This is a genomic window from Beggiatoa leptomitoformis (assembly GCF_001305575.3).
GTDB classification, from domain to species: domain Bacteria; phylum Pseudomonadota; class Gammaproteobacteria; order Beggiatoales; family Beggiatoaceae; genus Beggiatoa; species Beggiatoa leptomitoformis.
The window spans coordinates 4,094,676-4,152,346 of the sequence record NZ_CP012373.2 but is presented as its reverse complement, the minus strand read 5'-3'; the positions used below and the strand labels follow the sequence as shown (position 1 = coordinate 4,152,346).

Sequence of the window (57,671 nt, the reverse complement as noted above, 5' to 3'; positions counted from 1 at the left end):
ATACCAATTGCCGAAGCAATATCACTCATATTGTACTTAAACCCGGGGGCAACAACCTCATAATACCACGTAGGCAACGAGGAGCTGGAACGGTCAAACACATCCCGACTAATACCATGTAAGCGCATTATTTTCATTCGCTTAGCATATTCTGGGTTAGCGGTTACTATCATCCCCCCCTCGCCCGTCGTTACCGTTTTTGTCGCGTAAAAACTATAGGCGGTCACATCACCAAATCCGCCAATTAATCGCCCTTTATAACGACTGGGCAACGCATGGGCGGCATCCTCCACCACCTTAAGCTGATATTGCTTTGCTAAAGCCAGAATATCGTCCATTGCGCACGCTTGCCCTGCAAAATGAACAGGGGAAATAACCTTAATATTATCTGTCGTGGCTAAGGCTTGCGCTAACTTTTGCGTATCCATATTAAATGTACGCGGGTCAATATCCACAAAGATAGGGTCTGCGCCCAAATAACGGGCAACTTCGGCGGTTGCTGTAAACGTATAAGGCGAGGTAATAATTTTATCGCCAACACCCACCCCGATTGCTTCTAAGGCAAGATGCAACCCCGCTGTTGCTGAATTGACAGTTAAGGCATAGGGCATATCGACAAAGGCAGAAAATTCTTGTTCAAACTGTTGAGTTTTAGGGCCTGCAGTCAACCAGCCAGAACGTAAGGTATTGACGACTTCATTAATTTCTTCTTCACCAATACAAGGGACAGCAAAAGGCAAAAACGTTTCATTCACTGCTAATTACTCCTGAAACAGTGGGTAAATATACATATTATAACCATAACTTGCCGAGTTAAGGGACGTAACGATAAAGAAGAATCCGTCAGTTTTTAAAACCAACACCCACCAAGCAACAGCATCACACAAGACTTATGGTAAAGTATGTTGCATTTCTGTCGTAGAATGCGGTGCATGGCAACCAACCACTTGACAATGTGCTGCATCCTATCATTCTTCACACGTGACCATTACGCGGCAAGGAGGTCTGCATGATAAACGCATTTGCTACTTTAATTGGTGAATCTGGCGATTTTGCAACCGTGATTCGTGCTGCCCAACTGATTGCACTCACAGACGCAACCATTTTAATTTTGGGGGAAAGTGGCACAGGCAAAGAATTAGTTGCCCGCGCCATTCATCAAACCAGCCGTCGTACACATGCAAATTTTGTAGCAATCAATTGTGCCGCCTTGCCAGAGTCGCTCGCTGAAGTAGAATTATTTGGGCATCGTAAAGGCGCATTTACAGGCGCAGATACACATAGACAAGGACGTATTCAAGCCGCCGCAGGGGGAACACTTTTTTTAGATGAAATTGGTGAATTACCTTTAACAATTCAAGCAAAATTACTGCGTTTTTTAGAAAATGGCGAATGCCAAGCCTTAGGGAGAAATACCCCCGAAAAGGTTGATGTACGGGTGATTGTGGCAACCAATCGAGATTTATACGCAGCGGTTAAAGCAGGACAATTTAGGCAGGATTTATATTATCGTTTAAACATCGTACCGTTAGAATTACCGCCCTTACGCCAGCGAAAAACTGATATTAAACTGCTATTACAACACTTTACCCACTATTTTGCTACACAACATCAACGAGCCGCACCTTGTTATAGTCCCGCAACATTAGCCGTTTTAACGCAACATTTTTGGGCAGGCAACGTGCGTGAACTACGAAATTTATGTGAACGATTGGTTTTATTTTATGCAGGACAACGAATAGAACCAAAACAATTACCCGCTGAATACCAACAAAATAACCCAACAGAAAAGGCTGTCCATTTGCCAAATTGGGGCGTTTTTCCTGATGAGGGCATTAATTTAGTAGAAGTTGAAATTATGCTAATTCGTCAAGCATTACAAAAAACCTACGGTAACTGTAGCCAAGCAGCGCGTTTATTAGGATTAAGCCGTGATACCTTGCTATATCGAATTAAAAAGTATGCGATTGAATAAGTTTAAAGAAAATAGATAACACCGATTTAATTTGCTTTTATTTACCTTTAACTTTATTAATTCTGAAAATTCTGATTCAAACCAGCTTGCGCACCTAACGCACCCTACACTTAAATTTAATCATAGAGATAAATCATGAGTTACCCAACGATTGAACAATTCATCGGTGATACGCCCTTAGTACGTTTGCAACGGCTCGCAGGTAAGACTTCTAACCAGATATTAGTCAAACTAGAAGGCAATAATCCAGCGGGTTCAGTAAAAGACCGTCCTGCCTTAAGCATGATTCAAGAAGCCGAGCAACGCGGAGAAATTAAAGCGGGTGACGCGCTGATTGAAGCAACTAGCGGTAATACAGGGATTGCACTCGCAATGGTCGCGGCGATGAAAGGCTACCGCATGATTTTGATTATGCCAGAAAATATGAGTGTGGAACGCCGCGCATCGATGAAAGCGTATGGTGCAGAATTATTGCTCGTACCAAAAGAAGGAGGGATGGAAGCAGCTCGAGATTTAGCCTTTACAATGGAAAAAGAAGGTAAAGGCAAGGTCTTAAATCAATTTGATAATCCTGATAATCCCCTCGCCCATTATAAAACCACAGGGCCTGAAATTTGGCGGGCGACCAACGGCACGATTACCCACTTTGTCGCAACGATGGGGACGACGGGAACGATTATGGGAACATCACGCTATCTTAAAGAACAAAACCCTGCTATTCAAATCGTTGGCGTACAACCCGCAAGTGGCGCGAGTATTCCCGGTATCCGTCGCTGGTCACCTGACTATTTACCCAAAATTTGCGATTTTTCCAAAGTTGACCAATTAATCGATATGGACCAATCCAGTGCGGAAGAAACCACGCGAGCATTAGCCACACAAGAAGGGATTTTTGCAGGGATTTCTTCAGGTGGTTCTGTCGCAGCAGCCTTGCGCGTGTCGCAAACAGTAGAAAATGCGGTTATTGTCTGCATTATTTGTGATAGAGGCGATAGATATTTATCTACAGGCGTATTTCCTGCCTAACCAAGAATGAGCGTGGCAAAATGAGCGGGATTAAAGAAAGCTATGTGCAATTGCGTAACACAGAAATTGACCGTTTATTAGATACCTGTGAAAGTGTTGATGATTTAGAAGGACATATCGAACAACGCTTGACACAGGCAAGCAAACATTTTCGCCACGAATTAGACCGCCATCTCACCGAAGTAGAAACCCGTCAACAAGCATTTGAACAATCCTTAACCTCTTTAGGATTAGGTGAAGCAATTCAAGCAATTGAACGGCAATATACCGAGCAATTACAAAAATTAGCCCAAGCATTTCAACAGCAAATCACGGAACAATTACAACAGGGTGGCGGGCAATATGCACAACTGATTCAGCAGAAAACCCGCGAATTTACCAATGCTTTAAGCTCGCAACATACATTATTACATCAAGAACTAACACAAGTTTCCGCGCAAGTACACGCACAGCATACGACTGAAGCAGAACAAGCAGAACAATGGGTTACAGTTGCTCAGGCGTTACTGACTTTTTTACAAACACAATACGCCCGCCACACGCAGTTTTTACCCTTCGCTATCCAAAAATTGCAGGGGGAATTATTACTTGCACAAACCAATTTGGTGCAAAAAAATTATCAGGCGGTGATTGCGAACAGCCAGCAGACATGGTTAGCGGCACAAAACTTGCGCTTGCAACTGGAACAAAAAGAGGTGGAATGGCAGGCTTATTTGCACGCAACACGTTATAGTGTGTTAGAAACATTAACAATTATTGAAGCACAAGCGCAACTGAATATTTTAGTTGGGGCAGGAAGTGAGGAAGCGACAACCACGGTGGACGTGGATTTCTGGACCAAGGGCAAATATGCCAAGTTACATCAACAAATTCAGGCAACACAATGGCAACTGGATACTGGCGAGTTTATTCCACAAGAAACCTTGCAGCAAATATTGGCGCAAATGGGCGCGCATCAACAAACACTAGCAAACTTAGTTGCTGAAGCAAAAGAGGGGTTGTTAGCGTCACAATTGCGCAATAACATTGGACAAATGATTGAGGAAGCCTTATATGACGCAGGTTGGGAAGTCACGGATGCCGCGTATGAAGGGGAAGATTATCGTGAAGCAATGCACTTAAAATTGAAAAATTTTCAAGGGGATGAGATTGTAACCATTATTAATCCTGACCCCAATGCGGATTATTTAATGCGGAATAAATTGAATATTCTGTTTTTTGACCGTTCAAGTAATGATGATACGTCGCGCCAAGAACGTTTAAAACATATTATTCGAGTATTACGGGCGGGGGGATTGGAATGTACACAACCTGTTTGTGTTGCGGGTACAGAAAATCAGGCAAGCATGGAAACTGAACGTTTAGATTTTTCTCAAGTGCGTAAAGGCAATAATTCGCGTTTAAACCAACAAAGCCGTTAAAATACAAGTTTTAGGCGTGCTGACATAATCGAAATAATTGTCTAATTTTCTCCCGCCCTTGCCGTCAATTAAAAAAGACTATTTTTATCCATAAAACCTTTTATTTTGGCTCGTTTGATACAAAGCATTAGTTATACGCCATTTTAATTCCTGACAAGTTGGACATTTATGATACGATTTAACCCCCTTTCCTTATGTGTGCTTATTGGTTTATTTTCTGTAAATTTAAGCTGTTATGCAGAAGATGTATCAGATAACGAAGTCACATCAACCGCGACAGCGAGTCATACAACAGCGGAAACCCCTGTTGATGAAGCCAGTACAGAAAATGGAATCGCCACCTTAGTTAAGTTATTAGAACAGCTAAAAACCAGTAATCCTGAACTGAATAAACAACTGCTTGAACAAGTAGAACAGCATCAATTGCAGATTTTACAATTACAACAAGAGAAGGAATTGATTGCGTTACAAAACGAGTTGTTACAAGAAAAAAATCGATTGGCCCTGTCGCAACTAACGGCTGACAAAGAACGGGTAGAATTGGAAAACGCGTTACAAGTTGGTAAACAAGCGCAAATATTGGCTGATTTGAATGATAAAAAGATGCGTTTGGAGCTAGAAAATGCAATTCGTGAGCAACAAAATAAACTCACTTTTGCAGACAGCGAATTGGAAAAAACCCAGTTAGCCACGAAAAATGCGTTACAAGAGGAAAAAAATAAAGTTATTGAACTGCAAATTGCCCTAGAAACGGCTCAAATAACACATGAAACAGCCAAAATGGAATATGAAAAAGCCAAGCAGGCGGCAGCGGGTGATTTGAGCGATAAAATTGCTAAACGAGACCAACGTGAGCTGTGGGAAAATCAGGCGAATAAGTTACCCGAATATTTAGTTGATCCTTATGTAAATGGTGAGCTGGTATTAAGTGACCGACGAGTATTATTGAATGGTCCTATCATGCCGGGAGAAGCGGCTTATGTAGCAGAGCGGATTTCTTTTTATAATAATAAAACAACGCAATACCCCATTTTTCTGATCATCGATAATTGCGCGGGCGGCTCGGTGATGGAAGGTGTACAAATCATTAAAGCGATGCAAGCGAGTACTGCCCCTGTTTATGTGGTGGTGAAATCATTGGCTGCCAGTATGGCGGCTGTTATCGTAACGACGGCAAAGCGTTCATTTGCTTATCCTGATGCAATCATTATTCACCATCAGGTGTGGAGTGGTTTTATGGGAAATCTCACTCAACAACATGAACAAATCGATATGATGCAAGAATGGTCACGGCGGGTTATGGAACCTGTTGCCAAAAAAATGGGACTAACCCTAGATGAATTAGTTAAACAGATGTATCAGAATAATTCTGATGGTAATTGGCGAGCATTTGCGGATAAAGCCGTGCAGTTAAAATGGGTTGATGTTGTTATTGAAAATGTTCGCGATACGTCCTACATCAAGCAACCACAAGAACCCCAACCCGTGCCTGCTGAAGTTTCGCTGTTTTCCAAATATGAAAGGTTGGATTCTAACGGTAAAAATTACTTTCAGTTACCGCCACTCAGTGCAACGGATATGTATCATTTATATAATCCTGATAATTATTATCGGTTTTAAGCAGATAAAAAAATCCCAATTGGATTGTTTTTATAGGGCGTAGTGATGTATTAGTACAAACCTAATAAATAGATTTTCCCTTATAATTCTTTAAGATAAAGGGGAGAAGTTTTGCATGTGAAAAAGAATGAGTGACTGGGTTTAACGTTACAGCTAGTTAAAACAGAAGTCATACGTGAAGGCGTATATAATGTTATAAAAGCCTATTGGATTCATAAAAAATCCGATGGGCTTTTTTGTAAAATCCTGATGAAATAAATGTTTTGTTGACAATAAATTAAAAGTTTACTCACGTATTAGTATTACTCAAACCTTATGCCTTTTTATTCCCTTTATATTAAGAATCTATCTACATGGATAACCGAAATTGTGTATTGATTGTTGATGATGAAGAACACGGACGTGACGCATTAGAAATGCTGTTAGCGACCGAAAATTATCAATTAACATTTGCCTCTCATGGTGAAGAAGCACTACAACAAGCACAAAGCATTATTCCTGACTTAATTTTATTAGATGTAATGATGCCCGGAATGGATGGCTTTGAAGTTTGTAGTTTATTGCGCACCAATGCAAAATTGGCGGAGGTTCCTATTTTAATGTTGACTGCATTAGATGATAGAGAATCGCGTTTACGAGGTATTGAAGCAGGTGCAGATGATTTTATTACGAAACCCTACGACCGCGTGGAGTTACGCACCCGTGTAAGAACTATCATGCGTTTAAACCGTTATCGCCGTTTGGTGTCTGAACGGTCACGGTTTGAATGGGTTATAGAAAATTCGGAAGATGGTTATTTATTACTGGGTGATGATGATGTTATTCAATATGCAAATCATCAAGCCCGTTTATTACTAAGTTTACCAGATAAAGAAAAAATACCATTTTTACGGCAAGCATCAAGCCACTATCAATGTGAGCCTGCTCTTGCATGGCAATCATGGATGAGCGAAAAAACCAATACATCAGAATCTCGTTATTTAGTACGTCCAGAAACCCAACATTTACCACCGTTATGGTTATTAGTAGAAGTGTTAAATCTACCCTTGTATAAACAAGGAAGTACATTAATACATTTACAAAATGTCAGCGAGCGAATGAACTTACAACGGCAAATGTGGACTTTTCAAACGATGGTTTCACATAAGCTTCGTGGTCCATTAAATGGATTAGTCAGTTTACAAATGCTAGACCAAAAAAATATGGACTTGTCTAGGGCGTGTCATCAAATAGTAAAAAATGTTATATTATAATCATATACCCAGATATCGCCAAGGATAAAACAATGAGTCGTCGCTATGCCTTAACCGATGAACAATGGTCAAAACTAGAACCGCTACTCCCTGGGCGTAAAGGACATGTCGGGATGACGGCTAAAGATAACCGCTTGTTTATTGATGCTGTTCTATTCCGTTATCGCAGTGGCATTCCTTGGCGCGACCTCCCCGAACGCTTTGGTGATTTCCGTGTCGTCCATACCCGCTTCAGTCGTTGGTCTAAGAAAGGTGTCTGGGAACGTGTTTTCAAGATACTAAGTGCCGATGCCGATAATGAATATGCCATGATAGACAGCACAATAGTTAGAGCGCATCAACATAGTAGTGGTGGTGGCGCAGATGAAGCCATTGGACGTAGCGCAGGGGGTTTAAGTACCAAGATTAACTCCGTTGTTGACGCACTGGGCAATCCGACCCTTTTTTTTTGACTGCGGGACAGGCAAGCGACCTTGAAGGGGCTGATGCTCTTATTCCTCAGATAAAGGCAAACGCTTTATTGGCTGATAAGGCTTATGATGCAGATGAACGGGTTAGAGATGTTTTAAAACAGCAAGGCATAGAACCTGTGATTCCGTTCAGGAAAAATCGTTTAAATCCACCTGATTATGATAAAGCTCTTTATAAGGCACGTTATTTAATCGAGCATTTCTTTGGTAAATTAAAGCAATATCGTGCAATAGCTACACGATATGATAAACGCGCTAGGAATTTCTTAAGTGGGGTTTATTTGGCTTCTACCTTGATTCTTTTAGCTTGAACCTTTAACCCTTCTTATTTGATGACAGGCTCTAGTGAACGCGCCCATGCGTTGTTAAAAATTGCCCGCGAAAGTGCAAAACGCTTACAAGACCAAATATTAGAAATTTTGCGTTATATTGATGTTGGACAGTTAGTGAGAGCCAGTGGGCAAACGACATTTGAACAACTTGCGGAGATTATTACTAAAATCGGCTGGGACTTGGTATTAGAAAATATAACATTTACTGTCGCTGATGCCTTGCAACAGCAAGTAATATATTTTTCTACTGAATCGTTAGAGCTTATTTTACGCGAGCTACTGACTAATTCGAAGAAATTTCATCCGCAACAATCACCCACTGTTCATATTTATGCAGAACCACATCAAACGCAACAAATGACACTCAGCGTGATGGATGATGGTGGTCATCTCAGTACAGAAGAATTACAAAAAGTTTGGATGCCTTATTATCAAAGTGAAAAATCGTTTACAGGCGAAGTTAAAGGCATGGGGCTGGGTTTGCCTATGGTGGCCATGTTAGTCTGGAATCGTGGCGGGTCGTGTCATTTGTGTAACCGAGAAGAACAAAAAGGGGTTTGTGTAACATTAACATTACCTTTGTTAAATCGGGCAGCATGATAAGTAAATGCGGATATCACCGCGTTGAGTAGTGATATCCATTGTCTATTTTTCTTATTGCCCCAATGTTCGCCCCCCATCGACGGCAATGATTTGTCCTGTGATATACCCCGCATCGCGGATTAAAAATAAAATAGTTTTCGCAATGTCTAATGGCTCTCCATGCCGTTTTAAGGCAAGCGTTGAAACAATACGCTGTTTTGTTAATTCATCCATTTCATTCTGCGGCCATAAGATTGCACCGGGCGCAACCCCATTCACGCGAATTGATGCACCTAATTCACGCGCTAAGGCTTTTGTCAACATAACTAACCCCGCTTTTGCCGAACTATAGACAGGATGATTTTTTAGGGGGCGTTCTGCATGGATATCAACCATATTGATAATACATCCATTGGCCACAGACAAATAAGGGGCTGCTGCTTGGGCAAGAAAAAAGGGGGCTTTTAAATTACTGCTAAATAAATCATCCCACATCTCTTCTGTTGTTTGTCCGATAGACGTTGGATAAAAACTGGAGGCATTATTCACCAACACATCTAAACGCCCAAAATACTCAGCGACTTGTTGCACCATGCGCGTTAATTTGGCAACATGCGCTAAATCCGCCTGTAATAGCAAAACAGAATCCGCTCTAATGGCATTCAATTCGACCTGTAATGCATGAGCATCTGCCTCAGAATGGCGATAGTGTAAGGCTAATTTCATTCCCTGTTGATGCAACTGACGCGCAGTCACCGCGCCTATCCGTCGCGCAGCCCCTGTAATTAAGGCAACCTTATCGGTTAGTACGTTATCCTGCATAACAATTCCCCTTTTAATTCATTGTGAGAAAAACTATGTCATTACCGCTACCTGATGACCCCGTTGCTATTGAACATAGCCAGCGTCTAACCCAGTATATTAATGCACAAATGCAACAAGCAGACGGTGCAATTCCTTTTCGTACTTTTATGGAAAGCGCGCTATATGCACCCAATTTAGGCTATTACAGCGCGGGATTACGTAAATTTGGGAAAGGTGGCGATTTTGTTACTGCGCCAGAATTATCACCACTTTTTTCCCGTTGTATTGCTAAACAATGTCAGGCGGTATTGGCGACATTAACCAATGGAGTAATCATTGAATTTGGCGCAGGCACTGGTGCGATGGCTGCCGAAATTTTACGTAGTTTAGCCCAATGGCAATGTTTACCTGCACGCTATTACATTATGGAACTGAGCGCGAGCCTGCAACAAGTTCAACAACAAACTTTACAAACACAAGTCCCTGATTTATACCCTTATGTTGAATGGCTCACGCACTTACCCGAACAGCGTTTGCAAGGTGTTATTCTGGCTAACGAAGTACTGGATGCGATGCCTGTACAAAAATTTCAGCTAACGGCTGAAGCGGTCATGGAATATTACGTTACCACAGAACAAGGGCAGTTTATTTGGCAAACTCGACCAACTGTCGATGCAGAATTACGCCAAGCCGTAGAATCTTTGCGTCCTGTATTACCTTTAGGCTATGTCTCTGAAATCAACCCAACCTTACCTGCATGGATAAATAGTTTGGCAGATATCCTCGACAAGGGAATTGCCTTATTAATTGATTATGGATTTCCGCGTCATGAGTATTATCATCCACAACGGCATGAAGGAACATTGATATGTCACTATCGCCATCATGCACACAGTGACCCATTGATTCTAGTTGGATTACAAGATATTACTGCACATGTAGATTTTACCGCAGTTGCTGAATCCGCTGTTGCTGCAGGCTGGTCAGTTGCAGGCTACACCAACCAAGCAAACTTTTTATTAGCAACAGGGTTAATGGAAGAATTAGAAACGTATCAAGCAGATGAAAAAATATACTATGCAATGACACAAGCAGCTAAACAATTGCTTTTGCCCAGTGAAATGGGTGAGTTATTTAAAGTGATTGCTTTAAGTAAACAAGTAGATATGCCACTAAAAGGCTTTATGTTAGACCAAAGTGGTCGATTGTAACTATCGATAAAAATAAGAATTATCTGTATTAGGATGTCCAGAAGTATCCGCGTTTCCAGAATTAAAAAATAAAATCAACCTTGTCTGGAAATTCTACTCACGCTGAATATCCTGATTCAGATAACTGTTTCTGCTAAAAATTATCAAGGTATAGCGACCGTACTATAAAAAGATTAAGTAGAATATCAGTAAAAAGAGCGCATCAATAGAACAATTTGCTCGTTACCAAGCTCCGCTTGCCGAGTACAAGCGGACTTAAGTGTGGGGCGTTCAAGTATCAGCCAAGCAGAGCTTGGCGAATAGGCATTACCAAGTGAAACTTGGTAACGAGCAATACTTTTTTACGGAAATCTGTTGAATAGGTCATTTCTTATTCTCTTTTTAAAATACGATTACTATAGCAACAGTACTATAAAAAGATTAAATAGAATATCAGTAAAAAGAGCGCATCAATAGAACAATTTGCTCGTTTGCTCGTTACCAAGCTCCGCTTGCCGAGTACAAGCGGACTTAAGCATGGGGCGTTCAAGTACCCGCCAAGCAGAGCTTGGCGAATAGGCATTACCAATTTACGGCAATCTGTTGAATAGGTCATTTCTTATTCTCTTTTTAAAATACGGTTACTATATATTAAACACACACAATAAAAAAGCCATATGCTAAATATCAGCACATGGCTTTTTTTATCTGTTTCGCTCGTTGAACTATAAGTAGAACAATTTATAAACAATACTGATTAATAAATATCTTTACTTCATCTACTTGAGGTACTGTAGCCTTCTTTAAAGCAGATTTCCATGTAGAACAAGCAAGTTGGGTTTTATCCTGTTTTATTTGAACTTGTCCTAAGACAATTAAATTCTTCGCCTGTTCATTTTCAAAGTTAGGCGCAGTTTTAATTAAGCCTTCCCCCAACTCAACCGCTTCAGTAATGAGTTTTAACGCTTCTTCGACTCGCTCATAACGTAGATGGAATATAGCGAAATTACGTAAGCCTTTTATAAGATTTGGTAAATACCCATTGTTGATCATAATCAACTCTCTAAAGATTTGAATAGACTCTTGATATAATGCCTCTGCCTCCTGTTGGTGTGAAGCATCATAAGCCAAGGTTATCGCTAGACTGTCCAAAACAAAAGGGAGTGAAGGACGGTAAACATCTGCATTAGTTTTTACTAGCTCTCTGCTAACGGCTAATGATTTCCGCAATAACTGTTCTGCTTCGACACGACGAGCAGGATTTTTTTGGATGGCATATCCAAGGTTATTTAAAATATCAGCAAGTCTAGGAAGATACACATCAGGATTAATCTTGGCTAAGTCTCTATATATTGCTAAAGCTTCTTTATATTCTTGTTCAGCCTCTTCTCTGCGATTGGGGTCATTAGCTATTAACAAAGCAAGGTTATTGAGCGTATCAGCAACATTAGAGGAATAGACGGCAGGATTAGTCTCGGCTAAATCTTTGAATATAGCCAAAGCTTCTTTTAATTCTTGTTCAACCTCCTCCCTACGGTTGGGATCCTGTGCTACTAAATTAGCAAGGCTATACAGAATCCATCCGATGTAATAGGAGTAAATAGTAGGATTGTCCTTAACTAAGTCTCTCAAAATAAATAAAGCTTCTTGATACTCTTGTTCAGCTTCCTTTCTACGGTTGGGGTCTTCAGCTACTAAACTAGCAAGGCTATAGAGAACTCCCACAACATGAGGAGAATAAAAAGGGTCAGTCTTGGCTAAATCTCTCAAAATAACTAAAGCTTCTTGATATCCCTGTTCAGCCTCCTCCCTACGGTTGGGGTCTTTCACGATTAAATTAGCAAGAGTATTAATGGTTTTTGCAACAAGACAATGACACACATCTGGGATAGTCTCAGCTAAATTTTTGTAGATAGCTAAAGCTTCTTTATATCCTTTTTCTGCTTCTTCAGCTCGTTTAGTATCTTTAGCTACTAACATACTAACTTTGTAAAGGATATCTGCAATCTGAAAGAAATAAGCAATAGTATTAGAATTACTTTGAGTCAAATCTCTGTAGATAGCTAAAGCTTCTTTATATTCTCGTTCTGCTTCTTCGCCGCGTTTTGGATCTTGAACTACTAAATCAGCGAGATTATTAAGTGTCTGAGCGACCTCATCAGAATAGACAACAAGATTGGTCTTGGCTAAATCTCTATAGATAGTTAAAGCGTCTTTGTATTTTTGTTCTGCCTCATCTTTTCGCTTAGAATCTTGAACTACTAAGTCAGCAAAGTTTTTAAGAACAAAAGCAACATCAAAACGATAAGCATCATTAGTTTGAACCAAATCTTTAAATATTGCTAAAGCTTCTTGATAGCCCTGTTCAGCCTCTTCCCTGCGCTTAGGGTCTTTAGCTACTAAATCAGCGAGATTATTAAGTGTCTGAGCAACCTCATCAGAATAGACAACAAGATTGGTCTTGGCTAAATCTCTATAGATAGTTAAAGCGTCTTTGTATTTTTGTTCTGCCTCATCTTTTCGCTTAGAATCTTGAACTACTAAGTCAGCAAAGTTTTTAAGAACAAAAGCAACATCAAAACGATAAGCATCATTAGTTTGAACCAAATCTTTAAATATTGCTAAAGCTTCTTGATAGCCCTGTTCAGCCTCTTCCCTGCGCTTAGGATCTTTAGCTACTAAATTAGCAAGGTTATTAAGTGTCTGAGCAACATCATCAGAATAGGCAGCAGGATTGGGTTTAGCTAAACCTCTATAGATAGCCAAGGCTTCTTTATATTTTTGTTCAGCCTCTTCCCTGCGCTTAGGGTCTTTAGCTACTAAATTAGCAAGGTTATTAAGTGTCTGAGCAACATCATCAGAATAGGCAGCAGGATTGGGTTTAGCTAAACCTCTATAGATAGCCAAGGCTTCTTTATATTTTTGTTCAGCCTCTTCCCTGCGCTTAGGGTCTTTAGCTACTAAATTAGCAAGGTTATTAAGTGTCTGAGCAACATCATCAGAATAGATAGCAGGATTGGATTTAGCTAGGTTTTCGTAAATAGCCAAGGCTTCTTTATATTTTTGTTCAGCCTCTTCCCTACGCTTAGGGTCTTTAACTACTAAATCAGCAAGGTTATTAAGAATAAAAGCAATACTAATATGATAGATAGGATTAGTTTGAGCCAAGTTTTTAAATATTGCTAAAGCCTCTGTATATTCTTGTTCAGCCTCTTCCCTACGTTTGGGGTCTTTAGCTACCAATATAGCAAGAAAATTAAGCATTTTTGCAACTTGAGAAAGATAAACAGCAGGATTAGCTTTTGCTAAATCTCTATAAACTGCAGTGGCTTCTTTAAAATACAATTCAACTTCAGAATTTCGTTTGAAGTCTTGATTGACTATTATACTGATACTAAGGTCTTCGAGAGTTTCTGCAACTTTAGGGAGATAAATAGGATTAGTCTTCGCTAAATCTCTATAAATAGCCAATGCTTCTTTATACCCCAATTCAACCTCCGTCCTTCGTTTAGGGTCATCACCTATTAATTTATTAAGCTTCTTGATAATTAAAGCAACTTGATAGTATAAATCATTATCCGTTTGGGCTAAATCTTTTAAGATTTTTAAAGCTATTTTATATTCCCGTTCAGCCTCTTCCTTACTATTTTGGTCTTTAGCAATTAATGAAGCAAGTTTATCGAAGCTCCAAGCAACTTCACGAAGGTACGTGGCATTAGTATTAGCTAAATGAATTCTGATAGCCAAAGCTTCTTTATAACCTTGTTCAGCTTCTTCTTTTCGCATAGGATCAGTAGCAATTAAATCTGAGATATTACTAATAATTTCAGCTACTTCAGGAAGGTAAATATTAGGGCTAGTCTCAGCTAAGTCTTTGTAAATTGCTAAGGCATCTTTAAACCCTAGTTCAGCCTCTTCCCTGCGTCTGGGGTCTTCAACAATAAAGTTAGCGATACTATTAAGAGTTCTTGCAACTTCACAGAGACAGATAGTAGGATTAGTTCTTGCTAAGAGTCTATAACTATTTAGTACATTAAGATAAAGGCTTTCTGCCTTTGCTGGTTCTCCAATGTTTACATAAATTGTTGCTAGACGTACTTTTACCCATAATAACGACTTTTGTTTTGCTTGCTGTTCTAAATTTGATAATTGTTCTAGCTCATTGAGTAACTCTTCATACAAGTGTTGTGCTTTTTTATACTCTTGTTGGTTTCTTAATAATTCGGCATATTCAAACTGATAATTGATATTCTTAAAATCCTGATGATAAGCGGCTTCATACTCAGGCAAGGCTTGTACAGGTTTGTTGTCCAAGAGATACGCTTGTCCTAACATAAAATGCACTTTGGCATTCTGCTGAGTCTTTTCATCTCCTTTTGCCTTTAACGGTTCTAATAAGGCGGTTACTTCTGAGAATTTCCCTTGTTTTAAGAACGCCTCTGCTTTGGTGAGTATCTCAGCATAATCGGGGTTTTCTTGTCTTAAACTCTCTAAGTCTTTAGATAAGCTCTTGTAACGGTTAATCCAGTCTTCTGCTTCCTTTCGCAGTTGTTCAATTTTAGAGTCTTTAAGTTCTAACGTATCATTTAACTGCTTTTGTGCTCGTTGAAATTCTTTTAAGTATTCATTTAAAGATTTTTGAATTTCGGGGTCTAAGTTAGAACAAGTTACGGTAACAGATGCACTAATGTCCCCAGCATTAAAACTACAATTCTCTGCACTGTACGAGTCACCCAAAGCGTATAAGGCAGGAGAAACACATAAAAGCCCTATAAAAAAGAAGCTTCTCATGGCTTAACCTCCTTTTTAGAACAATCTATTTTTACCGTTCCTTTAATATCTCCACCTGCATTAAAAGAACAATCCTCCGCTTTTTGAGAGTTCCCACCAAACACCAAAGCCAACACCACAACCAAGAAAACAACAAAGCCAACAGCTCCCCCAATCCAATAATGAAGCGGTTTCAGTTGTACGCCCATAAAGATTCGTACATTATTCCCTGTAGCAACGACACCAGCAGAACTCTTTCCGACTTTGACAGAACGGTCACTCATAAAAAATCCTCAATGTAATGTAATGAAGCCCCAAAGATTCTAAACGAGTTTGAATAACCCGAAAATGGGTTAAGAGGGGAAAAGAAAAAAGATTTTTCCCCCCAAAAAGCCCCGCCCGCAATCGAGCGCGGTGCGCTGATGCGGGCGGGGCTGATTGGGCGTGAAACTGTTCAAAGTGAAAAGAATATGATATTTTTCTAGGCTGTAAGCCTTGATACTCAGCCTAAAATTTCCACGCTCATGATTTATAAAGAAATTCTACTTTTCAGCCCTTTTATCCCCCTCCTTTAGCAGTTTTTTACGACTTCCTTACTTTTCTTATAGTTAAGTTATTTTATCCACTTTATCCCTATTTTTCTCCCCCGCCCATTCCCCCCATTTTTTTAAATTGCCTACAACTGGGCGAAAATATAGTAACCATATTTTAAAAAGAGAATAAGAAATGACCTATTCAACAGATTTCCGTAAAAAAGTATTGCTCGTTACCAAGTTTCACTTGGTAATGCCTATTCACCAAGCTCTGCTTGGCTAATACTTGAACGCCCCACGCTTAAGTCCGCTTGTACTCGGCAAGCGGAGCTTGCAAGACAGGCATTACCAAGCAAAGCTTAGTAACGAGCAAATTGTTCTATTAATGCGCTCTTTTTACTCATATTCTATTTAATCTTTTTATAGTACTGTTGCTATATTTCTGCTAAAAATTATCAAGGTACTATTTGGTGATGCTATGCGTAGAATTCCCATTACTCCCCGTCCTGATTGGCAAGCACGTTGTGAATCAATCGGTTTTCAATTTCACACGATTGAGTACGCAGCGGGGGAAGACCCAACTTATTGGGATGAAAAGGCTTATTACGAATTTAATAGCGCGCAAATTGATACATTAGAAGCGGTTAGTAATGAACTGTATCAATTATGCCTATCAGCGGTTGATTACATCGTAAAAAACAACTATTTTCAACCTTTTAACCTGTCTCCTGCTTATCAAACCTATATAAAAAATGCGTGGGAACGACAAGACCCTGCTTTATACGGTCGGTTTGATTTAGCGTGGAATGGTAGCGATAACCCACCAAAATTATTAGAATTTAACGCAGATACACCAACTGCTCTATATGAGGCAAGCGTCGTACAATGGCATTGGTTAAACGAACAATTTCCCCACGCAGACCAGTTTAATTCCATTCATGAAAAACTAATTGATGAGTGGCAACGTTTCCGTTTTTATCATACGCAACAAGTTTATTTTACTGTTGTTCGTGACCATCCTGAAGACGAAGGCACGGTTAATTATTTACGTGACACGGCATTACAAGCAGGTTTGGATATTCCCTTGTTATATATAGATGAAATTGGTTGGAATGGGCAATATTTCACGGATTTACAAGAGAGAAAAATCGAGGCGTTATTTAAACTCTATCCGTGGGAATGGTTACTACAAGAACCTATTAGCGAATTTTTACTGGCAGATACGGTATTAATGATAGAACCTGCGTGGAAAATCTTATTGTCCAATAAAGCGATTTTGCCCATTTTGTGGGAATTAAACCCACATCACCCCAACCTCTTGCCCAGTTATTTTACGGCTGAACCATTAAACGGTACGTTTATTGAAAAACCAACATTATCTCGTGAAGGGGAAAATGTGCGTTTAGTGATTGAGGGAAAAACAATATTAGCAACCACAGGCAATTATGCGAATGAGGCTAAAATTTATCAAGCCTATCAACCGATTGAAGAGTTTTCTGGCAATTATCCCGTATTGGGTAGTTGGATAGTTGGCGATAGCGCGTGTGGTTTAGGCGTGCGCGAGGATAAAGGACCAATTACTAAAAATTCTTCACGGTTTGTACCACATTTATTTTTATCCGCATAAGATTTATGTGGTTATCATGGCGTTAGAAAACCTGATAAGTACGGCGCATATCGCGCAGAATAATAAATATCCATGGCCATAATACAATGCTGGTAATAGCAGGATAAATGAATGTCCAACCAACCGTTGGATGTCCAATAGCACCGCGTATCCATGCTTCTAATAACTCGCTAATAGCCACCATAGAACCTGCAAAAAGGGCTTGTTGCCACCAAGGAAAAACACGAACTTGACGATGTAATTTAACACTAAGATAAGCTAAAAAACTCAAAATAAGTGCATGTTGTCCCAATAAGGTATCGCTTAAAACATCGTACAGAATGCCTATAACCCAACCTGTAGCCACGCCAACCCGTTGTGGAATTGCAATACACCAGTAAACCAACACTAACGCAACCCAATCTGGTCGCCAAATCACCGCCCATCCGGGTAATGGAATAATAGCCAGCATGAGCGATACGCTAAATGTGACGAATAAAACCCAACCACCATGATGTTTTTCTAAACTCATAATACTTATTGCGTACTCGTTCCGGGATGATGGTCTTTAACAATAACGGGGTCTGGCTCTATGTTCCAGATGAGTAAAACTTCTCGATTGCGTTCTAATAGCGCGTGAGGAATGGCTTGGACTTGTGCATAAGGGCGTGCAATATCAGGATTTACTTCTACCACTTCACCCACAGGATATCCGGGGGGAAATTGTCCACCTAAGCCAGAAGTGACTAATTTATCACCAACAACAATATCAGAATTATTAGGTAAATAGAGCAATTCCAAGCGATTAACCGCGCCCATTCCAACAGCGATGGTTCGCAATCCACTGCGTTCTACTTGAACAGGAAGCGCGTGATTTGGGTCAGTAATCAACATTAAGGTACTGGAAAAAGGGCCTACATTAACAATTTGTCCCATCACACCGCGCGCATCAAGTAGCGGTTGCCCATCAAAAACACCTTGTTCCGAACCTTTATCTATCAACATACGACGAGTGAAAGGGTCTAAATCTACAGCTAACACCTCAGCAACTAAGACTTTTTCTGTAAATTGCGTTGTCGCGCCTAATAAAGAACGTAACCGCTCGTTTTCGTTTTTTAAATCTTGCAATTTTTGCAACGTAAATCGTAACCGTAGGTTTTCCTCACGTAAGCTACTATTTTCAGACAGTAATTGTAATCGTGAGCCAAATCCTTGCGATAACCAATGACTGGCTTTTACAGGAAAATCAACAAGATATTGCAGAGGATAGACAACCACAGACAGGTGTGAACGTACAGATTTTAGATAGTGTAAGCGATGATCCACTGTCATCAACACTAACGATACCGTCACAAAAACGAACACGCGAAAGGAAGGAGAATATCCTTGTATAAATAACGGATTAATAGGTAACTCCAGACAACGCTGTCAACATGGCTATGGCAGTCTATTGATAATATTAAGCAGCTTCTAAAGAAAATACATCAGGACCATATTGCTCTATCATTTCTAAGGCTCTACCACCGCCACGCGCAACACAAGTTAATGGGTCATCAGCAATTAAGACAGGTAATCCTGTTTCTTCCATGAGTAAACGGTCAATATCTTTGAGTAACGCCCCACCGCCTGTTAATACCAAGCCTTTTTCCGCAATATCAGAGCCTAATTCGGGCGGGGTTTTTTCTAATGCGGTTTTAACCGTTTTTATCACACTTTGCAGGGGTTCTTGTAAGGCTTCTAATACTTCATGGCTGTTAAGTTTGATGCTGCGAGGAATGCCCTCTGTGATATTACGTCCCCGTACTTGGATTTCACGCATTTCTTTACCGGGAAAGGCCGAACCGATTTCGTGTTTAATCCGTTCTGCGGTCGCTTCTCCGATTAATGTACCGTAATGCTTGCGAACATAGCTAATAATCGCCTCATCAAAGCGGTCACCACCAACACGAATAGAATCAGAAAAAACGATACCATTCAAAGATAATACGCCCACTTCAGACGTACCACCGCCAATATCTAACACCATAGAACCAACTGCTTCACTAACGGGTAACCCCGCGCCAATCGCTGCGGCCATTGGTTCTTCAATCAAATAGACTTCACGCGCACCAGCTCCTGCTGCGGATTCACGAATAGCCCGCCGTTCTACTTGGGTAGAACCGCATGGCACGCAGATAAGCACGCGTGGGCTAGGACGTAAAAAGCGGTTTTCATGGACTTTATGAATAAAATACTGCAACATCTTTTCCGTGATGGTGAAGTCGGCAATAACCCCATCTTTCATAGGGCGAATTGCGGTGATATGTTCGGGAGTGCGTCCTAACATTAATTTTGCTTCTGACCCGACCGCTGCAATTTGTTTGGCATTGTTACTGCCATCGCGTCCTTGTTTAATCGCAACAACAGAGGGTTCATTAAGGACGATTCCCTGTCCTCTTACATAAATCAAGGTATTCGCTGTACCTAAATCAATAGACAGGTCGTTAGAAAAAAGTCCGCGCAGGCGTTTGAACATGGAATTTAATTAATCCTATGACAATAATGTGAAAAACAATGTGGCATTTCCACAGGGGGAAATTAACCCCTATAAATCAGTTTCTTAAATAAAAATACCCCGTTTATTGCTATCTTGGGGTATGATGTGCAGATTATTCGGTATTATTGTGGATGTTGACCACACTGGCGTTTTAGACAGATTTTGTAATCGTTTGGTTTTTCAAATTGTACTTTTAGCGTTAAAGCCATATTGAATATAAGAAAAACGGTCTAAACGACGGGCGACATCACACCTAAATAATCGACAAATTTATCAAGCATTTGAAATTTGAGCAAGTAGCAAGCTCATTCTAGTGTAACACGTTATCTAACTCTCCGTTTTCCACTTTAATCTAGCGAAATATTTTGAATATTATCGTGTTAGATGATAAAAAATAGGTTTTTATTGTTGTGCGCGGTAGATTTATAATAGACTGATTTTAAATAATTAACGCTTACTCTTAAAGAAAATTTAAGATTCTGTCATCAGTCATTACTCTCCTAAGCAATTTATCATCTTACGGTTATATGCTACAGCACAATTTATACCCGTTTGTCAGCACACTGCGCCATTATACTGCATCAGGAATCTGTGATTATGTCTTTACAACGCAAAGATGTCGAAAAAATTGCCCATTTAGCGCGTATTTCCTTATCAGAAGCAGATATACCGCTTTACACACATAATTTATCAAATATTTTAGCGTTTGTTGAACAAATGAATAGTGTCGACACCTCGGGCATTTTGCCTATGGCGCATCCCTTAGACGCAACCGCGCGTTTACGTCCTGATGTTGTGGTTGAAATCAATCAGCGTGACACGTTTCAAGCAATTGCCCCCCAAGTTGAAGACGGTTTGTATCTAGTGCCTAAAGTTCTTGAATAATTGCACAAACAAATCGCCATTGTATCCGCCTAAGATATAAACACCCACCATAAAAGACTATGCACGATTTAACCCTGACTGAACTTTCTAATGCCCTTCAACAGCGGAAATTTTCCAGTGTAGAGCTAACCCGTCACTTTTTAGAACGGATTAAACGTTATGACGGACAGCTCAATAGTGTCATTACGTTGACGGAAGAACTCGCCCTACAACAAGCCCAACTTGCCGACAGTCGCTTGCAACAAGGCACGGCTGATGCGTTGACAGGTATCCCCATTTTACATAAAGACATTTTTTGTACCAAAGGGATTAAAACCACTTGCGGTTCAAAAATGTTAGATAACTTTATCGCGCCGTATAACGCTACGGTGATCGACAAATTTGAAAGTGCAGGCGCAGTGATGTTGGGTAAAACCAATATGGATGAATTTGCAATGGGTTCATCCAATGAAACCAGCTATTACGGTGCTGTGAAAAACCCGTGGGACATTCAAGCCGTTCCCGGTGGTTCATCAGGTGGCTCTGCCGCTGCACTGGCTGCTCGTCTCGCACCCATGGCAACAGGGACAGATACAGGCGGTTCGATTCGTCAACCTGCTGCTTTATGTAACTTAGTCGGTTTAAAACCTACTTATGGCACAGTATCACGTTATGGCATAATTGCTTATGCTTCTAGCTTAGACCAAGCAGGACCCATGACGCACACCGCTGAAGATGCGGGCTTATTGTTAAATGCAATGGCAGGATTTGACGGCAAAGATTCAACCTCACTAGAACGCCCCCCAGAAGACTACACACGCCATCTACAAGATAGTTTAAAAGGCTTACGCATCGGTTTACCGCAACAATATTTCGGTGACGGTTTAAATGCAGATGTTGCCCAACAGTTAGAAACGGCGATTGCTGTATTAAAACAACTCGGCGCGACGGTAAAAACGGTTGATTTACCCAATAGCCATTTATCTGTTCCCGCGTACTACATCATTGCACCCGCAGAATGTTCATCCAACTTATCCCGTTTTGACGGTGTACGCTTTGGCTATCGTTGCGAAAATGCAGTTGATTTAATGGATTTATACAAACGCTCTCGTGGTGAAGGCTTTGGTGCGGAGGTTAAACGCCGTATTATGATTGGCACTTACGCACTGTCTGCGGGTTATTATGATGCGTATTATTTAAAAGCCCAACAGATTCGCCGTTTAATCAGCAACGATTTTAAACAAGCTTTTCAAGAAGTTGATGTATTACTCAGCCCAACCTCACCAACCCCTGCCTTTAATATCGGTGAGAAAGTAGATGATCCCGTTACCATGTATTTATCCGATATTTACACGATTGCGATTAATCTAGCGGGTATTCCTGCCCTGTCTATTCCTGCGGGCTTTGTGCAAAACCGTCCTATAGGCTTGCAACTGATAGGTAATTATTTTAGCGAATCACGGCTATTAAATATTGCACATCAGTATCAACAACAAACCAATTGGCATCAACAAATACCATCCGCCTTTACCTAATTTAGCCTTAACAATGTAGGGGGGAATTTGTTCGCCCCTACATTGAATAAACGCGCTACATGCTCCATCATCAATAAACCCCACAAGTGTAGCGTGTTCAACTATGCAAGAATACCAAGATATCAGTCCCAAATTGGTGATACACGGCGGTTTACTCAACAGTACACAAGCCTCAAGCGGTATGCGCCATTCTCAAGAAAAGTTTCATGATGCGCTGGCTTCTATTGTTAAAGACTCCTTTGACATTTTATGTTCTATTGGTGCGCGTAATGCGGTTTTACATGCCATTCGACGTTTAGAAGACGAGCCACTTTTTAACGCAGGCACAGGCTCAGTGCTACAAGCCGATGGACAAGCAAGAATGTCAGCGGCGTTAATTGATAGCCAAACCAAACGGTTTACAGGGGTAATGAATATTCAGCGGGTAAAAAACCCCATTGATATTGCCCAACTCTTATTACAAGAATCCAATAGCATTCTGGCGGGCGAATTAGCCAGTTTGTATGCTCATCAACACCGTATTCCTGATTATGACCCCATAACGCCTGAACGCCTAAAGCAATATGAACAAGGTGTTTTACATAAAACAGGTACAGTAGGCGCGGTAGCCTTAGATGCAAAAGGGGTTATTTGTGCAGGGACTTCCACAGGCGGTATTGGTGGTGAAATCCCCGGGCGGGTTAGTGATAGTGCAACGGTTGCAGGGACTTATGCGGCCTCTGTCGCGGGTGTGTCGTGTACGGGAGTTGGTGAACAGATTATTAATCATGCGGTTGCTGTAAAAATTGTAACCCGTGTACAAGATGGAATGCCGTTACAAATCGCTGTTGATAAAACGTTATTAGAAGCACGGATTGAAGAATATTGTTTTGGGCTTATCAGCATTGACTACAACGGAAAAATTGTCGTTGGTAAAACGATAGAGCAAGCACAATACCAGCTTTTATATGCCAGTTATGACGGACAACACTTGTATGTATCTCCCTGAGTAACTTGTTATTTTTAATTCTGGAAACGCTGATTCAGACCATTTTTAAAACGGATAACACTTCTTGAGTCGGTAGTAACGGAATTTTTACAAATAGTCTATGGTTTTTCACGCTGAACGTTTTATGAGTCCTGAAAGTCTTGATTCAGACGGTGCTTATCTACATTTTTCTATTAATTGTAATAGCCTGTCCATTTCAAACGCCCGCACTAATTGTTTTACTTCTTGCACAAATGGCGAAAAAATGGGGGTTTCTGCTTCCAATTTATCAGCGGTTTCGATGATGCGTCGAACACTCCCTTTTTTCACATATTCTAATAGTTCGCTCACCTTTTCTGCCGCAGGATAAATCATTGTGGGCAAATCATTTGTCGCAGAAATGACTTGTACATTTTCATCATAAATCCATTTTAAATGAAGATGTTTTTGTAACACAATCAATAGCTTTGTGGTTTCGATGGGTTTGACTAAAAAGTCGTTGTAACCCATTTTAATAGTTTGTTCTGCCTCGTTATTATTCGAATTAATTGCATTGGCAATAATCACGGTTTCTTTTAATAAAGTGGAGGTGCGTGCTTGTTTAATAAAATCATACCCATCAATAATAGGCATGTGCATATCAACTAAGATGGCATCTGGTTTTTGTTGTTCTGCAAGGGGAAATCCCATGATTGCGTTATCCGCTTCTAAAACATGAAAACCTAATGAGCCTAAATATTGTGCAAGCATTTGGCGATTTTCCAGACAATGTTCTATGACTAAAATCGTCGGATGTTGTTCTTTTATCCCTACAATGGTGGTAAATGCGGATTGTTCCATTGTGGAAAATTCTTCTAATGTCATTAGCGGAATTTCAAACCAAAAATGACTCCCTTTACCTAACATACTTTCTAGGTGGATTTCGCCCGTCATCATTTCAATTAGGCGTTTACTGATAGATAAGCCTAAACCTGTTCCTTCTTCATTATGGCGATAATCGCCAATTTGTTGAAATGCGGAAAAAATAATTTCTTGGTCTTCAAGTTTAATGCCTATGCCTGTGTCTTTAACAGAAAAAACAATTTTATCTGCTCGTGGATAAACAGAGAAAGTAACACATCCTTTCTGGGTAAACTTTACGGCATTACTGAGTAGATTAAGAATAATTTGTCTTAGGCGACGCTCGTCGGCATAAACAACTGTGGGTAGTTGTGGTGCGCAATCTAAGACGAAATGTAGCCCTTTTTGTGTCGCCCGCATTTTAAATAAGTCAGTAGTTTCTTTTAGAAAATCAGTAAGACGGAATTCAATCGGGTTTAGCTCTAAACGCTCTGCTTCAATTTTAGATAAGTCTAATACATCGTTAATCAGCGTTAGCAAATGTTCACCACTGCGATGAATAATTTGAATGCCTTCTTGTTGGCGTTGACTCAATCCCGTATCGTTTTTAAACAATTGGGTATAGCCTAAAATGGCATTTAGTGGTGTGCGTAATTCATGGCTCATGTTGGCGAGAAAGGCACTTTTTGCGCGGTTAGCATTTTCGGCTTGTTCTTTTGCTTGTTGTAGTCCTGCCTCAGCTTGTTTTCGTTCCGTAATATCCATCACCACCCAGATAATCCCTTTACTTAAATCATATTGGTCTATTGCGCGTCCGCTGACTTCACACCAAAAGACATTCCCTTTTTTATGCCGAAAAGGAAATTCTAAGTGATGGAGTTCATGGGGAATAGACATTTGATAGTATTCGGCAAATTTATTGTAATTTTCTAAAGAGGTATGAATCATGCCAATAGATTTATGTAACAGTTCTGCATGGGTATAACCAAACATTTCTAGTATCTTAGCGTTAATATCTGTAATTATCCGTTGCGAATTAACCACGGCAATGCCTATGGTGCTATTGTTAAAAATAGCTTCTCGCCAATGTAAGGCATCTTTAAGGTGTTGTTTGCTTTGTTGCAGGGCTTCTTCAAATTGTTTACGTTTGGTTAAGTCAATAATAATGCCTATTATGGCTTCTAATTTATGTTGTTCATCAAAAATAGGGGATGCCCATAACTCGCCCCAAAAAATACTTCCATCTTTACGTATAAAGCGTTTTTCTACTTGATAAAAATCACATTCTCCGCGAATAAGTTGTTGCAGTTTTTCGGTTGATTCCTCTTGATCATCAGGATGGGTAATAGCGATATGGGTGAGTTTTTCCACATCAGTTAGGTTATAGCCCAACATGTCTGCCCATTTATGATTGCTTTCAAGATAGTTGCCGAATTTATCTATCGTCGCAATACCAACCGCCGCATTGTTAAAAATAGCTTTAAAGCGTTTTTCACTGTTATGCAGGGCTTCTTCAGTTTTTTTATGGTCGGTTATATCTTCTTGAATAGAAAGATAATGTGTAATAACGTTTTCATCATTTTTAATAGGGGAAATCGTGACAAATTCCCAATAAAGCGCGCCTGTTTTCTTCTTGTTTATGAGCTCCCCTTGCCACATTTTGCCCGATTGTATGGTTTCCCAAAGTTCTTTAAATAAAGCAGTTGTGTGTTTACCCGATTGTAAAAAGCGCGGGTTTTGTCCTAATACTTCGTTTAGGGTATAACCCGTTACGTGTAAAAAAGCGGGATTGACGAATTCAATGCTGCCGTTTAAGTCTGTAATAATAATCGCACTGGCACTTTGTTCTACTGCGCTGGATAGTTTGCGTAGTTGATTTCCAAAGCGTTTTCTCTCTGCTAGTTCATACTCTATCGTGATAAAGGAGTCATGTAGCTGTTTTGCCATGCTATTAAAGGAGTTAGCTAAATCACCCAGTTCATCATGCCGTTTAAATCGGAGTGGTTTAGTCCAATGATGGGTTGCAATTTGGCGAGCTGCTTCTTTTAATTTGACAATTGGATTGATAATTCCATGTGCGGTTAATAATCCTGCGAGTATTGCTAAACAGAGCGCGGCGAGGGATAACATGATAGTTATTTTCACGTTATTTTGAATATGTGCCATAAAATCGGCTTCGGGAATTACCACTCCAATTAGCCAATCAATTCCATACGCATCGGTATAAGGAACTAAAGACAGAAAATGTTTTTCTCCTTGAATAGCAAATTCATCTTCAAAAATCGTCGTTACCTGTTCAAACGTACCAAACTGAGCCAGTAAATAGTGACCACTGGCATCTAATAGGGGGGATTGACTATCAATAATATCCAAACGTTGAACTTTTTCTTCTGGATTAGTCTTATCAATAGTAAAGATTTGTTCTTCTATGGAGGAGGCAACAATTTTACCCGAACGTTCTATGATAAAAACCGCCCCTGTTTTACCGATGGTTAAGGTTTTTAAAAAATGACTGATAGTCGATAAGCGGAAACTACTGGTTAATACGCCATCTAGTTGTTGTGAATGATTATAAATAGGTAATGTAGCACTGATGATTAAGCTACTGTCGTCGTCTGTACGGCGAAAAATCTCGCTCCATGTTGCGTGTCCTGCTTTGACAGCGGCTTGATACCAAGGGCGTGGACGTGGGTCAAATGTTTTACTAATCCCTAATAAATTAACTAACTCGCCTTTCTCATCAGTTAGATAACGATATAAATCATAATTTTTTTCATCCGTTGCGATATTGATGCCTATAGTAGCTTGGTTATTTTTCAAGCCCCCGACGGAAACAAAGCCCCCTTTTTCTGTTCCAATAACCATAAAACTGACGGTTGTATAAGTATGCAACTGCGCCCACAAATATTTCCGCCAAGTGTTTAAATCATCTAAGTTTAATAAGCCCAATTTGATTAAATTTAAATGGGTTTGATTCGCTTTATGTGGGGCTTCTAAAAAATTAGTAATACTTTGTTTAACACTTAAAATAATTTCTGTCCGCAGTGATGTTGCTACTTCATTGACTGCACGATGACCATTTGAAAATGATAAATATCCCACTAAACCAACAGTAACAGTAACTAATATTACAAACGGGATAATTAACACGGTACGTAATGAATTTATTCGTATTATTTTTCTCAATAAAAAATATCGTCTTTTATAAGGACTGCTCACTTTAAACCAACTCCTTTATCGCGTTACTGGTAAAAATTATTTGTTATTCAACGTTAACGCGATAAGCTCATCCTATTGCCAGTTTATTGCGCTTGTTATCGGCAGTTGAGCCGTCAACAAGGCAATATCACGTTGAGCAAAACTGTAAACTAACTATTTAATGAAACGTTAAAATATTGATAACCATCAGTATGCCAAATACCCAATGGCAAAAACCCTGCTTCACTATATTCCCCGAATAACTTCATCGGTTTTCCCGCACCAATCGCTAATAAATGCCATATTTCCGTAAATGTAGGGCTAAGATTGACATAATGTTGCGTCGTATCTTGTAAACCCCAACCTTGCTCCGTATTTCCATGAAGTCTAACGTTTTCAATAATAATGGGTAATTGTGTTATCCAGCACTGTTGCATAATTGCTGTTTGAAAAACCTGATACACCGCCGCAATACTATTCAGCCCCAACAAGGGTTTACTGTCTGCATGGCTATAACGCGCTTTTAAAATGGCACGAAGTGGATAAACCGATGGATAAAAAACCAAATCCGCATCCACAGTTGTACCCGTTAACCACTGTCTGTCCAACGCGATTAAATTGCTAGGATGTGCAGAAGTCAGCAATAACGCAAACTGTTGGCTCGTCTCGCCATATAGCCAGATGCGCTGTGTAACTAATTGCGATTGTGAATCCATGTATTGTCCACACACGAACCAATTGTCGCGAACAGCAGGGCGTTCTTCTAGCAAATTCTCTTTCTTTTGCGTCCAACCGATTAAAGCACGAATATCCGATTGTAATGTGGGGTCAAGCTGGTCTAAATGTTGATAACTTTCTATTAACAAATGTAATTTTGCCATGTCTGCCAATAATTGTGATGACCAATTGCTATCACTACTATTGACGGTACTGGCGAATAACTGCAAATACCGTGCAACACCCATTGCCTGAGCATCCACCATTCGTGCCGCCATTTGTTCAAAAAAATGGTAAGGACGATTTTTTAAATCTGCCAATCCTGTACGGATAATATCGTTTAACCATAAAGAGATATCCGTTAAACCAGCTTGTACCGTGTTCTCCCGCTTTTCTGCCCGCTTTGCCTGCGCTGCCTCATTAACAGGGGCTTTAGGTTGGCTTTGCTTCGCTTGTTTAGTGGCGCGCCCCGCCAACCACTCAGCAACCCAATCGGGTGGATCATCCGTTTTTGTTAATACATTAATATTTTGTGCATATAACAAGAATAAGCCTAAGGCATGTTTACAAGGGAATTTACGGCTTGGACAACTGCATTTAAACGCCATATTGTCCAAATCAATCCGTGTTTGATAGGGTTTTGAACCACTTCCCTGACATTCCCCCCAAATAGCTGAATCGCTATATCCCAAAGTGACCCAATGCGTTGCTTTTGCCAGTCCCTTACCACTTTTTTTCGACGCTTCATCAGGGGCAAGCTGTAAAATTTGTTCAGTTGTGTAGTTTGTGGACATGATATAAAAACTAATAAATTAAACTGGTTAGTATGAAAATAAGCAAAAAATAGCTGGTTTTTACCCATTTATTTTTGCCTAAATCCGCCAAAAAAAATTTTCTGCAACGGATTTTTATACCCGTAAACGTATAACTAAATGAAGATAACAATAAGACCTTTAACCCTAACTTTCCCGCGCCTAGCGCAATAATGAGGAGAATTCTCATGAAAACTTTAACTACATTGTCAGCCGCTGTCGTCCTTATTTTAAACAGTCATGCCGTTTTTGCAGACCGTGAACATAACTTATTTGAACGCTATGACACCAATGGCGACAAAGTCATTACCCAAGATGAAGTGCAAGCAGCAAAAACCGTTTTCTTTTCTGAAGCAGATACCAATAATGACGGCTTTCTCAGCATTGAAGAATTTCAAGCAGGGTTGAAAAAACAGCAACAACAACTACAAAATACCGTCTTTGCCACGTTTGACAGTAATGGTGACAATGCCGTCAGTATCGCCGAATTAGAAGCCGCAACGGGTGGCAAACGTGAGGCGCAATTACTCAAGCTCTTCAAAAAGATTGACAGCAACGCAGATAACAGCGTCACCCAAGCAGAATGGCAAACATTTAAAACCACTATGCAAGAAAAACAGGCTGATAAAAAAGATGCCCGCCAAGAAAAGATGTTTAGTAAGATGGATTTAGATAAAGATGGTAAACTGTCGAAAGACGAATTTGTCAAACATCTCCCTTTCTTTAACCGCTTAGATAGCAACGAAGATGGGGTTGTAACACAGGAAGAAATCCTGCAACTAGTGCAAAAACGCGATAAAAAGTTAAAAGAATAAGCGTATTGCACGTTTTTTTAGCTCACTTGGGTAAATGATGGACGAAACGGCAGATAGCACGTTAATGCAACGCATTCAGCAAGGAGACCAACAAGCCTTTAATCAACTGGTCAACCATTATCTGCGCACGCTGTACCGTTTCGCCTATCGAATGTTAAACAATACTGCTGATGCAGAAGAAATCGCGCAAGATACACTCGTCAAAGTGTGGCGCAATGCAGCGCAATGGCAAGCAGAAAAAGCAAAACTGACAACATGGATACACAGCATTGCTTATCACCTCTGTCTGGACCGCTTGCGCCAACAATCGCCCAATATGATAGATATTGATGACCCCGACGAAATAGAAATTGCCTCACCAACCGATGACTACCACCAAATAGAAATCGTTGACCAACTAGAAAAAGGCTTAGAAACCTTAGCAGAACGACAACGGGCAGCTCTCCTACTTTGCTATTACCAAGGCTTAGATAATCAAGAGGCTGCTCATATTTTACAAATCAGTGTAGATGCGTTGGAATCCCTCCTTTCCAGAGCGCGACGCACATTAAAAAAGCAATTGCTTTCTTCAGAAGGGGGCGACTATGTCAAACACACCCATGACACTTGAACGTTTCGCGCAACTCTTATCCGCTTACGGTGCTAACCCTAATCGCTGGGCAACGGCTGAACGCCAAGCCGCACAGACATTACTAAACACCTCTGCAACCGCTAAACAATGGTTAGCTGAAGCACAACAATTAGACAACGTACTAGACCAACTGCCCGATTGTCCTGTTTCTCCGTTGCTGAGTCATCGTATTCTACTCGCGGTACAACAAACGCCACAAATAGCAACACCGCTACCCCCTCAGATAAGCACATGGACAACGTGGAGCAACCTAGCCAGCCTGTGGGTAGAACGCCTGCTTTGGGGAACAAGTCCTAGTCAACACCTTTGGCGACCTGCTTTAACACTTGCCCTACCGCTAGCAATCGGTGTTTGGCTAGGTTCGAGCGCGTTCGACTCTCAACAACCGAATACGATGAATGAACAACTCGTAGAACAAGTCGTCTATGACGAATGGAATGCCGTGTTTGGAATGGATGCCACCACGTCAAATGAACAGGAACTTTCCTCATGGTTATAATCAGCCGAAATCCGCGCCTGTTTGGTATCGCCTTTATAGGGTTACTCGTGCTGAACTTATTTCTATTTGGTCTTTTGATTGGAATGTATCAACATCCGCCGTGCAAACCACCGCCCGAACAAACTGAATTAGAAATCCTCGCGGACTTTAAACTACCACCCATATTCCGCGATTTACCCCCTAGCGCATTTGAACGCATACAACCCATCGTTGAAAAATACAAACCAACGATACAAGCGCAACTGCAACAACTGCGTCAAGTACGGCAAAGCATCCACACACAGTTAATGGCAGAAACCCTAGACCGTCAACAACTAGACAATACGTTTAAACAAGTAAGAGATATTGATGAATCCTTAAAAAACAACTTACATCAAGGATTTATTGAAATACTGGATAAATTGACTGTTGCAGAACGCCAAGCCTTTGCTGAAAAATTAAACAAACCCATAGGTAATCGATTAGAACGATTAGAAAAGCGTGTAGCCAACTATTTACGCGAGCGTGACAGCGACAAAAATGGAGAATTAACACAAACAGAATTTACCGAAGGACTACCGCCTAGACGACAAGCAATAGCAATCGAACGATTTAAACACCTAGATAAAAACAATGACGGAGTATTAACAGAATCCGAGCTAGAGGCATTTAAATTAAAACAATCGGACGAAACAGAATAGTAAAGACAAACTAAATCAATGGTTAGCGACTTTTCAGAATTATTAAAGACAAAAAGTAATACTTTATTAATATTGAAAACACTAGGCTAGATAAACGGATACCACGGCTTTACGCAGTGTTATCCGTGCTTTTTTATATCCGACGCAAGATTTCCCAAAAAATACAAAAACAACAACCAACTAAATTTCTCTGTCTTTTCTCTCGGAACATAACTATTTCACAAGTGATTGTGAGATAATTTTAGCTTTTGAGAATGACGGTATTTTTACAAAGATTATGCAACAACAAGATTGGTGGCAATTAACCTTTCCAACAGGGCGCAAAACCCTGCAAATAATAGATGCAAATGGCAACCCTGTAGAGCTTTCTTATGGGGAAAAAGGACAAGGGCAACCGCTTGTCTGTTTAAATGGCTGGGGATGCTGGAGCTACAGTTGGCACCGCAATATAGACGATTTGGCTCAACATTTCCGCGTAATTTGTTTTGATGGTAAAGGCTATGGCTATTCAGAAAAACCACAACAAATAGACCGGTCGGGCTATCAAGTTAAAGAAGTTATTCGCGTTATAGAAGCCTTAAGCGATGAACCCGTTTTTCTAGTCGGCGAATCATTAGGCGGATTACTTGCCCTAGCCGTTGCACAAGAACGTCCTGATTTAGTTGCACAACTGTCAGTTATCGATGCGGCTATTTTTCCCCGTCAAATGCCTAATTTAGGGATGCGAATGATGGTTAAAATTCCCTTAAGTTGGGTACGCTTCTTTGATTACGCAGGCTTGATTCGCTACTGTGTCCCTGTGCTACGAGCGTTATATCATCAAGGACAGCGCGAGATTTACTACAATCCCCAAGCATCACAAGCAGAAAATGTTCACTGGGTGTTATATCCCTACATCACATTTCGCGGCGCGCTTACCCGCTTAACAGCGGATTCTAAACAAGCAACGGAAGAAATTATTAAACTGATGCGCTATAACGACGGCGTTATTGCTGAAGTACAAGAAAACCTATCAGAAATCAAATGCCCAACCCTGATTTTATGGGGAGAAAAAGACCACTGGTTTCCGCCCAGTGATGCACACCGACTAAAGGAATGTCTATTAAATTCAACACTGGTTATCATCCCTAATTGCGGACATCATGCGATTAGCGATTGTCCTAAAGAAGTTAATCAGGCATTAATCGAATTTTCGAAAACCCTCAGTGATAAGCCATCGCTACAATATGCTTGATTTTACTGAAAATATTAAATATATAAAATATTGTAAACAGCATATTTATGATGTCTTCTCAAGATATTAGTCAACAATTTCTAGCCCTTATCAACCAACAACAACCTTTTATCCTGCCCGCTTATTGGGATTATCCCGCCTTATTTGATGCCATTATGTATCAACTATTGTGTGATGATCGCGGGCGTATGGAAGCCTATCAAGCCGTTATCCAACGTCATGTTAATGGCAAAAAAGTGGTTGATATAGGCGCGGGGGCGACATTACCCCTTACATTAATGAGTGTAGCGGCGGGTGCGGAACACGTTTATGCAATAGAATGCAACGAAACGGCGGTAATACAAGCGCAACAACTACTTAATGCACAACAACTAAACGACAAAGTAACGATTATACAAGGCTATTCAACAGCGGTAGAACTACCCGAAAAAGTAGATATTTGTTTATCCGAAATTATCGGCAATATCAGCAGTTCCGAAGGCGTACTGACCATTTTGCAAGATGCCAAACGCTTTTTACGCCCAGACGCACAAATGATACCCCTAAAATGTCTCACCAAAATTGCGCCCATAGCCTTACCCCCCCTGTACCAAAACCACTTTTTAACCACCCTTAAAGCCCATTACGACACACTGATAACAACGCTAAACACAGAAAAAATTACCATTAATCGATTTGAATTTTATAATTTCCCCGCATCACATTTATTAGCCAATCCACATCTTTTTGAAGAAATTGATTTCACCCAAGCACTACAAACAGAAAGCAGACGCAACGACACCTTTCATATTACACAACAAAATGAACTACAAGGATTTTTACTATGGATTGAATTAAATGTTGATGCACAACATCTAATTTACTCCTTTGCAACAACCCCCTTTACAACCCCCCATGTTTTTAAAGCAACCTGCTGGACACCCATATATATTCCCTGCGCCCCTATTCCTGTGCGCCCTGATGACTGCTTACAAGTCCAATATTATATTCACAATCGTCCTGACAAAATTAATCCCGACTACCAAATAAACGTAAAAATACAAAGAAATAACCAGATTATTCATGATTTTGAAATAAATTCAGTGTATTAAACTGCTTTAACACCATCAACCAACGCATTACCCACAAAAGGACAAAGAAAATAAAATGAAGATTCACATGATAAGCGCGACAGGAACAGGACCAACACAATTAGCGGCTTTTTATGATGCCATTAACAATGCAGGCGTTGCCAACTACAACCTAATTCCGCTTTCCTCTGTCATCCCCCCCGCAACAGAAATCGTGCATTGCGATAGCTACCCCGCCCCTGCTACGCTCACTTATGGCGATGTGCTATTTGTCGTCATGTCACAACAACGTGAAACAACGGCAGGTAAAGCCGCATGGGCTGGTTTAGGCTGGTCGCATGACAAAGTTGGTGGCGGTTGGTTTGTAGAGTTACATGATGAAAGTGAAGAAAAAGTTCGCCAAGATATTTTCAGTACCTTAAACGCGATGACACAAGACACAACCCGTGGTTTTCAACCCGTTCAACATAAAATTGTGGGCATTGAATGCACAGGTCAGCCTGTTTGTTCTGTGGTTATTGCCGTGTTTGGGAGTCGTGGCTGGTCATCTAACGAAGATTAATAACAAAACTAAGGTTACATCTGGTCTGTAAACCTGAAGAAAAGACTTTATTCTGAAACATTTCCCCCTCTCCCCTGACGAAGAGGAGGGAAAATTTTACGGCTTATTTTTTCTGTGCTTGCTGTAAACGGGCAGCGATTCTCATCCGTAACGCATTAAGTTTAATAAACCCTTCTGCATCCTTCTGATTATACGCACCGCCATCATCTTCAAACGTTGCAATACTGGTGTCAAACAAACTATTCGTTGCAGACATGCGCCCCGTTACAATCACATTCCCTTTATACAACTTAACGCGCACCTTGCCATTAACCGTTGCTTGTGACGCATCAATCATGGTTTGCAACATCTGCCGTTCAGGACTCCACCAATAACCGTTATAAACTAAACTTGCATAACGTGGCATCAAATCATCTTTTAAATGCGCAACTTCGCGGTCTAACGTAATAGACTCAATCGCGCGGTGAGCTTTAATCATAATCGTCCCGCCCGGTGTTTCATAACAACCGCGAGACTTCATCCCCACATAACGGTTTTCTACCAAATCAGCCCGACCAACACCGTTTTCACCGCCAACTTTATTTAAATACGCCAACACAGTCGCGGGACTCATTGGTTTATCATCAATTGCGACGATGTCACCTTTTTCATACGTTAATTCTAAGGTAGTCGCTTTATCGGGTGCAGATTCGGGGGAGACAGACCAACGCCACATTTCTTCTTCAGGGGCTTGCCAAGGGTTTTCTAAGCCTTTGCCTTCATAAGAAATATGCAACAAATTGGCATCCATTGAATAAGGTGATTCACCTTTTTTGCGCTCAATGGGAATATCATGCTGTTCAGCATAAGCCAATAATTTTTCACGGGAGTTTAAATCCCATTCCCGCCAAGGGGCGATAACTTTCACTTCAGGTTTAAGAGCATACGCACCCAATTCAAAACGCACTTGGTCATTGCCTTTACCCGTCGCGCCATGAGAAATTGCATCCGCATTAGATTGATTAGCAATTTCAACAAGGTATTTAGCAATTAAAGGACGAGCAATGGACGTACCGAGTAAATATTCGCCCTCATACAAGCTATTTGCGCGGAAAATGGGAAACACGAAATCGCGGACAAATTCCTCACGCAAATCTAAAATGTGAATCTCTTTCACGCCAAATTTTTGTGCTTTTGCGCGGGCGGGTTCTAATTCTTCGCCTTGTCCGATATCCGCAGTAAAAGTAACGACTTCGCAGTGATATTCATCTTGTAACCATTTGAGAATAATAGAGGTATCTAATCCACCTGAATAGGCAAGCACTACTTTTTTAATATCGCTCATAGTTTTATGAAGTGTCTAGTGAAAGGTAAGTTTTAAAGATAAATTTTACTCGATTCGTATGACGATTTGCTGTTGTTTTTGTATTTTAGTGTTGACCAGTGATTTAACCGTAATAATCCATTGTTTCTGTGATATTAAAAACGCTATGATAGAGAATGAAATATTCCTTATTTATGTGCTAGATAAAATGATGACTGATACAAATACGCGGTAAAAGCGACCGTATTTTAATACTATCGTTAGATTAAAATTTAATTTGTAAAATAGCATGTTATCAATCAATTTATGGAGGCGTTTATGAGTGATGCCAATCGGTCTGTAAATCTTTCAGGGTCAACAGTGGGCGTAATTTCTACAGGGGATAATGCCCATATTTCTATTGGCACTCAGCAAATTGCGAGTTTACAAAACGCCAGTGCGGATGCTAAAGAGAAATTAACGCAGTTAATTGAACAATTAAATGCAGAATTGCAAAAAGTGCCTGCGGATAAGAAAAAAGAAGCCGCTGAAATCACAGAATTAACAGATAGTTTGTTGCAAGAAGCGAGTCAACAAAAACCTAAACAGTCTTTGATTAAAGTAACTGCAAAAGGTTTAATCGACGCAACAAAAGCCCTCGCAGGGGTGATTCCTTTAGCATTACCAATTGCAGAGAGTATTGCTAGCACTATTAGTGTGTTAAACCCTTAAGTTGGAGTTTTAAAATGCCCGATGACCGCTCTGTTGAAATGCAAAATTCGCAAACTGGTGTTATTAACACGGGCGATAACGCCACTATTCATTATCATGCTCCGCCGTCTAATCCCATCCCTATTCTCGACACGCCCGCCAATCCTCAAGCCTCTAAGCTCTTTATTGGTCGTAAAGATGAATTAGCACAATTAAAAACTGCCTTAGATAAACAACAACCCGTTGCAGTAACAGCCGTTTTAGAAGGCATGGCGGGTGTGGGGAAATCCTATTTAATTGACCATTTCGCGCTAACAACCGAGTGTAACTATCAAATCTTATCGCTCAATCCTTTTAGCACAGAAACGCAGGAAAATTTAATCGGACGATTGGCGGAGCGGTTGCGGGTGACTCCACATATTGCGGAAGTTAAAGCGCATTTAAAAGCAACGAATACTTTGTTACACCTAGAAAATATTGATTCTACCGAAATGGCGCAGGTCGCCATGGGCTTAGTACAACAATTGCAGGGTTGCCGTTTAGTCTTAAGCGGGCGATTGCATGAGTTAGGACGCGGTCAACAATTTGCGCAGATTAAATTAAACCCCTTTGATTTAAATGATGGGATTGAACAGCTAAAAGAAGAATTAGCATGGTTAAAAGCCCCCATTTTGCCTGATGACGCACTAAAAAAAGTTGTGGAAGCGGTGGGCGGTCTACCATTAGCGATTCACTTGGCAGCGGGTTATTTAGCAACGGGTTCTTATACCGTTACAGATTTTTTAACCGAATTACATAACAGCCAGTTAAAACTAGCTTCTGAAAACTATAGCGATATGGGCGGGCGCAATGCTAACCATTGCACATTACACGCAGCTTTTTCTGTTTCTTTACAAGTTTTTGCACGACAACAACCTGAACATGTAAATGCAATATGTGCATTAGGCTGTAGCCATGCCCGCGAAATCGGTTTTAGTCTTGCGTGTGCCTTATTAAATCTATCGCCAGAAACAGCAAAATCCGTTTTGCGTCAAGCCAGTAAATTGGGCTTATTAATGGCAAGTGTGCCACAACCCGATATTCAAAAAATGCGCTGGCAACTGCATCCACTGATTGCCGAATTTTTCCGTGTCCAACTCACTGAACTACAAGCGATAGAACAACGCCTAAGTAACTGGTTTATGCAACGTCTGCCCAACCCTGACACAGAAGAAGGCTATCAAGCATGGCTTGAACTCAATAGCGAACAAGCGGCACTGCGCACATGGTTAGAACGTGTCCCCCTAGAACAAGGAGAGGCAATCGTACAAACAGTGGGATTGTATGCAGATTTAAACGGTCCATGGACTAACTGGCGACAACTCTGTGAAAAATGCCTTGCTTCCCCCCGCAGCGATGCAGCCCGTAGTGATGTGTTATGGATAGCCTGTCGTTGCTCTGCACGTTTAGGTGATTTGGACCTAGCCTATCAATTCGCTGAACGAAAAGCCCAGCTAGACCAACAATCAGGCAACGAACGTGAATATGCCTTAGCAAGAGGACAAATCGCCGACATCCTGCAAGCGCGCGGCGAACTCGCTGAAGCGTTGCGGATACTACAAAAGGAGTTAATTCCTGTATTTGAACGCTTGGGCGATGTGCGGTCGCGGGCGGTTTGTTTTGGTAGAATCGCCGACATCCTTTATCGGCGCGGCGAACTCGCTGAAGCGTTGCGGATACGGCAAGAAGAACAAATGCCCGTCTATGAACGCTTGGGCGATGTGCGGGAGCGGGCGGTGACTTTAGGAAAAATCGCCGACATCCTGGAAGCGCGCGGCGAACTCGCTGAAGCGTTGCGGATACGGCAAGAAGAAGAAATGCCCGTCTATGAACGCTTGGGCGATGTGCGGTCGCGGGCGGTGACTTTAGGAAAAATCGCCGACATCCTGGAAGCGCGCGGCGAACTCGCTGAAGCGTTGCGGATACGGCAAGAAGAAATGCCCGTCTATGAACGCTTGGGCGATGTGCGGTCGCGGGCGGTGACTTTAGGAAAAATCGCCGACATCCTGGAAGCGCGCGGCGAACTCGCTGAAGCGTTGCGGATACGGCAAGAAGAACAAATGCCCGTCTATGAACGCTTGGGCGATGTGCGGGAGCGGGCGGTGACTTTAGGAAAAATCGCCGACATCCTGCAAGCGTGCGGCGAACTCGCTGAAGCGTTGCGGATACGGCAAGAAGAACAAATGCCCGTCTATGAACGCTTGGGCGATGTGCGGTCGCGGGCGGTTTGTTTTGGTAGAATCGCCGACATCCTGCAAGCGCGCGGCGAACTCGCTGAAGCGTTGCGGATACGGCAAGAAGAAGAAATGCCCGTCTATGAACGCTTGGGCGATGTGCGGTCGCGGGCGGTGACTTTAGGAAAAATCGCCGACATCCTGCAAGCGCGCGGCGAACTCGCTGAAGCGTTGCGGATACTACAAGAGGAGTTAATTCCTGTATTTGAACGCTTGGGCGATGTGCGGTCGCGGGCGGTGACTTTAGGATATATCGCCGACATCCTGCAAGCGCGCGGCGAACTCGCTGAAGCGTTGCGGATACGGCAAGAAGAAATGCCCGTCTATGAACGCTTGGGCGATGTGCGGTCGCGGGCGGTTTGTTTTGGTAGAATCGCCGACATCCTTTATCGGCGCGGCGAACTCGCTGAAGCGTTGCGGATACGGCAAGAAGAACAAATGCCCGTCTATGAACGCTTGGGCGATGTGCGGTCGCGGGCGGTTTGTTTTGGTAGAATCGCCGACATCCTTTATCGGCGCGGCGAACTCGCTGAAGCGTTGCGGATACTACAAAAGGAGTTAATTCCTGTATTTGAACGCTTGGGCGATGTGCGGTCGCGGGCGGTGACTTTAGGAAAAATCGCCGACATCCTGGAAGCGCGCGGCGAACTCGCTGAAGCGTTGCGGATACGGCAAGAAGAAGAAATGCCCGTCTATGAACGCTTGGGCGATGTGCGGGAGCGGGCGGTTTGTTTTGGTAAAATCGCCGACATCCTGCAAGCGCGCGGCGAACTCGCTGAAGCGTTGCGGATACGGCAAGAAGAAGAAATGCCCGTCTATGAACGCTTGGGCGATGTGCGGGAGCGGGCGGTTTGTTTTGGTAAAATCGCTGACATCCTGCAAGCGCGCGGCGAACTCGCTGAAGCGTTGCGGATACGGCAAGAAGAAATGCCCGTCTATGAACGCTTGGGCGATGTGCGGAACTTGTTAATTACACAAGCACAAACTGCTGTTTTATTCATGCAACTCACTCCACCACGCCGTGCAGAGGCGAATCAATTACTTTGTTTGGCGTTGCAGTCAGCGCGAAAAATGCAGATTCCTGAAGCAGGGCTGATTGAAGAGTGGCTGCAACATTTTGGGATGGATTGTTAGTCGATACCAAAAAACAACGTTTAATAGATAAATGGTTTAAATTTATTGGACTATCTGAAAAGTAGTTATTCTTTAGATATATCAATGATTACAACAAATCACTGCTTCTTTAGCACTACACATTTAGGTGATTTTTTAGACTTAGCCTATCAATTCGCCGACCCCCACCACGCCGTGCAGAGGCGAATCAATTACTTTGTTTGGCGTTGTAAAATTTTATAATGTGCCATTCATGATTTGGATTTTAAGAAATAGTAAAATAAATTGTAGTTTCTTTGAGAAGTATCATAATGAATGGTCTAGTTTACTGAGTATTTTTGGAGATAGTATGATTCAAGTTTTACGCGCAACCACTACCCGCACCGCTTATAACATTTGTCATCCCGACATCCCATTACAAGCAGATGACCCGCGTTATATCAATTTAGCTGACGCACGGGGCGGACAAAACTTTGCAGAAGAACTCGCGCAACAAATTGATTGGAGTCAAGATATAGCTCCACCCTACTATCAACGCTTATTCACAGGGCATCGTGGATGCGGTAAAACTACCGAATTATTACTGTTACAAAAGAAATTACAACGTTTAGCTTTTTTCGTCATCTATGTAGATGTGGAGGAAATGCTCGATTTAGATGACATCGAATATTTTGATTTACTACTAGGCATGATGAATGCCCTATTTGCACAGGCTAATCAAGCAGGTTTAACACTCTCCGCATTACTATTAAAAGCGATTTATGACTGGTTTAAAGAGCGTGTAACAACCGAAAATGAACAAATAGAATTAGAAAATGAATTAAAAACAGAAGCCAGTGGCGGTTTAGATATTCCTTTCATCAGTAAATTTTTTGCTTCATTGACCGCTAAAATAAAAGTTGGGAGTAGTCAAAAAATAGAAATTCGTCAAATATTAAAACGTGATTTAAGCGTTTTTATTGACCGATTAAATGCCCTTATCAAAGAAGTTCGTAAACAAGCTAAAGCAAATGAATTTCGTGACATAGTTCTGATTATTGACGGGTTAGAAAAAATGCCGTTTGACATGAAAGATGGCAAATCTAGTCACGAATCCCTCTTTGTTGACAACGCAGAACGACTAAAAGCCCCAGAGTGTCACCTTATTTACACCGTCCCCATCTCATTAGCTTACAACGCCAATTTAAATGATGCTTTTGGCAATGATTATGTCGCTGTCATGCCGATGGTGAAATTATCTTCCGAAAACTGCAAGTTATTTAACCAATTGATTGAAAAACGTATTCAAATTGATGCTGTTTTCGAATCTCCTGAACTGACAAATGAATTAATCGCGCTTAGTGGTGGTGCAGTGCGGGATTTAATGCGCTTAATTCGTGTTGCTTGTCAAGGCAGTACACGCATTAATACGAAAGATGTGGAACGCGCAAAACGTATGTTAATGCTGGAATATGACCGCTTATTACGCGAAGAAGACTTTTTAGTATTGCAACAAGTTTATCAAACTAAACAAGTGACGGCTGACGAAAAATATGGACGTTTGTTGCACTGGCGCATTCTGCACGAATATCTAAATGGTAAACGCTGGGCAGATGTACATCCTTTAGTACTCGCCATTGGGCGGGTTAGAGAAAAACTGCAAATCGCATCGTAAAAGGATAAAACATGCAAGCTGCTGATAATATCTTATGGTCACAGCATCCTGAATTGTCAGCGTTGTTATGGAGTTTACAAAATGGCGAGGGATTTAATTTATATATTTGCCAATACACCACTATTCCCTATCGCCAGCAACTCACGGCATTACTCACCCAACAGCATCCTATTATAGAAATCAGTATATTATCCCTAGCAGAGCAACAACTGATTGATGAAGGGTTACAAACGGCTTTACAAAATATACCGACTGAAACTGCGGTTTTTATTTATGATTTAGAACGTTTATTGCTCACCATAGACCAACAAAAAAATTTACGCTACGTACGCCAGCTCAACTGGCGACGCTCGGCGTTTCAACGCCTACAACGTAGCCTTGTCTTATGGCTACCTCATGCAGCCTTAGATTTACTTGCCCGCTATGCACCTGATTTTTATGATTGGTGTAGCGGATTTTATTATTTTGCCGAACCGCAAACGACAACAATACGTTTTGAGCCAAAAGCGTTTGAAAGTGACAAAACATTTAATTTAAGTTTGACAGATAAGCAAAACTGGTTAGCTGTTCTACAAGAGTCGTTGCAGGATATTTCATTGCAAGAGCCAGAACGCGCCAAAGTTTTACGCGATATTGGCGATTTACAGTATGCAATGGGGAATTACCAAGAAGCTGACGCTCACTTTCAACAATCCTTAAAAATTTTTAAAGAATTAAATAATGAAGCCGAAGTAGCCGAAACGCGAGGTAGAATCGCCGACATCCTTTATCGGCGCGGTGAACTCGCTGAAGCGTTGCGGATACGGCAAGAAGAAGAAATGCCCGTCTATGAACGCTTGGGCGATGTACGGTCGCGGGCGGTGACTTTAGGACAAATCGCCGACATCCTGCAAGCGCGCGGCGAACTCGCTGAAGCGTTGCGGATACGGCAAGAAGAAGAAATGCCCGTCTATGAACGCTTGGGCGATGTGCGGTCGCGGGCGGTGACTTTAGGACAAATCGCCGACATCCTTTATCGGCGCGGCGAACTCGCTGAAGCGTTGCGGATACGGCAAGAAGAAGAAATGCCCGTCTATGAACGCTTGGGCGATGTGCGGGAGCGAGCGGTGACTTTAGGACAAATCGCCGACATCCTGCAAGCGCGCGGCGAACTCGCTGAAGCGTTGCGGATACGGCAAGAAGAAGAAATGCCCGTCTATGAACGCTTGGGCGATGTGCGGGAGCGAGCGGTGACTTTAGGAAAAATCGCCGACATCCTGCAAGCGCGCGGCGAACTCGCTGAAGCGTTGCGGATACTACAAGAGGAGTTAATTCCTGTATTTGAACGCTTGGGCGATGTACGGTCGCGGGCGGCTTGTTTTGGTAGAATCGCCGACATCCTGCAAGCGCGCGGCGAACTCGCTGAAGCGTTGCGGATACGGCAAGAAGAAGAAATGCCCGTCTATGAACGCTTGGGCGATGTGCGGTCGCGGGCGGTGACTTTAGGAAAAATCGCCGACATCCTGCAAGCGCGCGGCGAACTCGCTGAAGCGTTGCGGATACGGCAAGAAGAACAAATGCCCGTCTATGAACGCTTGGGCGATGTGCGGTCGCGGGCGGTGACTTTAGGAAAAATCGCCGACATCCTGCAAGCGCGCGGCGAACTCGCTGAAGCGTTGCGGATACGGCAAGAAGAACAAATGCCCGTCTATGAACGCTTGGGCGATGTGCGGGGCTTGTTAATTACTCAATGGAAAATTGCATTGCAATTCATGGTGATGACTCCACCACGCCGTGCAGAGGCGAATCAATTACTTTGTTTAGCATTGCAGTCAGCGCGAAAAATGCAGATTCCTGAAGCAGGGCAGATTGAAGCGTGGCTGCAACATTTTGGGATGGATTGTTAGTCGATACCAAAAAAACAACGTTTAATAGATAAATGGTTTAAATTTATTGGACTATCTGAAAAGTAGTTATTCTTTTTCTTTAGCACTACCAGATAGTGAAATATTCCTTATTTATGTCTCGCTTCCGCACTTGCGGACTTGGGCTAAACTAAGCACATTTCTTATCAAACAATCCCAATTGCACGACTTCACACGCTTCTGGATTTTTGATTTCTGCTTTTGACACTTCAATTTTAGATTCGATGCTGTTTAACAAAGCTATCAAACTTCTGCCCATCGCAAAACCCAAATTAACAGGCACAGCATTTCCAATCTGTTTATATTGGCTAGAAATAGGTCCAGAAAACGCCCAATCGTCAGGAAAGGTTTGAATACGCGCATATTCACGCACAGTTAAAGGACGATGTTCTTCAGGATGACACCGCTCAGTTTGTTTTTGGGCGGGCGAGCAGGTCAACGTTAAACTGGGCGTATTCCATGCGAGTCTGCGCGCCATGCCCGTTTTGCCACCGCCCAGAAAATAACTGCCCTGCATATATTCACGTTGCAATTCATCAGGCAAATCTCGCCAATAACCGCCCTGTGGAACAAATTTAAAAATTTCTGCTTTTCGTGCAGGATATTGCTGTCCCACTGAGTCAGGCACATCTTGCGGATACAACGCGCCCGCTTTAAGCGCGTCTCTGAGTACAAAAATACGCTGACACAGGGCGGGCCAAGTAAATTTGGCATATTTCAACACATCATTGCGAATACCGACCAACATTAAACGTTCCCGTTTTTGCGGCACTTGATAGAAAATCGCCTTTAGCACTTTAGGTTCAATTAAGCTGTAGCCTAAATCAGCAATCACTGCGCGAATCGTGGCAAGGGTTTTACCCTGATCATGTTCCAATAGTCCGCGCACATTTTCCCCAAGAAAAACTTTCGGCTGGGTTTCTTTAATCGCACGAGCAAATTCAAAAAACAACGTGCCGCGTGTGTCTTCAAATCCCAATTGTTTACCTGCATAAGAAAAGGCTTGGCATGGAAAACCGCCTGAAATGAAATCAATGCCTTTAAATATTTTAAAATCAATTTGTTGAATATCACCTTCTAAAATATTCCAATGCGGTCGATTTGTTCTTAACGTGTTACAAGCGTGTTTATCCCATTCATTGAGTGCAACCGCTTGAAAACCTGCTTTTTCTAAACCAACGGCCAGCCCACCCGCACCCGCAAACAGCTCGATAGAGGAAAACGGGCGAACAGGTTTAATTAATATTTCCTGATTCCACGTAGATTCCAGCATCTGCCGCACCACATCAAAGCTTTGCAAGGATTCTAGCGCGTAGCGTTTATGCCCTGTGGTGTCGAGAATTGCCGTAATTTTGCCTGATTTTTCCCATTGACTTACTGTCGTTTTAGAAACTGACAGAATATCAGCGAGTAAATCGGCATCAATGGCATGTTCAAAGCTGGAAATCATGGAAACCTTCATACTGATGGAACGAGAGTAGATAAAGACTTTTTAGTAGATTAGAATCAAGTGCTTTCAGTTCTGCAATGATTGTATTAGATTTTTCAGCCGTTTTAATGTTAGAAACGACATTTTCAATCACTTTAGGTAAAACAACACATAATTTTTTAAAAGCCAATACGTCACCAGTAACCATTTCATAAAATTTATCGATAGAAACTCTACGAATTCTATCATTTACAAGTTGGCTTTTATCAATACTAATAACCCATGGTATATCCTGACTTTGAGTTGCGATGACTTCAACTAATAAGCACAGTGCATCACGGTCTTGTAAAATAAGATTTTGCATCTTTGCATAAGTTTTGGCTGCTGATGAGGAGTTCATCGTATTATGTTTATTTTTCATTTCTACATAAATGTGTCGAGTTGTATTAATTACATCATATCCCTCTTCGGGAACTTCCCAGCCATTCCCCAAGTATTTAAAAATATTTTGGTGAAAGTATCCAATATGATTCGTATTACTTTTATCCAGTTGTCGAGAGATTTCGTGTTCCAGCACCGCTTCAATACTTTGTCCGTAAACTTTTAAATCAAAGGTGAGTTTAATCGGATCAATTAAATTGCTATTAAATTCGGCTAAGCTTATGTTAAAACGGTATTTCAAGACAGTTTCTTTTACATGTTCGAATAAATTCTTATCGCTAATGAAACCTAAATTATAACTAGACATTATTATGTAACCATTTGTGAATAGGATGATTTTAGCGGCATTAAATCACGTATTATACTGATAATTAACATTATAATATATAAGACTTCAATCAGCGCGAAAAATGCAGATTCCTGAAGCAGGGCAGATTGAAGCGGATTTGCAACGTTTCGAGATGGATTGTCAGTCGATACCAAAAAAACAACGTTTAATAGATAAATGGTTTAAATTTATTGGACTATCTGAAAAGTAGTTATTCTTTAGGTACATCCTTAAAAAACCCACTGGCTTTTTAAGAGCTAGTGGGTTCATTCTGTTCTATTAACGCGGGTTTCTGTGAGTATTCTAATTTTTGCAAAAATACTTATCCTACCCGTTCTAACACCGCGATATAAAAGCCATCAAAGCCTGTGAGGTGTGGCAAAAGTGTTTTTTCTGATAATAACGTAAACTTACCTGCTTGACTCTCTAAAAAGGCTTGAATTTGTAGTTGGTTTTCTGATGGCAACACACTACAGGTTGAATAGACTATTTGCCCACCTTGTCGACATAAATAGCTGTAGTTTTGTAAAATTTGTTGTTGATGTTCACGTACTTGTGCCATAACTTCAGGGTTTAATTTCCATTTGGTGTCAGGGTTGCGACGTAATACCCCCAAGCCTGAGCAAGGAACATCTAGTAATAAACGGTCAGCACTGTCATACAAGCGTTTAATGACTTTACGGTTGTCAATTAAACGGCTTTCAATAATATCCGCGCCTGCGCGTTTTGCACGGATTTGGAGATTTTTAAGTTTCCATGCTTCTACGTCTAATGCAATGATTTTACCCTTATTTTGCATTAATGCGGCTAAATGTAAGGTTTTTCCGCCCCCACCTGCACAGGCATCAATGACGCGCATCCCCGTTGTAACGGTCAACGCAGGAGCGACGGCTTGCGATGATGCATCTTGTAATTCAAATAATCCATTTTGAAATTCTTGGGTTTTAAATAAATTTTGCCGTTTACTCAGCACTAAGCCATCCGCTTCTATAGGGCTGGTTTCAATTGCTTGTTTTTGCAGTAATTCAGCTAAATCTGCACGGCTGATTTTTAGGGTATTTACCCGAATAACTACATCGGCTTGTTGGTTTAAGGCGGGTAGAATATCGGTCCATTGTTCGGGTAACTCTTGTATTCCTTGAATATCTAGCCATTCGGGTATGGATTCACGTAATGCCCGAATCGTGCGTGCATGTGCCATGCGTTCATTAATTTGGTTGGCGTTAAGACTTGATAATTCAGCCCATGGCGGGATTAATCCGTGATGATGTAACGCCCACACGCCAAATAATCGCCATAATTCTTCATCTGTTGGTTGTTTTGGGGCTTCGGTTTGTTGTAAAAGAAACCATAATAACCGCCACCAGCGCACCATGTTGTATGTGCTTTCAGCAACAAAGCCTCGGTCTCTTGCACCCCAACGCGGATTAGATTTTAGAATTCTTTCAATGACTTTGTCCGCATATTGTTGTTCGACAAAAATAGCCCGTAAAGCATGGACAACGGCGGCGACGAGATTATGATGAAATTTCACAGCTTTCCTGTTTGTAAAAATAAGTTAAATAATTAAGGACTGCCAATTGTTAAAGGAAAAGAACGGGCAGTCCTTGAATGGTAATGATTTAAGACATTTTGAGGTATTTATTCCCCAAAAGGTCTAACACTTAACAGCGGTTATTTATAAATGCGCGATGGTTTTTTCTGTAAAGAGGTAGTCCCGTAATTCTTTATCAAATTTAGGGTCTTGGCGACGTATCCATTCTAAAACCATAGCCGCGTGTTCTTTTTCTTCATCCCGATTGTGGGCAAGAATCGCTTTTAATTCAGGATTTTTACAGGCATCTACGCGCTGATTATACCAATCAACGGCCTCTAACTCTTCCATTAATGAGGTGATTGCGCGGTGCATATCGCGTGTTGCGTCACTTAATTCTGTAATGGGTTCATGATAGCCTTCGTTTGACATGCTTATTTTCCTTGTAGGTGATTAAAGAAGCGTTTCTGTCGTGAGTTGAATTTCTACTTTATCAATCGTTTGAAAACCACGGGGTAATTTAAAGCCGCGTCGTGTGCGCTCACCAAGATAAAAGGCGATATCTCGTGGTTTTAGCGTCAAATGGCGTTTGCCAGCATACAATAAAATTGTCGATTCGGTCGGTAATAAGCCGAGATAGCACACTTTTTCGGTACTATTGGCTGGGATATTGAGTAGTTTAACACCTTTACCTTTGGCTAAATGCGGTAATTCGCTTAAGGTGACTATCATCAAATAGCCTTCGGTCGTAATGACTAAATATTGTTCTAAGCCTGATTTTAAAGCCAATGGCGGTAAAATATGGGTGTCGGCATTTAAACTAATAACAGCTTTACCCGCTTTGTTTTTGCTGTATAACTCGCTGAGTTTGGCGATAAATCCATAACCCGCATCTGTCGCTAATAAGTAGTCGGTATCGGGTTCATCTATCAGGACATGGATAAAACTTGCGCCATCAGGTGGGGTAAAACGCCCTGTTAAGGGTTCGCCTAAGCTACGTGCGGAGGGTAGGGTATGTGTTGCTAGTGAATAGCTGCGTCCTGTGGTGTCTAAAAAGACGGCTTGTTGATTACTTTTTCCTTGTACAGCAACTAACGGGGCATCTCCTGCTCGATAGTTTAAGCTATTTGGGTCTATTTCATGTCCTTTTGCAGCTCGAATCCAGCCATTAACCGATAAAATCACGGTGATTGGGTCAGCAGGCATAATGGTGGTTTCGCTTAATTCTTGTGCTTGTGTCCGTTCTACGAGTGGCGAGCGACGTAAATCGCCATAGGTTTTCGCATCGGCTTTTAATTCTTTTATCATCAACTTGTTTAGGTGTTGTTCGGTGCTTAACGTTTCCGTTAGTGCGGCGCGTTCTTTATCTAATTCGGTTTGTTCTGCACGGATTTTGACTTCTTCTAGGCGCGCTAGTTGGCGCAATTTGATTTCTAAAATGGCATCTGCTTGGCTGTCGCTTAAGCCAAATCGTTGGATAAAAATGGTTTTTGGTCGGTCTTCGGTGCGAATAATTTGGATAATTTCGTCAATATTTAGGTAGGCGATTAATAAACCAGTAAGTAAATGGAGGCGTTTTTCAATGTGGTCTAGGCGGTGTTGTAAACGGCGGCGTATTGTTGCACGGCGGTAGTCTAGCCATTCTTGCAGCAGTGTTTTTAAGTTTTTAACGTGTGGGCGACCATCTAAGCCAATGATATTCATATTAACGCGGTAGCTGCGTTCTAATTCTGTGGTGGCGAATAAATGTGCCATTAAGCCTTCAATATCCACGCGATTAGAGCGTAACGCGATGACAATGCGCACGGGGTTTTCGTGGTCGGATTCGTCCCGAATATCTTCAATCATCGGCAATTTTTTTGCGTTCATCTGCTCGGCAATTTCGGCGACAATTTTGGCGGGCGAGGTTTGGTAGGGTAACGCCGTTAGAATAATATCGCTTTCTTCTTTGAGATAGCAGGCACGTAGGCGAATCGAACCACCGCCAGTAGCATAAATTTTTTGTAAGTCTGCGGGTGGCGTAATAATTTCTGCATCGGTGGGGTAATCAGGGGCGCGGATGTGTAGGCATAAATCGGTAATGGTTGCGTCGGGGTTTTTTAGTAGGTGAATACAGGCTTCTACGACTTCGCCAACATTGTGCGGGGGAATATCGGTTGCCATTCCAACGGCAATACCTGTGCTACCGTTGAGTAGTACGTGTGGTAAACGGGCGGGAAATAGGCTGGGTTCGTTTAATGTGCCGTCAAAATTTGCATTCCATTCTACGGTACCATCACCCAATTCACTTAGTAAAATGTCGGCGAAACGGGTTAAGCGGGCTTCGGTGTAGCGCATGGCAGCAAATGATTTTGGGTCATCAGCCGACCCCCAATTTCCTTGTCCATCAATCAGTGGATAGCGATAGGAGAAGGGTTGCGCCATTAAGACCATCGCTTCATAACACGCACTGTCACCATGTGGATGATATTTACCCAGTACATCGCCAACAGTGCGCGCTGATTTTTTATATTTATTTTGCGCTTCTAAACCCAATTCGGACATGGCGTAAATAATGCGTCGTTGCACGGGTTTTAAGCCATCAGCAATATGCGGTAATGCACGGTCAAGAATGACGTACATGGCATAGTCTAAATAGGCTTTTTCGGTAAATTGGTGTAGTGGCTGACGTTCAATATCGTCTAATGAATTCGTTTGCATGATTAACTTAGGGGGACTCAGACTAGAAACGACGGATAGCGGAAATAACTTTACCGCGAGAGTAATGCAAGGTTACGAATCATGCAAGGATTTCATGTGAAAAGGACATTTGCGCCGTAAAATTAGGTTATTTTTATTTATATTTCAATAAATCAAGTAATTGGGTACGATAGTGATATTTTTAAGATTGTCAAAATCCATTATGGCGTTTTTGGGTATAACAAACTCACATCTAATATGCCTTGACAGCCTCCTCTAAGGGCTTTCTCGGCTAATACGTCTAGGCTTGCATTGGGTAGAGTGAATGCGTGGCTCATGACTTTAACCAGCATGGGAAAATTTAATCCTGCAACCACTTTAACGTGATAGTGATTTAATAGACTTACCGCGATATTACAAGGTGTTGCACCAAATAAATCTGTTAGCACTAATACGCCATCTCCTTCTTCTAAACTGGCGTAAATTTCTTCCGCATAGTAACAAAACGCGAGCGGGTCGCTGTCGTGGTGTATGGGTAATGATTTAATATTTAAAGGTAATTTATTGCCAAGCATTTGTTGTAAACTGGCAACTAGGCTAATACCAATATCATCATGGGTAATCAAAAAAACGCCAACGCTCATACGTATATCGTCAGGTAGCTGGTGAATGATAAAGCCCGTTGGGTCTATGGGCTACGTGTTAAGAATTTGGGTTATAAAAGGGGGTTGTCAAGTAGGGCGGACAATGCCCACCCTATGATTATTTAATAGCTATATTCTGATAGATAACGCTACTTTACCAAACGATAAGTATTATTATTGGCAGAAGACGGACTTGCCATTAATACATCATCATTCGTAAATAATTGGTTTAATGCCATACTCCCGCCTTTAATCGTTACTTTAAAAGTGACTTGTCCTTGTTGGGTGTTTTGTACTTGAATGTTTCGCAGTGCATCCAATCCCTGTAAGTAGTTATTAACTTTCATATAATCTTGTAAATTATCTACAGCGGTGATTTGTATTTCTATGGTTTCATCAACGGCTGAAGGCATGGGCGTTGCGACAGCATTATTGGTTGTAGCGGCGGATGTTGTTGGTGCAGTTTTTTTCGGGTTTAAATATTCAATGGCTTCATTCAGGGTTGTTTGCAATAAAGCGGTTAAGTCTGTGTTCTGATTATTCCATTGGCTAACCAGTGCATTTTTTGCGTAAACAACCCATTGTCCTTGCCATACATTATTTTGCTTGGCTATCCAACCAACTAACATAGTCTCTGCACCGTAACGATTAGCAACGCTGAGTGCAGCCGATTGTTGCGCACTTTTTACGGCTGATAAGGGTAAAGCACTGCGGTCTTCTATATCTAACACAGGGAATAATAAGGGGGTAGCACGCTGAGAGGCCTGTTTTTTTAGCATTCCCGTCTCAGTTGCAAATTCATCTTCGTTTAATATTTGGCTTATTTCTGTTTGTTCAACAACAATCCATGTCAATAACGGCGGACGATTTTTCTTTGCTTGTGGCACGGGTATGGATGCACTGCGTAATAAACGTTTAACGCCTTGCGGTTCAAACCCAGCAATTAACATTAACTTACTGTCTGCTTGTTCTTTATATTCATATTGTGCAATAAGTTTTGTTGCTTTGGGTAACAATGTTTTAAATTTCTCTGGGGCGGTTGCATCTCCCGTAATATCAACCAGAAGTTGTGCAAAAGCCCTTGTAAATCCATCATCTAATAGACTTTCATCTCGACTCGCAATGGGAACTGTTGCTTCGTACAACGGTTGCTCTGCCTGTACAACGCTTATTCCAAAAAATAACCATACGATACAAAAAAATAATTGCCGATACATCACTTTTTCACCCCAAATGAAAACCCTAAAAATACTTAACGGTCCTATGAATGGACGCTGTTATAATACATTGAAATGCTATTGAGGTGAGTAAAACTCACTGTTCATCTATCGTATAACATTGAGGTTGTTATGTTACGCATTTTGAATAAAATCCGTAAAACAGGCATCATAACGGAAGATTTCCCCCCTGTTGTGCGCGATGATGAAACAGAAATCATCGGCAAACAAGTGCAGGCAGAAATTGCCCATTTATTTGCGGGTAGTTTAGCCATTCGTCAAGTTGATGCGGGGTCTTGTAATGGATGTGAATTAGAAATTCACGCCCTGAGTAACCCTTATTACAGCATTGAACGCTTTGGTATTCATTTTGTTGCTTCTCCTCGCCATGCGGACGCGCTACTGGTTACGGGGGTTGTTTCACGCAATATGCAAGCCGCTTTACTCCGTACCTATGAGGCCACCCCCGCGCCCAAGTTAGTTATTGCTGTGGGGGCTTGTGCGGTCGATGGTGGTGAATTTGGTATTTCTTACGCCAGTTGTGGCGCGGTAAATCACGTTATTCCTGTCGATGTGATGATTGCAGGCTGTCCACCCACGCCAACAGCGTTACTCACAGGGATTTTACAAGCAATACGGCAAAAAAAATAAAAACCATCCCAAGGGTTTAAGCAGGGTTATTTTTCGGTTAATTGCTTAAATGTTCTCTTTATTTCTTCATATCATTACATCGCCATGAGCCAATCACATCTCATTCATACACGCCGTTTTTTACCCTATTTTTGTACACAGTTTTTAGGGGCGTTCAATGATAATGTCTATAAAAATTCTTTGGTTATTTTGATTATTTTTCAAGGTAGCTCGTTATTTGGAATGGACAGTAATCAATTAGTAACATTTAGCGCAGGGTTTTTTATTCTGCCTTTTTTTCTTTTTTCTGCAACAGCAGGACAAATTGCAGATAAATATGATAAATCTATTTTAATGCGCTGGACAAAGGTATTGGAAATCTTTGTGATGGGATTAGCCATTTTTGGTTTTTTCCTAAATAATATTCTTATTCTTATCATGCTATTATTTCTTATGGGTGCGCAATCTGCTTTATTTGGACCGGTCAAATATGGCGTTGTACCACAACTATTGCATGAAGATGAGCTAGTCGGCGGTAATGGCTTGATTAGTATGGGAACATTTTTAGCCATATTGTTAGGAACTATTTTAGGCGGCGTACTTATCGCGAGTGAAAACGGCACAATGTGGGTTTCTGCCATTGTGGTAGTCATTGCCGTATTAGGATGGATAGCCAGTTTATACGTGCCACCTGTTCCCCCCGCTGACCCTAATATTACGGTTAATTGGAATGTCTTCTCTCAAACCTTGCACAGCATGGGGTTTGCTTTAGAAAATCGCAGTGTCTTCTTATCCGTATTGGCTATTTCATGGTTTTGGTTTGTTGGCGCGACCTATTTGGCACAATTTCCCGCTTACACAAAATATATTTTGGGGGGAAATGAAGGGGTTGTAACCCTATTGCTAACTATGTTTTCTGTTGGTATTGGCATAGGCTCTCTCTCGTGCGAAAAGCTATCTCGTGGAAAATTAGAAACAGGTTTAGTGCCTTTAGGCGCGTTAGGCATCACTTTGTTTTCTATAGATGTTTATTTTGCAAGTAATTATTTTTATGCGTTACAACATCCAGCGGGTACGATGACGGTTTCTGCATTCTTATCGGAAGGGTTTGCTAGTTGGCGCGTGTTGGCGGATTTGGTGTTAATCGGATTGTTTGGTGGATTTTACATCGTCCCCTTAAATGTCATTGTTCAAACCCGTAGCGACCCCGCCCACCGCTCTCGTATTATCGCAGCGAATAATATTATCAATGCGTTATTTATGGTACTTTCATCGGTTTACGCCATGTTATTATTAAAATACGAGGTGAGTATTGGGACAATTTTTCTCAGTTTAGGTGCATTAAACTTTATCTATTCTTTGGGAATTTTCCTGTTTATGCCCGAATTTCTTACTCGTTTTGTGGGTATGTTTACGGCGCGTAATACCACACTATAACCCTTAAAGTTATGAAAAAAACGTCTGTGTTCACCCGTCCATTACACTTAAAACTAGGGGTTTCTAAACAGTTTTTTTTGGTTTTAAGTGTTATTTATGGTGGCGCAGGCGTGTTGCTCATTCCGCTGCAACTACCGCTGTTATTAAAAATAACGTTATGGGGTATGCTGCTCCTTCAAATAAGTTATGTAATTTATTATCATATACTTATTCAACATCACCCCGCGAATAACGCCACGTTACATCATGGCTATCTGATTTATACAAATAACCAATTTGTGCAGATTTTACCCAGTAGCTATCATCATGCTTATTTAATCGTCTTACGGTTACAAACGACGAAATGGCAGATAGATAATTTAATCATTTTTCCCGATGCAATAAATCCAAATACATTTCGGCGTTTACTTGTTTATTTAAGGCATTATCAACATACTTTGTTAAAAACGGCAGTTGCAAACCAAAGTAGTACCAATACCAGCGTTTGAAGCAGTAATATCTATCTGCGGGTCATCAATTAATAAATGCAGTTATCGCGCCTCTATCATCTGCTCATACCACAGTAGAAAAGTGATTAACATCCATAGCTTTAACCCATGCCGTCCTGTATGGATGTTTTCCATATCATAAGCCTGTAATTGCTGTACATAATCAGGGTTAAATAAGCCTAATCGTTTAATATTTTTCTTGCTTAATAAATGCTTACTATAACGTTGCATTTCACCCTGAAACCAAAAACGCACAGGTACCATCATGCCTGATTTAGGACGTAAAATAATGGGTTCTGGGACTAAATCACGCATTGCCTTTTTAAGCACACTTTTTTCTATAGAGCCTTCTAACTTTAACGCGGGCGGACATTGCAAACTCGCTTCAATAATTTGTTTAGAAAATAGTGGCGGTAATGCCAATAATTGGTTAGCAGAACTCATTTTATCTACTTTTACTAAAATTAAATTTGCACCTTTTAAACGAATATTCATACACATTAATTTATTTAAAAAATCAACGGGTTTTTCTGTTTTAAAGAACGGTGTCAGAATATCGATTAAATGTGCTTCAGTGTTTAAACCTTGTAACACATCAGGCGTGAATAGTTGATTTAAATCAGGAAAAGCTCTTTGAAAGGTTTGTAAATAATTCCGCTCTAACCATCCTAAGCTAGATTCATCTGGTAAAGTGCCATATAAACGAGCGAGTAACATTGGGATATTCTTAGGCCCCCCAAAACAGGGGTCGCCGCCTTCACCATTCAAAACAACATCGGTTACTTTTGCGGCTTCGCGGGCAAGCAAATAATTTGGCACGGTCACGGGGTCGCCAATAGGGTCATCTAATCGCCAAATAATTTCGCGGAAATCGGCTAAAAAATCACTAGGGCGTACATGTAGCCAATGATGTTCCGTTTGATAACGTTCAACCATTAAACGCACAAATTCATTTTCATTCGCGTATTCTGTCCCAAAATGAACAGAAAAAGTTGGAATTTTTTGCTCGGGTAACAAAGCACAAGCAGTGGCTAATACTGAACTAGAATCAATCCCGCCCGACAAAAATACCGCAGGCAACTGCCGACTCATCCGCAAACAGTCACGGGTAGCTTCAAATAAATGATGACGAACTAACTCGACATAATCTGTCGGTGGTGTTTCTGGTGTCCATTCCAGTGTTTCAACGGTAAATTGACGTTGTAAGCTAACTTCTCCTTGTTTAAACCGCAGTAATGTTCCTGCTTGTAACTCATAAATTCCTTCAAACATGGTGCGTTCCCCCGGAATAAAACTAAACGCAAAATATTCAGGCAACGCACTGTAACGCATCCGACGTGGTAGAGTAGCCTCTGCAAATAACGCTTTAATTTCGCTGGCAAATAATAAGCATCTTTGATGCACTGTCCAATAAAGGGTTTTTACACCGCCGTGGTCGCGTAATAAATAGCTGGTTTCTCCATCGCTATAGGCTAAAACAAATGCACCTGTCAGATTGTTTAAGGCTTTTTGGGTATCTGGATGAAGTAAATGAAAAAAATCAGGGGTTAATAATGAATCACGCGCGGCTTGACAAAATGTCGGGTTTTTATCAAAAAATACACCATCATAAGCAAATAATTGTCGTTGATATTTAGCAAGTTGTGTTGTTTTTCCCCAACTGGATAGCCCCTGTCCAACGGCTAACACATCACCATCATGTAATGGTGTGCTGACTTGTTCCCATCCTTGATGACAGCGATGATGCAACCGTTTTGCCATATTTGTTAATAAATTATCGTTGGGTTTGCCAACATAGCCAAATAAACAGCCCATAAAGATTTCCTGTGTGGATGTTTAAAGTAAGGGTATCGCCTTATTTTACGGTCAAATAATAAAAATTGTTTAAATTGGGACTTAATAAAGTTGAAAGCTTACTATATTAATATTTAAAGGAATAATGACCATTTTTTAGGATAAAATACAAATGCCGTTGTTAATTATCATTATTTGCCTGCTTTCGCTAAATGTTTACGGACGTAATGTTGCATTGACGGAGAAGGTTTTTACGATAGAAGAAAGCTTTCTTTATGATAATCAGGAGCGTACTTATAGGATACATTTGCCGCCCAATTATTATCAAAATCAAGAAAAATTCCCCCTTGTTCTGGCATTTCATGGGGGCGGAGGCAATGGGAAGAACTTTGAAAAACTCAGCGAACTCAGTGAAACAGCCGACGCACAACAATTTATTGTCGTTTATCCTGATGGCTTAAAATCGGCGGGTTTATTACGATTGCGTACTTGGAATGCAGGAAAATGTTGTGGCAAAAATGCAATTACTGATGTTGACGATGTTGGCTTTATTAATTTGCTAATCAACCAACTCGCACAAAAATATCGGATAAATACAAAGAAAGTATATGCAACAGGACATTCTAATGGGGCAATGCTTGCTTATCGTTTAGCGTGTGAATTGCCTAATAAAATTGCAGCAATTGCTACAAATGCGGGAACTATTCAAATAACCCCTTGTAATCCTAGTAGAGTTGTTCCAATTATTCATTTTCACTCTACATTGGATAACAATGTTCCTTATCAAGGGGGAGTGGGTTTGGTGAGTATCGCTAGACAATATAACCCTTCTGTAGATAATACATTGAATATATTTGCAACGTTGGCGCATTGTGAAAAGAATAAACAGATAGTTATCGGCACCGCATCTTATACATTTTATAAATGGAGTGGTTGCGAGAATAACGTAGAACTGCATTATTACTTAACAAACGATGGTGGACATGCGTGGGCGGGAGGTCATCGGGGATTAGGTATGGATAGTGATAGACCATCAACGGCAATTGTTGCTAATGAATTACTTTGGCGTTTTTTTAGGCATTATCAGTTACCTTAAACGTTTGTTTATAAAATGCGTTTATAAATTATAAATCGGTGCGTTACAAGGTGATGTACTCGACACCGATTCTTTTTCTGTTGTCTGTTAAGTATGATTAATAATTTGTGTCTCAATTGCTCTTCTAATTTCTAGCTCAGTTAATTTACATTGCGTCATGTTATTTAACGTGGTGCACATTTGGCGCACAACTTCATCAGATAATAAGGCACTTAAAAGATTTTCCCGTCGCAATGCAACGACTTTTTGTCGTAATCTTTCTAAAAAGGCTTGATTTTCCATACCATGTTTAGAAAACATGTAAAAATACTGCGCTTCTTGTCTATCCAAACCATCACGTAAATCAATACTAAAAATTAAATCGGGAACTATTTTGTCGCCCGTAAAAGCAATATGGTATAGCTGCCAAACCTGTAGATTAGTGAGTAATGCCCATTTGATGCCCGAATACGCGCCGTAAGTTGTTGCCTGTATA

Annotated in this window: 47 protein-coding genes (2 of these 47 cut by a window edge); 27 read left to right on the top strand and 20 right to left on the bottom strand. The window is 41.1% G+C overall.

Features of this window, described 5'->3' with window-relative positions; translation table 11 throughout:
- On the bottom strand, positions 1–755 hold the 5' portion of the coding sequence (locus AL038_RS17660) for a DegT/DnrJ/EryC1/StrS family aminotransferase (protein WP_062155091.1). It extends 412 nt beyond the left edge of the window; 755 of the gene's 1,167 nt are visible here — the first part of the coding sequence; its start codon is at positions 753–755; the stop codon falls past the left edge of the window.
- 254 nt (positions 756–1,009) lie between these two features.
- On the opposite strand from AL038_RS17660, the gene AL038_RS17655 reads away from it, so the two are divergent.
- The 7 genes from AL038_RS17655 to AL038_RS17625 all read left to right on the top strand — a co-directional run bounded on the left by AL038_RS17655 (position 1,010) and on the right by AL038_RS17625 (position 8,697).
- Positions 1,010–1,975, top strand: a complete 966-nt coding sequence (locus tag AL038_RS17655) for a sigma-54 interaction domain-containing protein (protein ID WP_062155089.1) — start codon at positions 1,010–1,012, stop codon at positions 1,973–1,975.
- Positions 1,976–2,110: 135 nt separating this feature from the next.
- The gene (gene cysM, locus AL038_RS17650; protein ID WP_062155087.1) at positions 2,111–3,001 is read left to right on the top strand and encodes a cysteine synthase CysM; all 891 of its coding nucleotides are present in this window, start codon (positions 2,111–2,113) and stop codon (positions 2,999–3,001) included.
- A gap of 20 nt (positions 3,002–3,021) precedes the next feature.
- Complete coding sequence (locus AL038_RS17645; RefSeq protein ID WP_062155085.1) at positions 3,022–4,422, top strand: hypothetical protein; 1,401 nt, start codon at positions 3,022–3,024, stop codon at positions 4,420–4,422.
- Positions 4,423–4,590: 168 nt separating this feature from the next.
- Complete coding sequence (locus AL038_RS17640) at positions 4,591–6,042, top strand: ATP-dependent Clp protease proteolytic subunit (protein WP_062155083.1); 1,452 nt, start codon at positions 4,591–4,593, stop codon at positions 6,040–6,042.
- A gap of 353 nt (positions 6,043–6,395) precedes the next feature.
- The gene (locus AL038_RS17635; protein ID WP_062155081.1) at positions 6,396–7,295 is read left to right on the top strand and encodes a response regulator; all 900 of its coding nucleotides are present in this window, start codon (positions 6,396–6,398) and stop codon (positions 7,293–7,295) included.
- A 32-nt stretch (positions 7,296–7,327) separates the two neighbouring features.
- A protein-coding gene (locus AL038_RS17630; protein ID WP_201800089.1) for an IS5 family transposase occupies positions 7,328–8,076 on the top strand; the annotation gives its coding sequence in 2 pieces (ribosomal slippage) (positions 7,328–7,742 and positions 7,742–8,076; 750 coding nt in all).
- Positions 8,077–8,097: 21 nt separating this feature from the next.
- On the top strand, positions 8,098–8,697 hold the full coding sequence (locus AL038_RS17625; RefSeq protein WP_062155080.1) for a sensor histidine kinase: 600 nt from the start codon (positions 8,098–8,100) through the stop codon (positions 8,695–8,697).
- A gap of 54 nt (positions 8,698–8,751) precedes the next feature.
- On the opposite strand, the gene AL038_RS17620 is transcribed toward AL038_RS17625, so the two are convergent.
- Complete coding sequence (locus AL038_RS17620; RefSeq protein WP_062155078.1) at positions 8,752–9,501, bottom strand: pteridine reductase; 750 nt, start codon at positions 9,499–9,501, stop codon at positions 8,752–8,754.
- Between the two features lie 35 nt (positions 9,502–9,536).
- Between AL038_RS17620 and AL038_RS17615 the strand changes: the two genes are divergently transcribed.
- Positions 9,537–10,694 (top strand): class I SAM-dependent methyltransferase, encoded by a 1,158-nt coding sequence (locus AL038_RS17615; protein WP_062155076.1) that lies wholly within the window; start codon positions 9,537–9,539, stop codon positions 10,692–10,694.
- Positions 10,695–11,103: 409 nt separating this feature from the next.
- On the opposite strand, the gene AL038_RS17610 is transcribed toward AL038_RS17615, so the two are convergent.
- The 3 genes from AL038_RS17610 to AL038_RS17600 all read right to left on the bottom strand — a co-directional run bounded on the left by AL038_RS17610 (position 11,104) and on the right by AL038_RS17600 (position 15,727).
- Positions 11,104–11,289, bottom strand: a complete 186-nt coding sequence (locus AL038_RS17610; protein ID WP_145917131.1) for a hypothetical protein — start codon at positions 11,287–11,289, stop codon at positions 11,104–11,106.
- Between the two features lie 125 nt (positions 11,290–11,414).
- Positions 11,415–15,464: a tetratricopeptide repeat protein gene (locus AL038_RS17605; protein WP_062155074.1), complete on the bottom strand. Its 4,050-nt coding sequence runs from the start codon at positions 15,462–15,464 to the stop codon at positions 11,415–11,417.
- The gene (locus tag AL038_RS17600; RefSeq protein ID WP_062155072.1) at positions 15,461–15,727 is read right to left on the bottom strand and encodes a hypothetical protein; all 267 of its coding nucleotides are present in this window, start codon (positions 15,725–15,727) and stop codon (positions 15,461–15,463) included. Before AL038_RS17600 ends, AL038_RS17605 begins: the two co-directional genes overlap by 4 nt.
- 727 nt (positions 15,728–16,454) lie before the next feature.
- Between AL038_RS17600 and AL038_RS17595 the strand changes: the two genes are divergently transcribed.
- Positions 16,455–17,603, top strand: coding sequence for a glutathionylspermidine synthase family protein (locus AL038_RS17595; RefSeq protein ID WP_062155071.1), 1,149 nt, complete (start codon positions 16,455–16,457; stop codon positions 17,601–17,603).
- 22 nt (positions 17,604–17,625) lie between these two features.
- On the opposite strand, the gene mreD is transcribed toward AL038_RS17595, so the two are convergent.
- The 3 genes from mreD to AL038_RS17580 all read right to left on the bottom strand — a co-directional run bounded on the left by mreD (position 17,626) and on the right by AL038_RS17580 (position 20,097).
- Positions 17,626–18,114, bottom strand: coding sequence for a rod shape-determining protein MreD (gene mreD / locus AL038_RS17590; RefSeq protein WP_062155069.1), 489 nt, complete (start codon positions 18,112–18,114; stop codon positions 17,626–17,628).
- A gap of 5 nt (positions 18,115–18,119) precedes the next feature.
- Positions 18,120–18,974 (bottom strand): rod shape-determining protein MreC, encoded by an 855-nt coding sequence (gene mreC / locus AL038_RS17585; protein WP_272898059.1) that lies wholly within the window; start codon positions 18,972–18,974, stop codon positions 18,120–18,122.
- A 67-nt stretch (positions 18,975–19,041) separates the two neighbouring features.
- On the bottom strand, positions 19,042–20,097 hold the full coding sequence (locus tag AL038_RS17580) for a rod shape-determining protein (protein WP_062155064.1): 1,056 nt from the start codon (positions 20,095–20,097) through the stop codon (positions 19,042–19,044).
- A gap of 618 nt (positions 20,098–20,715) precedes the next feature.
- On the opposite strand from AL038_RS17580, the gene gatC reads away from it, so the two are divergent.
- From gatC to AL038_RS17565, 3 genes are all read left to right on the top strand, one after another.
- Positions 20,716–21,003 carry an Asp-tRNA(Asn)/Glu-tRNA(Gln) amidotransferase subunit GatC gene (gene gatC, locus AL038_RS17575; protein ID WP_062155063.1) on the top strand — a complete coding sequence of 96 codons (288 nt, stop codon included), beginning with the start codon at positions 20,716–20,718 and terminating at the stop codon, positions 21,001–21,003.
- A 59-nt stretch (positions 21,004–21,062) separates the two neighbouring features.
- Positions 21,063–22,517, top strand: a complete 1,455-nt coding sequence (gatA, locus tag AL038_RS17570) for an Asp-tRNA(Asn)/Glu-tRNA(Gln) amidotransferase subunit GatA (protein WP_062155061.1) — start codon at positions 21,063–21,065, stop codon at positions 22,515–22,517.
- Between the two features lie 103 nt (positions 22,518–22,620).
- Positions 22,621–23,505 (top strand): isoaspartyl peptidase/L-asparaginase, encoded by an 885-nt coding sequence (locus tag AL038_RS17565; RefSeq protein WP_062155059.1) that lies wholly within the window; start codon positions 22,621–22,623, stop codon positions 23,503–23,505.
- A 156-nt stretch (positions 23,506–23,661) separates the two neighbouring features.
- On the opposite strand, the gene AL038_RS17560 is transcribed toward AL038_RS17565, so the two are convergent.
- Positions 23,662–27,543, bottom strand: a complete 3,882-nt coding sequence (locus AL038_RS17560) for a PAS domain S-box protein (protein ID WP_083991580.1) — start codon at positions 27,541–27,543, stop codon at positions 23,662–23,664.
- Positions 27,544–27,692: 149 nt separating this feature from the next.
- The gene (locus tag AL038_RS17555) at positions 27,693–29,033 is read right to left on the bottom strand and encodes an SWIM zinc finger family protein (RefSeq protein WP_062155055.1); all 1,341 of its coding nucleotides are present in this window, start codon (positions 29,031–29,033) and stop codon (positions 27,693–27,695) included.
- Between the two features lie 206 nt (positions 29,034–29,239).
- Here AL038_RS17555 and AL038_RS17550 point away from each other — a divergent pair, with 206 nt between their 5' ends.
- The 7 genes from AL038_RS17550 (at position 29,240) to AL038_RS17520 (ending at position 34,542) form a co-directional block, all read left to right on the top strand.
- Positions 29,240–29,866, top strand: coding sequence for an EF-hand domain-containing protein (locus AL038_RS17550; RefSeq protein WP_062155049.1), 627 nt, complete (start codon positions 29,240–29,242; stop codon positions 29,864–29,866).
- Positions 29,867–29,900: 34 nt separating this feature from the next.
- Positions 29,901–30,476, top strand: coding sequence for a sigma-70 family RNA polymerase sigma factor (locus AL038_RS17545; protein ID WP_083991578.1), 576 nt, complete (start codon positions 29,901–29,903; stop codon positions 30,474–30,476).
- Positions 30,451–30,996: a hypothetical protein gene (locus AL038_RS17540; protein ID WP_101539144.1), complete on the top strand. Its 546-nt coding sequence runs from the start codon at positions 30,451–30,453 to the stop codon at positions 30,994–30,996. The genes AL038_RS17545 and AL038_RS17540 overlap by 26 nt, the downstream gene beginning before the upstream one ends.
- Positions 30,987–31,676 (top strand): periplasmic heavy metal sensor, encoded by a 690-nt coding sequence (locus tag AL038_RS17535; RefSeq protein ID WP_062155044.1) that lies wholly within the window; start codon positions 30,987–30,989, stop codon positions 31,674–31,676. Before AL038_RS17540 ends, AL038_RS17535 begins: the two co-directional genes overlap by 10 nt.
- Before the next feature lie 277 nt (positions 31,677–31,953).
- Positions 31,954–32,910 carry an alpha/beta fold hydrolase gene (locus AL038_RS17530; protein WP_062155042.1) on the top strand — a complete coding sequence of 319 codons (957 nt, stop codon included), beginning with the start codon at positions 31,954–31,956 and terminating at the stop codon, positions 32,908–32,910.
- A gap of 47 nt (positions 32,911–32,957) precedes the next feature.
- Entirely contained in the window at positions 32,958–34,001 is a 1,044-nt protein-coding gene (locus AL038_RS17525; RefSeq protein ID WP_083991577.1) for a class I SAM-dependent methyltransferase, read from the top strand.
- 55 nt (positions 34,002–34,056) lie between these two features.
- Complete coding sequence (locus AL038_RS17520) at positions 34,057–34,542, top strand: pyruvoyl-dependent arginine decarboxylase (protein ID WP_062155038.1); 486 nt, start codon at positions 34,057–34,059, stop codon at positions 34,540–34,542.
- A 103-nt stretch (positions 34,543–34,645) separates the two neighbouring features.
- Here the strand turns inward: AL038_RS17520 and AL038_RS17515 are convergent, their stop codons facing one another.
- A complete protein-coding gene (locus AL038_RS17515) occupies positions 34,646–35,866 on the bottom strand; it encodes an argininosuccinate synthase (protein ID WP_062155035.1) in 1,221 nt (406 codons plus the stop codon).
- Positions 35,867–36,163: 297 nt separating this feature from the next.
- On the opposite strand from AL038_RS17515, the gene AL038_RS17510 reads away from it, so the two are divergent.
- The 4 genes from AL038_RS17510 to AL038_RS17495 all read left to right on the top strand — a co-directional run bounded on the left by AL038_RS17510 (position 36,164) and on the right by AL038_RS17495 (position 43,461).
- On the top strand, positions 36,164–36,556 hold the full coding sequence (locus AL038_RS17510) for a hypothetical protein (protein WP_062155034.1): 393 nt from the start codon (positions 36,164–36,166) through the stop codon (positions 36,554–36,556).
- 14 nt (positions 36,557–36,570) lie between these two features.
- Positions 36,571–39,942, top strand: coding sequence for a tetratricopeptide repeat protein (locus AL038_RS17505; RefSeq protein WP_062155033.1), 3,372 nt, complete (start codon positions 36,571–36,573; stop codon positions 39,940–39,942).
- 328 nt (positions 39,943–40,270) lie between these two features.
- The gene (locus AL038_RS17500; protein ID WP_062155032.1) at positions 40,271–41,575 is read left to right on the top strand and encodes a hypothetical protein; all 1,305 of its coding nucleotides are present in this window, start codon (positions 40,271–40,273) and stop codon (positions 41,573–41,575) included.
- 11 nt (positions 41,576–41,586) lie between these two features.
- A complete protein-coding gene (locus AL038_RS17495) occupies positions 41,587–43,461 on the top strand; it encodes a tetratricopeptide repeat protein (protein WP_062155030.1) in 1,875 nt (624 codons plus the stop codon).
- A gap of 148 nt (positions 43,462–43,609) precedes the next feature.
- Here AL038_RS17495 and AL038_RS17490 read toward each other — a convergent pair whose 3' ends face one another.
- The 7 genes from AL038_RS17490 to AL038_RS17460 all read right to left on the bottom strand — a co-directional run bounded on the left by AL038_RS17490 (position 43,610) and on the right by AL038_RS17460 (position 51,751).
- On the bottom strand, positions 43,610–44,929 hold the full coding sequence (locus AL038_RS17490) for a DNA cytosine methyltransferase (RefSeq protein WP_062155027.1): 1,320 nt from the start codon (positions 44,927–44,929) through the stop codon (positions 43,610–43,612).
- On the bottom strand, positions 44,913–45,656 hold the full coding sequence (locus AL038_RS17485) for an Eco47II family restriction endonuclease (RefSeq protein WP_062155025.1): 744 nt from the start codon (positions 45,654–45,656) through the stop codon (positions 44,913–44,915). The genes AL038_RS17490 and AL038_RS17485 overlap by 17 nt, the downstream gene beginning before the upstream one ends.
- A gap of 343 nt (positions 45,657–45,999) precedes the next feature.
- Positions 46,000–47,211 carry an RsmB/NOP family class I SAM-dependent RNA methyltransferase gene (locus tag AL038_RS17480; RefSeq protein ID WP_062155023.1) on the bottom strand — a complete coding sequence of 404 codons (1,212 nt, stop codon included), beginning with the start codon at positions 47,209–47,211 and terminating at the stop codon, positions 46,000–46,002.
- Between the two features lie 144 nt (positions 47,212–47,355).
- On the bottom strand, positions 47,356–47,643 hold the full coding sequence (locus tag AL038_RS17475; RefSeq protein ID WP_062155021.1) for an encapsulin-associated ferritin-like protein: 288 nt from the start codon (positions 47,641–47,643) through the stop codon (positions 47,356–47,358).
- Between the two features lie 21 nt (positions 47,644–47,664).
- Complete coding sequence (parC, locus tag AL038_RS17470; protein WP_062155019.1) at positions 47,665–49,911, bottom strand: DNA topoisomerase IV subunit A; 2,247 nt, start codon at positions 49,909–49,911, stop codon at positions 47,665–47,667.
- A gap of 200 nt (positions 49,912–50,111) precedes the next feature.
- Positions 50,112–50,534: a PTS sugar transporter subunit IIA gene (locus AL038_RS17465; RefSeq protein WP_062155017.1), complete on the bottom strand. Its 423-nt coding sequence runs from the start codon at positions 50,532–50,534 to the stop codon at positions 50,112–50,114.
- Between the two features lie 149 nt (positions 50,535–50,683).
- Complete coding sequence (locus AL038_RS17460) at positions 50,684–51,751, bottom strand: DUF2066 domain-containing protein (RefSeq protein WP_062155015.1); 1,068 nt, start codon at positions 51,749–51,751, stop codon at positions 50,684–50,686.
- Between the two features lie 132 nt (positions 51,752–51,883).
- Between AL038_RS17460 and AL038_RS17455 the strand changes: the two genes are divergently transcribed.
- From AL038_RS17455 to AL038_RS17445, 3 genes are all read left to right on the top strand, one after another.
- Positions 51,884–52,402, top strand: coding sequence for an NADH-quinone oxidoreductase subunit B family protein (locus AL038_RS17455; RefSeq protein WP_062155013.1), 519 nt, complete (start codon positions 51,884–51,886; stop codon positions 52,400–52,402).
- 84 nt (positions 52,403–52,486) lie between these two features.
- On the top strand, positions 52,487–53,818 hold the full coding sequence (locus AL038_RS17450; RefSeq protein ID WP_062155010.1) for an MFS transporter: 1,332 nt from the start codon (positions 52,487–52,489) through the stop codon (positions 53,816–53,818).
- A gap of 11 nt (positions 53,819–53,829) precedes the next feature.
- Positions 53,830–54,306, top strand: coding sequence for a protein YgfX (locus AL038_RS17445; RefSeq protein ID WP_062155008.1), 477 nt, complete (start codon positions 53,830–53,832; stop codon positions 54,304–54,306).
- A 42-nt stretch (positions 54,307–54,348) separates the two neighbouring features.
- Here the strand turns inward: AL038_RS17445 and AL038_RS17440 are convergent, their stop codons facing one another.
- Positions 54,349–56,121 (bottom strand): asparagine synthetase B family protein, encoded by a 1,773-nt coding sequence (locus AL038_RS17440; RefSeq protein ID WP_062155006.1) that lies wholly within the window; start codon positions 56,119–56,121, stop codon positions 54,349–54,351.
- 151 nt (positions 56,122–56,272) lie between these two features.
- Between AL038_RS17440 and AL038_RS17435 the strand changes: the two genes are divergently transcribed.
- Positions 56,273–57,196 (top strand): extracellular catalytic domain type 1 short-chain-length polyhydroxyalkanoate depolymerase, encoded by a 924-nt coding sequence (locus AL038_RS17435; protein WP_062155004.1) that lies wholly within the window; start codon positions 56,273–56,275, stop codon positions 57,194–57,196.
- 87 nt (positions 57,197–57,283) lie between these two features.
- On the opposite strand, the gene AL038_RS17430 is transcribed toward AL038_RS17435, so the two are convergent.
- Positions 57,284–57,671: the end of a type I restriction enzyme HsdR N-terminal domain-containing protein gene (locus AL038_RS17430; protein ID WP_062155003.1), read on the bottom strand. Its footprint extends 473 nt past the window's final position; only the last 388 of its 861 coding nucleotides appear in the window; its start codon lies beyond the right edge, outside the window — the gene reads right to left on this strand; its stop codon occupies positions 57,284–57,286.

Excerpts from the sequence above, each read along its gene's own strand:
- AL038_RS17655 (WP_062155089.1), top strand. The coding sequence starts at position 1,010 with ATGATAAACGCATTTGCTACTTTAATTGGTGAATCTGGCGATTTTGCA.
- cysM (WP_062155087.1), top strand. The coding sequence starts at position 2,111 with ATGAGTTACCCAACGATTGAACAATTCATCGGTGATACGCCCTTAGTA.
- AL038_RS17645 (WP_062155085.1), top strand. The coding sequence starts at position 3,022 with ATGAGCGGGATTAAAGAAAGCTATGTGCAATTGCGTAACACAGAAATT.
- AL038_RS17640 (WP_062155083.1), top strand. The coding sequence starts at position 4,591 with ATGATACGATTTAACCCCCTTTCCTTATGTGTGCTTATTGGTTTATTT.
- AL038_RS17635 (WP_062155081.1), top strand. The coding sequence starts at position 6,396 with ATGGATAACCGAAATTGTGTATTGATTGTTGATGATGAAGAACACGGA.
- AL038_RS17625 (WP_062155080.1), top strand. The coding sequence starts at position 8,098 with ATGACAGGCTCTAGTGAACGCGCCCATGCGTTGTTAAAAATTGCCCGC.
- AL038_RS17620 (WP_062155078.1), bottom strand. The coding sequence starts at position 9,501 with ATGCAGGATAACGTACTAACCGATAAGGTTGCCTTAATTACAGGGGCT.
- AL038_RS17615 (WP_062155076.1), top strand. The coding sequence starts at position 9,537 with ATGTCATTACCGCTACCTGATGACCCCGTTGCTATTGAACATAGCCAG.
- AL038_RS17610 (WP_145917131.1), bottom strand. The coding sequence starts at position 11,289 with ATGACCTATTCAACAGATTGCCGTAAATTGGTAATGCCTATTCGCCAA.
- AL038_RS17605 (WP_062155074.1), bottom strand. The coding sequence starts at position 15,464 with ATGAGAAGCTTCTTTTTTATAGGGCTTTTATGTGTTTCTCCTGCCTTA.
- AL038_RS17600 (WP_062155072.1), bottom strand. The coding sequence starts at position 15,727 with ATGAGTGACCGTTCTGTCAAAGTCGGAAAGAGTTCTGCTGGTGTCGTT.
- AL038_RS17595 (WP_062155071.1), top strand. The coding sequence starts at position 16,455 with ATGCGTAGAATTCCCATTACTCCCCGTCCTGATTGGCAAGCACGTTGT.
- mreD (WP_062155069.1), bottom strand. The coding sequence starts at position 18,114 with ATGAGTTTAGAAAAACATCATGGTGGTTGGGTTTTATTCGTCACATTT.
- AL038_RS17580 (WP_062155064.1), bottom strand. The coding sequence starts at position 20,097 with ATGTTCAAACGCCTGCGCGGACTTTTTTCTAACGACCTGTCTATTGAT.
- gatC (WP_062155063.1), top strand. The coding sequence starts at position 20,716 with ATGTCTTTACAACGCAAAGATGTCGAAAAAATTGCCCATTTAGCGCGT.
- gatA (WP_062155061.1), top strand. The coding sequence starts at position 21,063 with ATGCACGATTTAACCCTGACTGAACTTTCTAATGCCCTTCAACAGCGG.
- AL038_RS17565 (WP_062155059.1), top strand. The coding sequence starts at position 22,621 with ATGCAAGAATACCAAGATATCAGTCCCAAATTGGTGATACACGGCGGT.
- AL038_RS17555 (WP_062155055.1), bottom strand. The coding sequence starts at position 29,033 with ATGTCCACAAACTACACAACTGAACAAATTTTACAGCTTGCCCCTGAT.
- AL038_RS17550 (WP_062155049.1), top strand. The coding sequence starts at position 29,240 with ATGAAAACTTTAACTACATTGTCAGCCGCTGTCGTCCTTATTTTAAAC.
- AL038_RS17545 (WP_083991578.1), top strand. The coding sequence starts at position 29,901 with ATGATGGACGAAACGGCAGATAGCACGTTAATGCAACGCATTCAGCAA.
- AL038_RS17540 (WP_101539144.1), top strand. The coding sequence starts at position 30,451 with ATGTCAAACACACCCATGACACTTGAACGTTTCGCGCAACTCTTATCC.
- AL038_RS17535 (WP_062155044.1), top strand. The coding sequence starts at position 30,987 with ATGGTTATAATCAGCCGAAATCCGCGCCTGTTTGGTATCGCCTTTATA.
- AL038_RS17530 (WP_062155042.1), top strand. The coding sequence starts at position 31,954 with ATGCAACAACAAGATTGGTGGCAATTAACCTTTCCAACAGGGCGCAAA.
- AL038_RS17525 (WP_083991577.1), top strand. The coding sequence starts at position 32,958 with ATGATGTCTTCTCAAGATATTAGTCAACAATTTCTAGCCCTTATCAAC.
- AL038_RS17520 (WP_062155038.1), top strand. The coding sequence starts at position 34,057 with ATGAAGATTCACATGATAAGCGCGACAGGAACAGGACCAACACAATTA.
- AL038_RS17515 (WP_062155035.1), bottom strand. The coding sequence starts at position 35,866 with ATGAGCGATATTAAAAAAGTAGTGCTTGCCTATTCAGGTGGATTAGAT.
- AL038_RS17510 (WP_062155034.1), top strand. The coding sequence starts at position 36,164 with ATGAGTGATGCCAATCGGTCTGTAAATCTTTCAGGGTCAACAGTGGGC.
- AL038_RS17505 (WP_062155033.1), top strand. The coding sequence starts at position 36,571 with ATGCCCGATGACCGCTCTGTTGAAATGCAAAATTCGCAAACTGGTGTT.
- AL038_RS17500 (WP_062155032.1), top strand. The coding sequence starts at position 40,271 with ATGATTCAAGTTTTACGCGCAACCACTACCCGCACCGCTTATAACATT.
- AL038_RS17495 (WP_062155030.1), top strand. The coding sequence starts at position 41,587 with ATGCAAGCTGCTGATAATATCTTATGGTCACAGCATCCTGAATTGTCA.
- AL038_RS17490 (WP_062155027.1), bottom strand. The coding sequence starts at position 44,929 with ATGATTTCCAGCTTTGAACATGCCATTGATGCCGATTTACTCGCTGAT.
- AL038_RS17485 (WP_062155025.1), bottom strand. The coding sequence starts at position 45,656 with ATGTCTAGTTATAATTTAGGTTTCATTAGCGATAAGAATTTATTCGAA.
- AL038_RS17475 (WP_062155021.1), bottom strand. The coding sequence starts at position 47,643 with ATGTCAAACGAAGGCTATCATGAACCCATTACAGAATTAAGTGACGCA.
- parC (WP_062155019.1), bottom strand. The coding sequence starts at position 49,911 with ATGCAAACGAATTCATTAGACGATATTGAACGTCAGCCACTACACCAA.
- AL038_RS17465 (WP_062155017.1), bottom strand. The coding sequence starts at position 50,534 with ATGAGCGTTGGCGTTTTTTTGATTACCCATGATGATATTGGTATTAGC.
- AL038_RS17460 (WP_062155015.1), bottom strand. The coding sequence starts at position 51,751 with ATGTATCGGCAATTATTTTTTTGTATCGTATGGTTATTTTTTGGAATA.
- AL038_RS17455 (WP_062155013.1), top strand. The coding sequence starts at position 51,884 with ATGTTACGCATTTTGAATAAAATCCGTAAAACAGGCATCATAACGGAA.
- AL038_RS17450 (WP_062155010.1), top strand. The coding sequence starts at position 52,487 with ATGAGCCAATCACATCTCATTCATACACGCCGTTTTTTACCCTATTTT.
- AL038_RS17445 (WP_062155008.1), top strand. The coding sequence starts at position 53,830 with ATGAAAAAAACGTCTGTGTTCACCCGTCCATTACACTTAAAACTAGGG.
- AL038_RS17440 (WP_062155006.1), bottom strand. The coding sequence starts at position 56,121 with ATGGGCTGTTTATTTGGCTATGTTGGCAAACCCAACGATAATTTATTA.
- AL038_RS17435 (WP_062155004.1), top strand. The coding sequence starts at position 56,273 with ATGCCGTTGTTAATTATCATTATTTGCCTGCTTTCGCTAAATGTTTAC.